Raw genomic sequence first — 55,778 nt, 5'->3', positions numbered from 1 at the left:
CCAGTCGACGGCGAAGACGTGGAACGCGTCCGCGAAGGAAGCCCCGTTGGGCAGCGTGTACGCGGCGCCGAGGCCGTTGGCGCCGGAGTAGCCGGGCCCGTGGATCGTGCCGTGCACGGTGCCGGGCTCGCTGCCGACGTTCTCCATCGCGTCGATCTCACCGCTGTTGGGCCAGCCCGCGCTGCCGAGGTTGTCGCCCAGCATCCAGAAGGCGGGCCAGACGCCCTGCCCGCGCGGCACCTTGATCCGGGACTCGAAGTGGCCGTACTTCTGCGTGAACGTCTGCGCGGTGTTCAGCCGGGCCGACGTGTACTGGCACGTCCCGTACCAGCACTGGAGGCCCGCGTCCGTGTTCTTGCGCGCGGTGATGACGAGGTCGCCGCTGCCGTCGAGGGCCGCGTTGTCCGTGCTGTTCGTGTAGTACTGCAACTCGTTGTTGCCGTTGCCCGAACCGCCGGTCTCACGCGTCCACTTGGCCGAGCTGGGCGCGCTGCCGGCCGCTCCGTCGAAGTCGTCGCTCCAGGTGGTCGTCGCGGCGGCGGTCGCGGCGTCGGCCCGACCGGTCCCCGGTCCGGTGGTGCTGAACAGCAGGGCCGCGGCGAGTGCGGTCGTCAGCAGGGCCATGAGCCCGCCGAGTTGCCATCTGCGTGCGCGATGAGCGGCCATGAACACACCTTTGCCGTGGGGGGATGAGGGGAAGGACGGCGCCGGGGCGGTCGCGACGTGGGGGTGGACGCGCAACTGGGCCCGGGTAAGGGGTGTTGACCGGTACCGTCCCTTCCGATGCTACGGAGGAGGAGTTCCGCGCCCAAGCGCCCGGACCGGACCAATCGGGTCCCCGCCCCTCCCATACTCCTGGTAACAAGGGTGACCGGAGATCCTTTAACGACCCGTTAAGCCGCTCTTAAGGGCGGGACCGAAAGCCTTTCCGCCTCAAGGCGATTCGCCCTCCGCCTCGCGCGGCGAAGTGCGCTCCTGCCAGCCGTCCAGCCCTTCCCGCACCCTCTCCCCGGCGGCCCGGCCGCCGAGCGCCGCAATCTGGCGGACGAGGTTCTCGTAGTGCGGCAGAAATGCCGCACCGGCTCCCGCCGGCAGGTGCTGACGCCGGAACTCCCGTTCCGCCAGGATGCAGTCCCGCATCTTGTCCCAGACCTGCACGATCTGCGTCGACATGGTGCCGATCACCACTTCCCGGCGGACCAGGCCGTGTGCGGTGAGCACTCCCATGTACTCGAAGTAGTAACAGACGTGGTAGGCGCTCTCCTGGACCTGGGGGCTCAGGTCGCCGAAGCATCCGGCCCCGCCCAGTTCCGATTCCGGCGTGGAGAGCAACCTCTGTACGTGCTCACGGAAAACCTGTGACCGGAACTCCCGGAACGTCTCGGCCGCCACCGGAAGCGCAAGGGCGTCCTCCGCGAGCCGCGCGCTTCTGCGCGCCTGCCAGATGGTCGCCGCCACGGCGAGTGTCGCGATGAAGACCGAAGCGAATGCGGTGACCGCGTCCATTCTGAGCCGCCCCCCGGAGCCCCTCGCACACGTGGCCTCCAGAGTGCTCCCGCCGCACGCGGCTGTCGAGACGTGCAAGTCCGTCCCGCGACGCAAGAGGGCGGAGCCCGAAAGCTCCGCCCGGTACCCCGTGTTCAGCGCGCCTACGGCCAGACCAGGCAGTACGCCTGGTGTCCCGCCTCGTGCAGCCGGTGGCTGAAATCCTGCCATTCGTGCAGGAGTTGGTACACGTTGAACGCGTCCCTCGGGCCGCCCCGGTCCGGGACCGTCGACCAGATGAACGCCGCCGCGCCGACCGCCTCCTCGCCGATGCCGCGCAGGGGGTCGACCACCGTCATCGGGAGCTTCACGACCGCGTAGTCCGGGTGCAGGACGACCAGTTCGAGCGGCGGGACGCGGTTGAGGGGGACACCCTCTATGCCGGTGAGGACCATCGCGGCCATCGTCTCCGGCTTGATCTTGGTGAACATGCCGTTCATGCCGAGCTCGTCGCCGCCGAGTTCCTCGGGGCGCATCGAGATCGGGACGCGGGCCGCCGTCGCGCCGTCGGGCGCACCGAAGTATTTGTAGGTCACCCCCACCCGACCACCATTCCCGCTCCGCGTCCCCAGTCGGTCAATACGGTTCCCGAGTCTCTCCGACTCACCCGGTAGCCCGCGTGTCTGCCGTGCCTCGGCCTCCTCCGCCTCGCGTCGGTGCTTTCCCCGCCGGGCACGCCGAGGACCCAGGTCGTCAGTCCCCTCGCCCAGTCCGCCACCGCGATGCATATCTCCACCCGACTGCTTTTCTAGGACGCGTGGCCCCGCCGCGCAACCCGATCATCGTGTCAGTGACCTCCCCCACGGCCGCCCGCCGAAACGTACGCCGATTTTTCGGTCCGCGGGATGCCACGAGGCCCTCCGGTACGTCGGCCCGCGTCGCCCCCTGTGCGACGCCCCTCCGCAACGCCCCTCACGCAACGGCTCTTTGTGCCGTCCGTCCGTACCGCGCCCAGTTTCGCAGATGGGCGCCCGCGTCACCGACCGATCGCGGAGCGCGGTCGGGACGGCGTCCGGGCGGTGGGGGACGGGCGGCGGAGGGAGGTCTTCCACCCGTCGCCGTCCGCGGGCGCTGGCCTACCCTGAGGGGGTCCCAGCCAACCGGAGTCCGAGAAGTCGGAGAAGTCGCAGGTCATGAGCGAACTGCCATATCCCTACGAAGCACCCGTGTCGCAGGCTCTTTTCGACCGTGCGACCGCCGTCACACCGGGGGGCGTGAACTCACCGGTGCGCGCCTTCCGGGCCGTGGGCGGCACGCCACGGTTCATGGTGTCCGGCGCCGGCGCCCACCTCACGGACGCGGACGGACGCGAGTACGTCGACCTCGTCTGCTCCTGGGGGCCGATGATCCTCGGCCACTCCCACCCCGAGGTGATCGCCGCCGTCCAGGACGCCGTCTCGCGCGGCACGTCTTTCGGCACGCCCGGCGAGGGCGAGGTCGCGCTCGCCGAGGAGATGGTCGCCCGCGTCGCGCCCCTGGAGCAGGTCCGCCTGGTCTCCAGCGGCACCGAGGCCACCATGTCCGCCATCCGTCTGGCCCGCGGCTTCACGCGGCGCTCGAAGGTGCTGAAGTTCGCCGGCTGCTACCACGGTCACGTCGACTCCCTTCTCGCGTCCGCCGGTTCGGGCGTCGCCACCTTCGCGCTGCCCGACACCCCGGGCGTGACCGGGGCGCAGGCCGGCGACACCATCGTCGTGCCGTACAACGACCTGGAGGCGGTGCGCACCGCGTTCGCCGCGCACCCCGGCGAGATCGCCTGCGTGATCACCGAGGCGTCCCCCGGCAACATGGGCGTCGTCCCGCCGCTGCCCGGCTTCAACCAGGGTCTGAAGGACCTCTGCGCGAGCAACGGCGCCCTCTACGTATCCGACGAGGTCATGACCGGCTTCCGCACCAGCCGCGCCGGCTGGTTCGGCGTCGACGGTGTCGTGCCCGACCTGATGACCTTCGGCAAGGTGATGGGCGGCGGCTTCCCCGCCGCGGCCTTCGGCGGCCGGGCCGACGTGATGGCGCACCTCGCGCCCGCCGGCCCCGTCTACCAGGCGGGCACGCTCTCCGGGAACCCGGTCGCGACCGCCGCCGGCCTCGCGCAGCTGCGGCTGCTCGACGCCGCCGCGTACGAGAAGGTGGACGCCGCCTCGCTCCGGATCCGGACGCTGGTGTCCGAGGCGCTGTCCAAGGAGGGCGTCGTGCACACCGTGCAGAACGCCTCCAACATGTTCTCCGTCTTCTTCACGGACCGCCCGGTCCACAACTACGAGGACGCGAAGGCCCAGGAGTCGTTCCGCTTCACGGCCTTCTTCCACGCGATGCTGGAGAACGGCGTGTACCTGCCGCCGTCCTCCTTCGAGTCGTGGTTCGTGTCCACCGCTCACGACGAGCGTGTGGTCCAGCGGATCGCCGACGCCCTCCCGGCGGCGGCCCGAGCGGCGGCGGAGGCCACGGCGGCATGAGTACTCCCGGCAACGGCAAGAGCGGCGAGAGCGACCTGACCGTCGTCCACGTCATGCGGCACGGCGAGGTCCACAACCCCGAGGGCGTGCTCTACGGGCGCCTCGACGGCTACCACCTGTCCGACCTCGGGCGGCAGATGGCCGAGCGGGTCGCCGAGCACCTCGCGCCGCGCGACATCACGTACGTCGTCGCCTCCCCGCTGGAGCGGGCGCAGGAGACGGCGACGCCCATCGCCAAGTCGCACGGGCTCGACCTCGCCTCCGACGAGCGTCTGCTGGAGGCGGAGAACGTCTTCCAGGGCAAGACCTTCGGCGTCGGCGACGGCGCGCTCCAGCGGCCCGCCAACTGGAAGCACCTCGTCAACCCGTTCCGGCCGTCGTGGGGCGAGCCGTACGTCGACCAGGTCGTGCGCATGATGGCCGCCCTGGACGCGGCGAAGGACCGGGCGCGCGGCCACGAAGCGGTCGTCGTCAGCCACCAGTTGCCGATCTGGACCCTGCGTTCGTACGTGGAGCGGCGCCGCCTGTGGCACGACCCGCGCAAGCGGCAGTGCACGCTCGCCTCGCTGACGACGTTCACCTACCGCGGCGACAAGATCGTCTCGGTCGGCTACTCCGAGCCCGCGCGCGACCTCGTCCCGGCCCATCTGCGGGCCGGCGCCAAGCCGGTGAAGGGCAAGAGCAAGGCGTTCGGGGCGTAACCGGGACCCGGCCCCTCCCCTCCCGGGCGGACCGCCTGAAATGCGGCGCTCCGCCCGGCTCTCCGCCCGGGAGGGGGGTGGGCAAGATCCCCAGAACGGGCATGCGAAACTTTTCACATGAGTGCCGCCAGCAGCGCCCCCGCGCGCTCGAACCGCACGTACCGCACGTCCCGTGTCCGCAGCCGAGCCGTCCTGCTCGGGGCGGTGACCGCCGTCGCGGCGCTCGTGCTCTCCGCGTGCGGTTCCGGAGGGACGTCCGGGGGATCGGGCAACACCAACTTCATCACCGGCGCCGACGGCATCTCGACCGTCAAGAAGAGTGACCGGGAGTCCGCGCCCGACCTGTCCGGCAGGACCATCGACGGCAAGTCGCTGGACACCGCCGACTACAAGGGCAAGGTCGTCGTCCTGAACGTCTGGGGCTCCTGGTGCTCGCCGTGCCGGGCCGAGGCGCCCAACATGGTCGCGGTCGCCAAGTCCATGGCGGGCAAGGACGTCCAGTTCGTCGGCATAAACACGCGGGACACCAGCACGTCCCCGGCCGTCGCCTTCGAGAAGAAGTACGGCGTGACCTACCCGAGCCTCTACGACCCGACGGGCAAGCTGCTCCTCCGCTTCAAGAAGGGCACGCTCAACCCGCAGGCGATCCCGAGCACGATCATCATCGACCGCGACGGCAGGATCGCGGCCCGCACGCTCCAGGCGCTCAGCGAGAGCAAACTGCGCGAGATGCTCGACCCGGTCGTCGAGGAGAAGTGACCTGACGTGCTGCTTGCCGACCCCAACCAGACGGTGCTCAACGGGGCCCTGGTGCTCGCGCTGCCCGTCGCCGTGCTCGGCGGGCTCGTCTCGTTCTTCTCGCCGTGCGTGCTGCCCCTGGTCCCCGGCTACCTGTCCTACGTGACCGGCGTCACCGGCGCGGACCTCGAAGAGGCGCGCCGGGGGCGGATGGCGGCGGGTGCCTCGCTGTTCGTGCTGGGCTTCACCGCCGTGTTCGTCAGCGGCGGGGCACTGTTCGGCTACTTCGGGCAGACGTTGCAGGAGTACAACGGCGTTCTGACCAAGGTGCTCGGCGTCCTGATGATCGCGCTGGGCATCTTCTTCATGGGGTTGATGCCCTGGCTGACCCAGCGCGAGTACCGCTTCCACCGGCGCCCTGCCACCGGCCTGATAGGGGCGCCGCTGCTGGGCGCGCTGTTCGGGATCGGCTGGACGCCGTGCATCGGGCCGACCCTCGCCTCCGTCATCGCGCTCTCGACGACCCAGGCGGGCGCGGGCCGCGGCGCGATACTGACCGTCGCCTACTGCCTGGGCCTCGGCGTGCCGTTCGTGCTCGCCGCGGTCGCGTTCCGCAAGGCGCTCGGCGCCTTCGGCTGGGTCAAGCGCCACTACGTGTGGGTGATGCGCGTCGGCGGCACGATGATGATCGTGACCGGTGTGCTCCTGTTGACAGGTGCTTGGGACAGTCTGGTGCAGTCCATGCAGACATGGTCCAACGGTTTCTCTGTGGGGATCTGATCGATGAGCAAGACCACGGCCGGCGACACCGCGGCCAGCAAGCCCACGACCGGGACCGCCGACGGCCCGCCCGCGGACGAGAACGACCTCGGGGCGGCCGGCTCGCAACTGTCCACCGCCCCGGTCGAGTCGACGGCCGTGCCGGGCTCCTTCGGCGGCATGCGCGCGCCGGGGGTCTGGGGCTGGGCCGCCTGGACCGGCCGTGAGGCGCTGGGCTGGTTCCGCTGGTTCTGGCGGCAGTTGACGTCGATGCGGGTGGCGCTGCTGCTGCTGTTCCTGCTGTCGATGGGCGCGGTCCCCGGTTCGCTGATCCCGCAGACCGGGACCGACGCGACGAAGGTCCAGGACTTCGAGGACGCCCACAAGACGCTGGCGCCGGTCTACGAGAAGCTCGGGCTGTTCCACGTCTACAGCTCGGTGTGGTTCTCGGCGATCTACATCCTGCTGTTCATCTCGCTCATCGGCTGCATCGTGCCGCGCACCTGGCAGTTCGTCGGGCAGATGCGCAGCCGTCCGCCGGGCGCCCCCAAGCGCCTGAACCGGCTGCCCGCGTACACGACGTGGCGCACGGAGGCCTCCCCGGACGAGGTCCGGAACCTCGCGATGCGGGAGCTGAAGCGGCGCCGGTTCCGGGCGCACGTCTCGGGCGACGCGGTCGCCGCGGAGAAGGGCTACCTGCGCGAGACGGGCAACCTGCTCTTCCACATCGCGCTGATCGTGCTGCTGGTGGCGTTCGGCTGGGGCCAGTTGTTCAAGTCCGAGGGCGACAAGCTGGTCGTCGAGGGCGACGGCTTCTCCAACACGCTGACCCAGTACGACGACTTCAAGTCGGGCAACCTCTTCAGCGACGACGACCTCGTGCCGTTCAGCTTCAACCTGAAGAAGTTCACCGGTACCTACGAGCGCAACGGCCCCGAGAAGGGCACGCCGCGCACGTACCAGGCGGACATCACGTACAGCGTGGGCGCCGAGGGGAAGACCAAGAAGACCACCGTCAAGGTGAACGAGCCGCTGGAGATCGGCAGCGCGAAGGTCTACCTGGTCAGCCACGGCTACGCCCCCACGGTCACCGTCCGCGACGCGAAGGGCAAGGTGGTCTACCACCAGGCCGTCGCGCTGCTCCCGATCGACTCCAACGAGACGTCGCAGGGCGCGATCAAGGTCATGGACGGCTACACGAACGCGCAGGGCAAGGCCGAACAGCTCGGCTTCGCCGCGTTCTTCGTGCCGACGTTCGCGGGAGCGGGCAGCGGCACGATGTTCTCCCAGTTCCCGGCGCTCGACAATCCCGTGCTGGCGATCACCGGTTACCACGGTGACCTGGGCGTCGACTCGGGTCTGCCGCAGAACGTCTACCAGCTCGACACGTCCCACCTGACGCAGTACAAGGACGCCAAGGGCACGGCGGTCAAGGCCCGGCTCAAGCCCGGCCAGACCATGAAGCTGCCGAACGGCCAGGGCTCGATCACCTTCGACAAGAACATCGAGGAGTGGGCCGGCTTCCAGGTCGTCCAGCAGCCCGGCGGCGAATGGGCGCTGGCCGGCGCCCTCACCGCGATCCTCGGCCTCGCGGCCTCCCTGTTCATCCAGCGCCGCCGTGTCTGGGTGCGCGCCGTCACCGGCGACGACGGCGTGACCGTCGTCGAGATGGCCGGTCTCGGGCGCAGCGAGTCCGCGCGGCTGCCCGAGGAACTCGGCGAACTGGCCGGGCGCGTGCACGACGAGGCGCCCACGAAGAACGACGATCCCACCCCAGATCCGGACGACGCCGACCCCTCCCCGGAGCCGGGCGCCGACACCCCCGTACCTGCCGAAGGGGCTGAGACGGCATGATTCTCGCCGCCACGACCAACGAACATCTGGCCAACCTCAGCAACACGCTGATCTACTCCGCGATGGCCGTCTACACGCTGGCCTTCTTCGCCTACATCCTCGAATGGATCTTCGGCAGCCGCAGCAAGGTGGCGCGCACCGCCAACGCGCTCACCGGCTCCACCGCCAAGGGCGCCGCGGGGGCCAAGGCCGCCGCGAAGGCGGCGGCCCCGGCCGTGACCGTGCAGCAGGGCGGTTCCACGACCGTCCTGGAGCGGCCGAAGGTGGTCGTGCGCTCCGCCTCCGGCTCGCGTGACGTGCCGGACGGTCCCGGCGCCCACGGCGACGACGAGCAGGGCGACCTGTTCGGGCGGATCGCGGTCTCGCTGACCGTCCTCGCCTTCCTCGTCGAGTTCGCCGGCGTGCTCGCCCGCGCCCTGTCGGTGCAGCGGGCGCCGTGGGGCAACATGTACGAGTTCAACATCACGTTCTCGACGGTCGCCGTCGCCGTGTACCTGGTGTTCCTGCTGCTGAAGAAGAACATCCGCTGGCTGGGCCTGCCGCTGGTCACGACGGTCCTGCTGGACCTCGGCCTCGCGGTCACCGTGCTCTACACGGCGAGCGACCAGCTCGTCCCGGCGCTGCACTCGTACTGGCTGTACATCCACGTCTCCACGGCGATCTTCTGCGGCGCGGTGTTCTACGTGGGCGCGGTCGCGACGATCATGTACCTCTTCAAGGACTCCTACGAGAACAAGCTGGAGTCCGGCGGCACGCCCGGCCGCTTCGCGACCTCGGTGCTCGAACGCCTTCCCTCGTCGGCGTCGCTCGACAAGTTCGCCTACCGGATCAACGCTGCGGTCTTCCCGCTGTGGACGTTCACGATCATCGCGGGCTCGATCTGGGCGGGCAAGGCGTGGGGCCGGTACTGGGGCTGGGACCCCAAGGAGACCTGGTCCTTCATCACGTGGGTCGCGTACGCGTGCTACCTGCACGCCCGCGCCACGGCCGGCTGGAAGGGCCGCAAGGCCGCCTACCTGGCGATGATCGCCTTCGGCTGCTGGCTGTTCAACTACTACGGCGTCAACATCTTCGTCTCGGGCAAGCACTCGTACGCCGGAGTCTGACCCGCGCCGCACACGCCGAAGGGCCGGTGGCCGCAGTCCCGTTGGGACTGCGGCCACCGGCCCTTCGGCGTGCCCCCGCCCAACCCCGCGCGGACACCGCCGTGTTCACTGCGGCGGGAGGCACTCCTTCGACGGGGGACGGCCCTTCGGCCAGGCGATCTGGACGAAGCGGGGCGTGCCCCGCGCGGTGAGTTCGACGATCGGGACGGCCTTGTCGTACGGGTTGCCGTGGGCGTCCAGGCAGATCCAGCCGCTCGCTCCGGCCACCCGCAGCGAGCCCTTGACCTGCGGCCACTGGAGGCCGACGTCCGTGAGCGCCGGGTAGGAGCGGCCCGAGGGGGTGGCCTGGCGGACGGCGTGGACCGCGAGCTGGACCGCGTCGTAGCCGATGATCAGCTGGCCGTCGTCGAGCGGGGCCGGGCCGATCGGGCCGACGGGCTTGGCCGCGGCGGCGGTCACCAGATCGTCCAGGACGCCCGCGTCGGCCGCCGAACCGCCGGTCGCGGGCGTCTTCCCGGTGCGCGCCGTCCAGGCGTCGGGGTGGGCAAGTGCCGTGTAGCGCACGGAGACGCCGTGGGTGAGGGCGTCGCCGTCCAGCTTCTTGTCGCCGGAGAGGTACGAGCCCTCGTCGCCCGTGAGGACGGTGAACCTGCGGTCCTGGCAGCCGCGTTGGCCGAGCGCGTTCACGAACTGCCGCAACTGCACGTGCCGTCCGGCGAACAGCAGGGTGTCCGTGGTGCGTTTCGTGTCGCAGACCAGGTAGGCGATCTGCCGGAACGTGTTCGCGGTGGTGCCCTCCTCGCCCCGGTCGGCGGGCGGGGTGAACGGCTGTGCCCCGTAGGGCGATCCCTTTATCAACGCGGCGAACGAGGCCTGGAGCGTGCGCGTGTACGGGTCGCCCGGCTTGTCGTACACGAGCAGCGCGCGCCCCGCGGTCACCTTGGCGAAGGACGCGAGGGCGTCGGCCTCGTCGGTGTTGGTGGGGGAGACCCGGGCCAGACCGGGGAAGGGGTCCTTGCCGTCCTGCCCGTTGGCGAGATCGTCGGCGGTGATGGACGAGCCGACCACGGGGATGCCGAGCCGGGTGAGTTCGCGGACCGCGAGCTTGTTGTTCTCGGTGCTCTGGCCGACCCCGGTGACCGCGCGCAGCCGGTCGGGGCCCTTCGCCATCCGTTCCAGTTCGTCCACGGTGTGCCGCCAGTACGTGCCGTCCGCCCCGGGGTTGGCGAGCACCAGGCGGATCGGCGGCGTCTCGCCGTTGGAGTCGTGGTTGGCGTGGTACTGCGCGAGGTAGGCGCCCTGGAGTTCGTGCCGCACGTCCGAGGCCAGGCCGCTGTCGGTCGTGGTGAACGGCTCCAGCACGGCGACCGTCACGTACGTGCCGGACTTCCCGGACATCGCCCCGGCGTTCTCGGCGCGGATGCGGTCGACGACGTCGGCGAGGCCCGGCTGCCCGTAGGCGTACGGGCCGGTGGCGACGCCCACGCACTCGTCGCCGTCGTCGACGCGCTCGACACCGGCCGCGCACGACGGGTCGTCGCGGGTGAGCGCGCGGACGCCGACGACCACGCCGGCCACCAGGACGAGGACGGTCGCCAGGGCGAGGTAGCGGTAGAGGGGGATCTCCCACACCGTTCCGCGCAGCCACCCCCCGGCTCGCTGGAACCCTCTCCTCACGCGTCCCCCTCGGGTGTGTCGGCGTCACCGGGACCGGCACCGGCGCGCGGTGTGCACAGCGGGCGGCCGGCCAGCGCGTTGGCGGGCCAGTCCCGCGAGGCCCGCCACAGGAGTTCGTTGCCGGCGGGCCGCAGGTCGGAGAGCCGCTCCAGTTCGAACCGCAGCCGGTCGCAGACGTCCGGGTCGGGCAGCACGAGCGGGTCGGCGGCCTGCCAGGCGGCGTGCAGCAGCCGCCGTACGCGCAGGTGCAGGGCGGGGTCCGCGCCCGGCGGCGGCCGGACCGCGCTGTCGGCGCGGCCCAGGGCGACGGCGGCCCGCCGGTCGTCGTGCCCGGCGAAGTCCTGTCCCGTCGCGTCGTGCGCGTGGAAGTAGGGCGCCGAGGTGAGGAAGCAGAGGGTGTCGAGCCAGTCGCGCGGGTCGAGCACGGTGAACGTGTCGCGCAGGTGCGCCACCGCCGACTCCGTGTCGCCCAGGGCGAGTTCGTGGTAGAGCCGGTGCCGGGTGTCGGCCGTCGTCGGCGGTGGTGTGCCGTCGCCGGTGTCCTCGGGCGTGTAGTGCCGGATCAGGGTCTCGTGGGTCTCGCGCCACTTGCCGTGGTCGGCGGGCCGGTGGTGCAGCCGCAGCAGGAGCAGCGCGCGGACGAACGGGTCGCCCACGAAGTGCCCGGGGGCGGCGGGCAGTCCCTCGTCGGCGAGCAGCGCTTCGAGGGCGCGGACGCGGGAGGGGCCGACGTCGTCCGGGAGGAGGGCGGCGGCGAGCGCGCACGCGGAGTCGTGGTCGTGGGCCGCGGCCAGCACGGTCAGTTCGTCGAGGTGGTCGGCCGGCACGAGGCGGTCGAGGAGTTCGAGGTGGGCGGGGCGGCCGTCGTCGGGCTGGTCCTCGGTGAGGACGACGCGCGCGGTGAGCAGCGAGGCCAGGGACCCGGCCCGGCCCGGGTGCTGGCGGGCGGTGCGGGCGAGCAGGTCGATGCCGAGCGGGTTGCCGCCGGTCAGCCGGTGCACGGCGTGCGGCAGCCGGGGCGGCACCTCGGCGCCCTCGCAGACGGCACCGACGATGTGCAGGGTGTCGTCGGCGGACAGCGGGGTCAGCGTCACCACCAGCGCGCGCGACGACGGGGAGGTGCCGGGCTCCCACGCGGTGCGCCGGGCGACGTCGGGCAGCGTGCGCCGCACCGCGTTGCGCAGCGGTGGGCGGCCGGTGCCGCGCACGGCGGCGACGAACACGACCTGGTCGGCCATCCCCTCGGCGCGGTCGCGCAGCACGGCGTCGAGCAGGCCGGGGCCCGGTCCGGCGCCCGCGTTGTCGAGCAGGACGAGTGGCCGGCCCAGACGGGTCAGGTGGGACATGCGGCCCGCGTAGGCGTCGGCGAGGTCGGCGAGCAGGGCCCGCACGAGGTAGCGCTCGGCGTGCTCGCGGGAGGTGCCCCCGGCCCGGAAGTGCGCGGACAGCAGGATCAGTCCGCGTTTCGCGTTGCCGCCCGCGTTGGGGTAACTCCGGTACCAGGTCGACTCCTTGAGCTGCCGCCTGCGCACGAACCCCTCGGTGAGGGACTCCAGGGTGGCCTCGATGGCGGCGGCCACGAACGGGTCCTGGTTGCTGGCGGCGGCGACCACCTTGGCGGCCACCTTGCCCGCCCAGCGGCTCGCGAAGTGGGTGAGCCGGGCGTTGCCCTCGTTGAGCAGCAGGATGCGTTCCAGCTCGCGCCTGATGCGCGCCGAGTCCGCGTGCCGCCAGTCGCCCGCGATGACCGCGACCAGGCCCGACATGAGCCGCGGGAACGCGACCCGGCCCGCCGCCTTCACCGGGTGCGTGAGCTGCTCCGCGACGACCAGCAGCGCCTGCCACAGGGGCGACCACGACTCGGCGCCCTGCCCGCCCGGCGGTTCGGCGAACCGGGGGTCCGCGCAGTCGACCAGCGCGAGCGGCGTGTGGCCGAGGGCCTCGCCCTTGCGGGTGTCCTCCTGGTACGCGTGCCACAGCTCTTCGAGCACCGCGGTCTTGCCGAGCCCGTGGCCCCCGGCCAGCACCAGCAACGGTGGCGTGCCCGCGTGTTCGAGCGGTGTGGCGCGCATCTGGTGCGGGCGCAGCCCGACCAGCCTCGGTACGAGACCGGGCGGCCCGGTGTCGAACAGCGCACCCCGCCCGTGCAGCCCTGCGTGCACCGCATCCCCCCGAGCGGTCCGATCCCGTCGTGCTGCTGACGATGTGTATCAACACCAGTGTAGGAAGGGGGGATTGATTCGGACCAGAGCGCAGGGTGTCCGTTGGGTTACGAAGCGAGACGGTTGTCGACCGGCCGCCGACCGGTGCCGGGCGGCCGGGGACCGGACCCGACCGCCGGTGCGGCCGACGGGAAACGGAGTGCCGACCGGAACCGGAGTGCCGTGGGGCACTCCGGGGGCCGGGCGTGGTCAGCCGACGGTGATCGAGTCCAGTTTCTCCCGCAGGTACACGTGCGAGTCCACCGTCTCGTACGTCACCCGGCCCACCGGCGCGGGCACCGACTCGACCGGGGTGCCGGGGGTGCACTCGCCGAAGTAGACCAGCGACATCAGTTCCTCCGCGGGCTCGTCCGCGGGCGGCGGCAGGACGCGGTGCCGGCCCGAGCGCCAGCGGTCGCCCGTCCAACGGGCCATCAGGTCACCGATGTTGATGGTGAACGCCTCGGGGTCGAAGGGCGCGTCCTCCCAGCCGCCCTCGTCGGTGAAGACCTGGAGGCCGCCCTTGCCGGCCTGCCGGTCCAGGATCGTCACCGTGCCGAAGTCGGTGTGCGGGCCGATGCGGAACTGGCCGGGCCGCGGCGCGCCGGTCACCTCGGTGCCCGGGTACCAGTTGATGTTGAAGCCGTACGTGGGGTGGTCCATGTGGCGGCTGAAGAAGTCGGGTTCGAGGCCCAGCGCCTCGCCGAGCAACTCCAGCAGGTGCTTCTCCAGTTCGCCCATCCGCGCCAGGTACTCCTCGCACAGCGCGCGCAGTTCGGGCACCTCGCCCGGGAACACGTTGGGCGCGTACCACTCGGCGTTGACCTCGGGGTCGTCGAACGGCTCGTCCGTCGCGAAGGTCAGCGACTCCTTGAGGTCGGGCGGGGTCTCGGTGCCCTCGGAGTAGCCGTTGGCCTCGGCGCCGGGGCCGAGCCAGCCGCGTCCGCCGACCTTCGCCGAGTAGCGCGCCTTCACGGCGGGCGGCAGGGCGAAGAACGTACGGGCCGCCTCCCGCACGCGGACGCGCAGGCCGGGGTCGACTCCGTGGCCGGTCACCAGCAGGAACCCGGCGGTCTTCAGCGCCTCGTCGACGGTGCGGGCGATCTCCGCGCGGGCCGCCGCGTCCCCGGAGACCCAGGGCCGCAGATCGACGGTGGGGACGCGCGGGGCGGCCGAAGTGGCCGCCGCCGCGGAGTTGTTGGGGGCGTGGGTGTCATTCACCGATGTCCTCGTTCCACAGGGCGGGGTTCCGGGCGATGAAGTCACGCATCAGGGCGGTGCATTCGGCGTCGTCGAGCAGCACGATCTCCACGCCGTGCTCCGCCAGCCAGTCGTGGCCGCCGTGGAAGGTGGCGGCCTCGCCGACCACCACCCGCGAGATGCCGAACTGCCGCACCAGACCGGAGCAGTACCAGCACGGCGACAGCGTCGTCACCATCGTCGTGCCCCGGTACGAGCGCTGCCGGCCCGCCCGCCGGAAGGCGTCCGTCTCCGCGTGCACGGAGGGGTCGCCGTCCTGGACGCGCCGGTTGTGGCCGCGCCCGAGCAGGGTGCCGTCGGCGCCGTAGAGGGCGGCCCCGATGGGGATGCCGCCCTCGGCGAGCCCGGCGCGGGCCTCCTCGACGGCGGTGGCGAGCCACGTACGTGCCCGTGCGGGCGACAGTGCTTGCGAAGGTCCCTGATCCATGTCCTCACTCTCCTCGCCCTCACTCTGCTGTGGCCGAAACACGAGGGCAACGTGCGGAAAGTACTCTCCGGGCAGCCCGCCGCAGGACGAACTGTCCGCGCCCGTGCCCCCGCCCACGCCGGTGCCGGCGTCAGTGACCAGGAGGCCCCGTGCCCGCTCTCACCCTCCGCGAGGTCCTGGCCCTGGACCCCGTCCGCGCGGCCGAACCCGAACTCCTCGCCGGACACGGCGCCTTGGACCGCCCGGTCCGCTGGGTGCACTCCAGCGAGGTCTACGAGGGCGCCAACTTCCTCGACGGCGGCGAACTCCTGCTCACCAACGGCTTCGGCCTGTCCGACACCGACGACGCCACCCGGCGCCGGTACGTGCGCGAACTCGCCGCCCGGGGCGCGGCCGGACTCGCGGTCGAGGTGGGCCGCGCACTGCCCAGCCTGCCGCCGGAGGTGGCCGACGAGGCCCGGCGCCTGGACCTGCCGCTGGTCGCCCTGCACCGGGTCGTCCCCTTCGTGCGCATCACCGAGGCCGCGAACCGCGCGATTGTCGCCCGCGGGCTCTCCGGGCGCGGTGCCGTACGGCCCTGGGGCGACCGGGACCACGACCACGCCGCCGCCCTGCTCGCCGACCTCGCCGACCGGCAGGCCCTCAACCAGCCCGAGGTGGAGGCGCGGGCCGCCCTCGCCGGTTTCCACCCCGCCCCCGGCGCCCGCCTCGTCGGCGTCTCCGCGCACGGCACGCGGGACACCGGGACGGTCGACCGGGCGGCACGGCTGCTCGGCGGCTCGGGGGTGCTGCGCGCCGCGTTCCCCGGCGACCTGCTCGCCCTGCTCGCGCTGCCGGGCCCCGCGTCCGCCCGGACGGGAACTCCGCGCGACCCGGTGCGCGCGGTGCAGGACGCGTTCCGCGCGGCGGCCGAGCCCGGTACCACCGTCGCCGTCGGGCACGTCGTCCCGGCGGGCAGCGGCTGGCTGCGCTGGAGCGACACGCTGCGCGCCGCGCGCACCACCCTGGAGCTGGCGCTGACCGTCCCGGCGGCCGAACCCTCGGTGCACGAGGGCCCGTTGGTGACGTCCTCGCGCGCCCTCGCCCTCGAACGGGAACTGACCCGGGGCGGCGTCGACGCCAACCGCGAACGCCTGGCCCGGCTCGTGCAGCACACCCTCGGCCCGCTCCTGGACTGGGAGGCCGCGCACCCCAGCGACCTCGTACGCACCCTGGAGGTCCACCTGCGCCACGGCTGCTCCCCGACCCGCACCGCCGCCCTGCTGCACATCGGCCGGCAGTCGCTCTACCAGCGGCTGGAACGCATCGAGTCGCTGCTCGGCCTGGAGATCGACGACCCCGACCTGCTCGGTGAACTGCTCGCCGCGGCCTGCGCGCAGCGGGTGGTGCGCGGCAACGGCCCGGCGGCGGCGGGCGGCCTGCGGTCGGCTGCCTGAGCCCCCGGCGGGAAGGGCTGCGCGTCCCTGATGTGAACGGCGGTCGAACACCTCTGTAACCTGGGCCGATCATCGCCGCGTCGGCGGCAGTTGGGCCCCTGTAGGTCGAAGCCCGGGAGCCCCTGGGTGGGAGGAACGGTCATGGTTGCCGCACCGGTACTGGAGGAGCTGCGGGAGGTGTGCCAGCCGCAGGCGAAGCTGGCGAGCCGCAACGGCGAGCACTGGGCGGGCCGCATCTACATGCGCCGCGTCTCCCTGCGTACGACCCGCCACCTGGTGCGCACGCCGGTCACCCCGGACCAGCTCACCTGGACCATGGTGGTCTGCGGCATCGCCTCCGGCGCGGCCCTGCTGATCCCGGGTCTGGCGGGCGCGGTCCTCGCGGTCGTCCTCATGCAGCTCTTCCTCCTCTTCGACTGCGTCGACGGCGAGGTCGCCCGCTGGAAGGGCCAGAACAGCGCGGCCGGCATCTACGTCGACCGCCTGGGCGCGTACCTCGCGGACGCGGCGCTGATGATCGGCATCGGCTTCCGGGCCGCCCAGAACGGCGTGGGCGGCTGGCTCTCGCTCGGCATCGTCACCGCGCTCGGCGTCGTCCTCCTCAAGGCGTCCACCGACCTCGTCGACGTGGCCCGCGCCCGCCGCGGCCTCACGGTCGCCGACGACGAGGCGACGCGTCCGCGCTCCGCGGGCGTCGCGAACGTCCGGCGCCTGGCCGCCGCGTTCAAGATCCACCGCGTGACGAACGGCATCGAGGCGTCCCTGGTCCTGCTGGCGGCCGCGATCGCGGACGTCTTCGTGGGCGGCGTCGACGTCACCCGCTGGGTCCTGATCGCCCTGGCCGCGATCACCTGGCTGATGGTCCCGGCCCACCTGCTGTCGATCCTGTCGTCGTCGCGCCTGCGCTGACGCCTGCGGCGGGCCCGCGGACGGACGTGCCGAAGGGGGTTTGTGCCCGTCCTTCCCGGGCGGGCACAAACCCCCTTCGCGTGAACTGTCGGCCGGACTCCTCTACTTGAGGACGACCGCGTCCCCGGTCGACACGATCCGGGCGGTGGTCGTGGTGCCCGGGAAGTAGTAGCGCCAGCTGCCGGACGACGTGGCGGTCACCTTGGTGCTGAGGCCGCCGGTGCTGTTCGTCCTCACCGTCTTCACGGTGGCGTAGTGCGCGGCACCCGCCTTGCGGTACTGGAGCTTGACCGTCTGCCCGGCGAAGCCGTGGTACTTCAGGTCCTCCCAGTTCGCCCGGGACAGCTTGCCGGTGACCGTGAGGGTCTTGCCCTTGGCGACCGGCTCGGGCGCCGCGTTCGTGGTCAGCCGCGAGGCCCGCTTGACCTTGTACTGGGCGATGTTGTCGTAGATCCAGTAATTGCCGTCGTTGGCCCGGACGTTGGCGTCGACCGCCCAGACCCCGGCGTCCTTGTTCTCGTCCCCGTCGGAGAAGCCGCCGATCCACGCCGGGTCCACGGTCATCGTCGCCGTGCACACGGACGTGGTGGACGACTTCTTCACGCACGACGTCCGCGTCCAGTCGATGAAGCCCCAGCCGTTGGCCCAGCTGTAGGTGCCGATGTGGCTGAGCCCCTTCACCCCGGAGTTGTCCCGGACGGTGACGGCGATCGGGAAGGTCACGACCTTCGTGGTCCCGATGTGGACGTTGTCGCCGCCGTTGACCACCGTCGACACCACACGGATGTCGCCCACTCCCTCGGCGTGGGCGCCCGTCGCCGTCACCAGCACCAGGCCGGCCGCTCCAACTCCCGCCGCCCACACGGTTCTTCGCCCTCTCCGGACCCTGCTTCCCATCTTCCCGCCCCTTGGTCGCACCGCGAAGTCGATCACGGTTTGCCGAGAGGCTACACACGTCCGGCGGACACCGCGCGGGCCGCCCGCCCTCCCCGTACCGTCCACGCCCTCCCCGTGCTTCCCGCGCCCTGACGCCGCTCCCGTGGCGCCGGGCAGGCTGTTGAGGGCCGCGCTCGACCGCGCGGCGCACGACAGGGGGAAAGACCATGTCCGTTCAATCCGCTACCGGAGTCAGGGCGCGACTGCGGGCCGTGCCGCTCGTACTGGCCGTACTGCTCGGCCTCGGCGTCGCGGGCACGGTGGCCGCGCCCGCGCAGGCCGCCGTCATCCCGGGCCGCTGCGCCTACACACCGTACGAACCGCTCACGACCTACTCGCCGCACACCTACCGGACCGCGACCAAGCAGGTGCAGTGCGAGCTGAACTGGTCGATGCGCCACACCCGGGTCGTCGTGGACGGCTACTTCGGCACGCAGACGTACCAGGCGGTGCGCCGCTTCCAGAGCTGCGCCGGCATCCAGGTCGACGGCCGGGTCGGGCCGCAGACGTGGCGCTACCTCAACGCCTGGGCGCGCTCCTCGTCCTGGCTGAATTGTTGATCCACCGCCCCCGGTAGGGGAGTTGAGGCCCGCGCGGAGCTGGGACGCCGCGCGGGCCTCGACCTGTGCGCGCGTCGACCGGCGGTGTTCCTGCCCGTCCCGCATACGGGCAGCTCACGGGCGTGCCCGCCTGGCGGGCCTCCTCGTGCGAGAGCGCTCCGGTGGCCGGGTCCCGTCCGCGAGGAACGGCGCATCCCGTCGGTACAACCATTCCCCGGGGCGACACGTCTGAGGGTGCGTGTCACAGCCCGGCCCCGGCCGGGCTTCCCAACTTGTCCGCCGGGTCGGCTCGTACCGTCAGCCGTCCCGGCGCGTCTCCCTCGGAGAAAGCATGCGTATTCGCGTTCCCGCGGCCGTCGCCGTCGCCTGCGGCGCCTTCGCACTGACCGGCGCCGTCGTGCCTGCCGCCCAGGCGGCCGACTCGGCCGGCGCCGCGCGTCCCTGGCAGCTCGCCGCTCCCGCCGCGTCGTCGGCGGGGATGTCCGCCTTCGCCGCGTCCGCGGCCTCCGCGGAGCCGTCCGCGCTGGCGGTGACCTTCTCGAACGTGAAGGTCGACAGCAGCAAGGCCGCCGTTTCCGTGGGCACGACCGCCATCGTGCACGTGCCCTACAGCTTCACGCTCACGGCGACCAACGTGAACGGGCTCTCCGACGACGACTTCTACGTCGGCCTGGACCTGTACAGGGGGTCGGCCACGTCCCCGACGGCCGACCTGTACGACGACACCACGGCGTCGTGCAGCGTGACGTCCTCCTACTCCTCGTACGAGGAGGTCATCACGACGGAGACGTGCAAGGGAAGCGTCGACATCTACCCCACGTACGACCTCGACAACGCGGACGCGGGCGGCAGTTGGCACTCGGTGGCCTGGGCCGTGAACTACAACGGCCAGAACCCCGCCGACCCGAAGGACGTCAGCAAGATCGCCGTCGCCGAGAAGACCGGGTTCCACTCTCCGGTGGTGCAGCGCCTGTCGAGGCTCACCACCAACGCCGCGCCCGAGCCCGTCAAGAAGGGCAAGACGCTCACCGCCACCGGGTCCCTCACCCGCGCGAACTGGGAGACCCACAAGTACGCCGGCTACACCGGTCAGAAGGTGCGCCTGCAGTTCCGCAAGAAGGGCTCCACCACCTACACGACCCTCAAGACCGTCACGTCCGACAGCCACGGCAACCTGAAGACGACCTACAAGGCGGCTGCCGACGGCTACTGGCGCTACTCCTTCGTCGGGACGACCACCACTCCCGCGATATCGGCCGCCGGCGACTACGTCGACGTCAAGTAGCCCCGCAACGGTGCCGTGTCCTGCGCCGTGCCGGTCCGGCCGGCGCAGGACACGGAGTCCGGGCACGACCGCCGCGGGGTCACTCGCGACGGTCGGACGATCCCGGGGTCGTCAGGGGCCGCACCGCCGGTCCGCCGGACTCCGCGGCCCCGTCGAGCAGGTCGCGCATGTGGTGCAACCGGCGCTGCCAGAGGTTGCCGCCGATGATCAGCCAGCCCACGAAGACCACCGTGACCGCCGCGAACCCGATCGTCTGCCGGAGTCCGCCCGTCGTGGCGGTGAGGGCCGTGATGCCGGCGAAGAGAAGGAAGAGGAACGCCACGGCCCACCAGCGGTGCCGTGACCGGCGCAGTCGCAGATCCACCAACTCCCGCATGGCCTCACGGCGTTCGGGTTCGGCGGGCAGCTCGCCCTCGCGCAGCTGCTTGTTCAGGGCGACGAGGCCGTCCGTCGAGCTGTTGGCCGCCCGCTTCTCGCGGGAGCGTTGCCGCAGAACGATCACGATGCCGCCCACGGACGTGGCGACGACCCGCGCCAGCACGCCCGGCAGCGAACGCCCCGGGTAGATGAGCAGCAACAGGGCCGTGGTCAGCAGCCACGACAGGGCCATCTGGAGCCAGAAGTGCCGGGCCAGTGTGTCGGAGAACCTCGCGATCACAAATATCCCCCTCCCCTCGCGCACGGTGCGCGGAGCCTTCCGGCTACCCGGGGCGCGATCTCCCAAGCGGTCGGTCCCGGCCAACGGACTTTGCTGGCAGGGCAGTTGCCTGCGGCCGCTCAGTCGGCGTCCCCGTGCCGCAGCCGTCGTCGCTCCGCGAAAAACCTGACGAGCAGGCTGAACAACGCGACGAGGAACAGGGTGGAGACCACGATGCGCGTGACGTCCCACGCGGCCGAGCCCCGGTGCCACACGGCCTGGACCAGGTTGGCGAGCCCGCACAGGCCGAGAGTCGCTCTCGCCGCGACCACCCAGCGACCTGTGTGCGACCCTCGCGTGGACTTGGCCGATGTCTGTTCCGCCTGCCGTAGAGGATCGCGACGATGATCCCGAGGACGACGAAGCCGCCGATCGCCGCGTAGGGACTCCACGAAGGGCCGTCCGGCCCGTCGCCCGCGAGAAACAGGGCGCTCGCCGTCGTCGCGTCGGTGGTCATGGCGGTTCGTATGCCCCGCGAGCACTCAACTCACCTTTTAACGAGGCAGGTTCAGGTCTGCCTCTCCAGTACCGCGTAGTCCGCGAAGGTCCTGCGGTAGCGCGTGTGCCGGGTCTCCTGGGTGTGCAGCCGCTGCCATTCCTCGACCTCCGCCGGGTCGTGCCGCGCCCCCGACGCCGCCCCGCAGTCCGCCTCGTCGCCGGACACGCACACCGCCTCGTACTCCGGTTCCGCGCACGGGTCCTGGACGATCGCGTACGGCACGTACCGGAACACGCGCCGCGTCCGGGGCGCCGGCGGCCCCGGCACCTGGTGCGGATGGCGTCGCAGCAGGACGTCCGCGTCGGTCTCCGCGCTGCGGTCGCCCCGGGCGCGGGCGTCCTCGCGACGTTGAGCGAGAGCCGCGCAGTCCGCGCACCCCGGCACGGGCCGCGGGCTCAACGGGGCCACCCCGAACGGTCGTTGGCCGCACGCAGCCGTGCCGCGAGGCGCTCCTCCTGCGTCGCCTCCCGGATCAGCGCCGGGTCCGCCTCCCACTCCCGCCCGCCGCCCAGCGGGCGCAGCATCGCGTACGGGCCGGTGCGGTCGCGGTACTCGCCGACCCTGTGAGCGCGGGTGTCGTAAACGACGGCACCCGGTTGCCACTCCGCCTGCTTCGCCTGATCGGACATGTTCACTCCGTGCGTGAATGGTGACTCTGGGTGTACCCAGCGTTGCCTGTGGGAACGGTCGGTAGCAACGCGCGACGCGTGTCATTGGGGACTTGTCACGGAGGGGGCGGCGGACATGACCCGACGCAGGGCGGACGAGGGAGAGGGCGCCACCACGGCGGCACTGTTCGGGGAGGTGCTGCGGCACTTCCGTGAGGCGGCGTTCCTGACGCAGGAGGCGCTGGCGCGCCAGATCCCGTGCGACCGCTCGTTGGTGGCCCACGTCGAGTCGGGGGCACGCGTCCCGCAGGAGACGTTCGCGAAGAAGTGCGACGAACTGTTGGGCACGGGAGGGGTGTTGATGCGGCTGTGGGTGCGCATCGACTGGTACCCCCAGGTGGAGCACCCGGACTGGTTCCGCAGGCGAGCCGAGATGGATGCGGTAGCAGTGTCACTGCGTGAGTTCGAGGTTCAGTTGGTGCCTGGCCTGCTTCAGACGGTGGACTACGCGCGGGCCCTCTTGGCGCAGAAGGCGAGCGGGGCCCTGCTCGAAGAGAGAGTGAATGCCCGCCTGAGTCGTCAGCTCGGCTTCCATGCCGAGGGGCGCGCCCTCTACGTGGTTGTCATGGAAGAGGGGTGCCTGAAGCGCACGGTAGGCAGCCCGGCCGTCATGCGGGACCAGTGCCAACGACTACTGTCTGCCGCCGCTCAGCCGAACATCCTGCTGCATGTGACTCCTGCACACGACCCCAGAGTGGTCCGTTTCAACACGGCCATGTCGCTGATCGAGCTGCCGGACGGGCAGCGCTGGGTGTATTCGGAATCCATTGACCGCGGCTATCTGGCCGACGATCCCATCGGCTATGCGCGCTACAGCCGAATCTATGATGTGCTCAGAGCTGACGCCAGGTCAGTCACCGAGTCGGTCGACTGGATCCGCCAAGTCATGGAGGAGTACGAGCAGCATGGTCAACTTCGAGCTCGACGCGGCGACTTGGATCAAGAGCAGCTACAGCGGCGACAACGCAGGCAACTGCGTAGAAGTGGCCCCCGCATTCACCCCGGCCGTCGTCCCCGTGCGTGACAGCAAGTCCCAGGACGGGCCCGCCCTGTTGATCGGGCGTGCCGCCTGGGACCGCTTCCTCGGTGGTGTCGTCCGCGGCGCCTGAGGCGCCCCGTTCAGCCCCGCCCCGCCGCCACCTTCCGCAGCCCCACGTACACCAGCGCGCTCACGGCGAAGCCGACCAGGCACGTGATGTCGCCGAACGAGGGCCAGTTGGACGGGACCCAGCCCACGTACTTCTCCTGGTTGGAGAAGAGGGGCACGGAGACCGCCACCCCGACCAACAGGGCCGTCAGGCCAGGCCAGTTGGTGAACCTGCGGTTGGTCAGCGCGACGTGGGCCGCCTCGTCCTCCGCCGCCGCGGACGCGGACCGTGTGCGCAGCCACAGGTCGATCAGGACCACGCCGAGCCATGGGCCCACCCAGTACGCGATGACCAGCAGGAACGCCTCGTACGCCGAGCCCGCGTCGTCCAGCGAGGCCCAGGCGGCGGCCGTGCCGACGACGCCGGAGACCACGACCAGCGCGCTGCGGCTCAGCCACGGCGGCAGCCTCAGGCCGAGCGACGCGAACGAGATCGCCGACGAGTACACGTTCAGCGCGTTGGCGGAGATGCCGCCCAGCATGATGGCCAGCAGCGTCAAGTCGGCCAGCCAGGTGGGAAGATGGCCGGTGAAGGCGGCGGTCGGCGACGCGTCCGCCGGGGCCACGATCGTTGCCGAGGCCGCCCCGATCAGTGCCACCACGGCGACCGAGACGAACAGACCCACCGCCGGGTACAGCACCGTCCGCAGCCTGCTCGCGCCGCGCGGCAGGTAGCGGGAGTAGTCGCTTGCGTACGGGTTCCAGCCCGCCGCGTAGCCCCACGCCGAGCTGAACGCCAGCAGGAAGCCGCCGATGCCGCCCCCGTGGCCGCCGCCGCCCAGGTCCGCCGCCTTGAACGTCCACACGCCGGCCAGCAGGAACACCACCGCCAGCGCCGGGAACGCGTACTTCTCGAAGGCGTGCACGAAGTTGTGGCCGAGGAAGCCGATCGCGATCTCGGCCACCACCACGAGCAGCAGCGACGGCAACGGCCGCAGATCCGTGAGGGTGTTGAGGGCGAAGGCCGCGCTCACGCTGTTGACCGCGAACCAACCCACGCCCGCGACAAGGGCGTTGACGCCCGACGGTATGCCGTTGCCCTTGTAGCCGAAGGACAGGCGGCCCAGGACCATCTGCGGCACCCCGAACCGGGGGCCGTCCAGGGACAGTACGCCCTGCGTGATCGCGCCGACGGCCGTGCCGAGCAGGATCGCGGCGGCGGCCTGCCAGAAGTCGAGGCCGAAGAACAGGACGGAGATGACACCGATGTAGGCGGTGGCGAACTCGACGTTCGGCGAGGCCCACGTCCAGAGCAACTGGAGCGGCGTGCCGTGCCGTTCGGCCTCCGGAATGGGTTCCGAGCCCGCCGTCTCCACGGCGATGACCCGGTCGCCGTACTCGGGCGCGATCTCGGGGGGTGAACTGGCGGGAGCAGTCGTCATGGGAGGAAGTGTCCGGTTCTCCCGGCCCGCGGCCCAGGGGCGCACTGTCCGCTTCGGCGCCCCCGCCTGCGTACAACCTGTCAGCCCCGGCGTGCGGAGGCCGGCGTGCTCAGCCCTCCCCGGCGCCGTCCCCGCGGCCCTCGCGGCGGCGCAGTTCCTCCTCGCGGCGCTTCAGGTCGGCCTCCCAGTCGGCCAGCCGTGTCGCGTCGCCGGAGGCGGTGGCACCGCCCGCGGGGGCCTCGTTCGCTGGTGCCGCGTCCGCGTGCAGCGACTTCAGGAACTCCGGGTTGTCGTCGGGGGCCACCCAGCGCGCGGGAGCCTCACGGGCGGCGAAGAGTCCGCCGCCCGTCCCGCCGGCCCCGGCACCCGCCCCCTGCCGCTTCCTGCCCGCGATCAGCCAGGCGACCGGGCCGACCAGTACCTCGCCGAACAGCAGGATGATCAGGACCCACACGACCTTGGGCAGCCCGCGGACCTCTTCCTCCGGTGTGTTCAGGCAGTCCACGAAGGCGTAGATCCACAGAGCGAGGACCAGCAGGAACGGCAGATACCTCAGCATGGTCGAAAGATCCCCCCGGTGTCGGCGACGGGCGCGGTACGGCCCCGGTGACCGGGCCAGGGTAGCGGGTGGCCGATACTGGGACACATGGCTTACGACGATCTTCGCTCCCTGCTCCGGGCCCTGGAGCGAGAGGGAGACCTCAAGCGCATCAAGGCCGAGGTCGACCCGTACCTGGAGGTGGGGGAGATCGTCGACCGCGTGCAGAAGGCGGGCGGCCCGGCGCTCCTCTTCGAGAACGTGCGCGGCACCGACGTACCGCTCGCGATGAACGTCTTCGGCACCGACCGCCGCCTTCTCAAGGCCCTCGGGCTGAAGTCGTACGCGGAGATCTCCGACCGCATCGGCGGCCTGCTGCGGCCGGAGCTGCCCCAGGGTTTCGTCGGGGTGCGCGAGGCGTTCGGCAAGCTCGGCGCGATGGCGCACGTGCCGCCGAAGAAGGTGAAGGACGCGCCCGTGCAGGAGGTCGTGCTGCGCGGCGACGACGTCGACCTCGACCGGCTGCCCGCGCTGTTCACCTGGCCGCAGGACGGCGGCTCCTTCTTCAACCTGGGCCTGACCCACACCAAGGACCCCGAGTCCGGTGTGCGCAACCTCGGGCTCTACCGGCTCCAGCGGCACGACCGGCGCACCATCGGCATGCACTGGCAGATCCACAAGGACAGCCGCAACCACTACCAGGTCGCGGCCAGGCGCGGCGAGCGGCTGCCGGTCGCGATCGCCTTCGGGTGCCCGCCCGCGGTGACGTACGCGTCGACCGCGCCGCTGCCCGGTGACATCGACGAGTACATGTTCGCGGGCTTCCTCGCGGGCAGGCGCATCGAGATGGTCGACTGCAAGACCGTCCCGCTCCAGGTCCCCGCGCAGGCGGAGGTCGTCCTGGAGGGCTGGCTGGAGCCCGGCGAGACGCTGCCCGAGGGCCCGTTCGGCGACCACACCGGTTTCTACACGCCGCAGGAACCCTTCCCCGCGCTGACCATCGACTGCGTGACCATGCGCAAGCGGCCGCTGCTCCAGTCGATCGTCGTCGGCCGGCCCCCGACGGAGGACGGCCCGCTGGGCCGCGCCACCGAACGGTTCTTCCTGCCGCTGCTGAAGATCATCGTGCCGGACATCGTGGACTACCACCTGCCCGAGGCCGGCGGCTTCCACAACTGCGCGATCGTCTCGATCGACAAGAAGTACCCGAAGCACGCGCAGAAGGTCATGCACGCGGTGTGGGGCGCGCACATGATGTCGCTCACCAAACTGATCGTCGTCGTCGACTCCGACTGCGACGTGCACGACCTGCACGAGGTCGCCTGGCGCGCCCTCGGCAACACCGACTACGCCCGCGACCTCAGCATCGTGGAAGGCCCCGTCGACCATCTCGACCACGCCTCCTACCAGCAGTTCTGGGGCGGCAAGGCCGGCATCGACGCGACGCGCAAGTGGCCCGAGGAGGGCTACACGCGCGACGGCGGCTGGCCCGAGATGGTCCTGTCGGACCCGGAGACGGCGGCGACGGTCGACCGCCGCTGGAAGGAGTACGGCCTGTGAGTTCCGCATCCGCCGCGATCCCGCAGACGCCGGGGCGCACCAAGGCCTTCCTGCGGCTCGTGATGATCGAGCACTCGGTCTTCGCGCTGCCCTTCGCGTACATCGCCGCGCTGACCGCGATGTACGAGTGGGACGGCAACATCCACTGGGGCCGGCTGCTCCTGGTCACCGTCGCGATGGTGGGCCTGCGCACGTTCGCCATGGCCGTCAACCGGATCATCGACCGCGAGATCGACGCCCGCAACCCCCGTACCGCGGGGCGTGAGCTGGTCACCGGCGCGATGTCGGTGCGGCACGCGTGGACGGGCGCGCTGGTCGCGGTCGTGGTCTTCCTGGGCGCCGCCGCGCTGCTCAACCCGCTGTGCCTCGCGCTCGCGCCGGTCGCCGTGATCCCGATGGTCGTCTATCCGTACGGCAAGCGGTTCACGAACTTCCCGCAGGCCATCCTCGGCCTCGCGCAGGCGTGCGGCCCGATCGGCGGCTGGCTCGCCATCAGCGGCTCGTGGTCGTGGGACGCGGTGCTGCTCGGTCTCGCCGTCGGCATCTGGATCGGCGGCTTCGACCTGATCTACGCCTGCCAGGACGTGGAGACCGACCGCGCCATCGGCGTCCGCTCGGTCCCGGCCCGTTTCGGCATCCCGGCCGCGATCTGGGGCGCCCGCGCGTGCCACACGGTGACGACGGGCCTGCTCGTCTGGTACGCGCTGTCGACCGGCGCGGGCGCGTTCTTCTGGGTGGGCCTGGTGGTCGTCGCGGGCGCGTTCCTGTACGAGCACCGGATCGTCCGCCCGAACGACCTCTCCCGTCTGAACCGTGCGTTCTTCTCGGTCAACGGCTTCATCGGCATCGCGCTGTTCGTGTGCGCGCTGCTGGACCTGCTGGTGCGGGGTCTGACGGTGTAGCCCGCAGCCCGTACAGGCAGACGACAGGTGGGCCGGACCCTTCGGGGGCCGGCCCACCTTCTGCTGCGGGGTGCGGGGTGTCAGGAGCCCGCGACCACCGTCACCCTGCCGCGCACCGTGTTCGCCGAGCAGCCGGGACCGGTGAGCGTGGCGCGGTCGGTGGTGGCGAGGAGGGTGACCGGGCCGGTGACCGTCGAGCCGCAGATCTCGACCGTGCGGGCCTTCAGCGAGGTGACCGGACCGGTGATGTCGGCGCCCTTCGCGACGAGGCTCGCGCCAGGGGCCACGGCGACGCCGCCCAGGACGGTCGCCCTGTCGAGGCACGTCGTACCGGACGTCACGATCAGCGGGAGCAGACGCGTGCCGGTGACCGTGCGGGTGCAGGCCGGGTCGGCGGGGACCGTCGCGCGGTAGTCGAGGGCGTAGGCGATCTTGCCGGGCTTGTCCTCGGTCAGCGCCTTCGACAGGTCGCCGAACTCGCCCTTCGTCTCCTTCTTGCCGTCGTTCCACAGGGCGAGCTGCCCCAGTTCGGCGGCGGTCGCGCCGCCGGCGATGACGGTGTCGGACGGCACGGACGTCATCGCCACCGACGCGTCCTTCACGGCCCGGAGGTACGACGCCGGGTCGTTCAGGTCGTAGTCCGCGAGGTCGATCCGCCCGCGCAGCCAGGTGCCCCAGAGGAACTCCAGGTACTCGGTCGACCCGGCCTCCTGCGTGTAGCCGATGTCCCGCGTGAGGTAGACGAGGCTGCGGTACGGGTCGTCGTGGAACTGCGAGAGGCCGAGCCTGGCCGGCAGGTCGGCGACGGTGATCGGACTGCCATTCTCGTCCTTCAGCCAGACCCAGTTGTTCGCCTCCATCCGCTTCCAGAACGCGGACGTCGACAGGTTGCTCAGGTTCGCCTGCACGATCAGCCGGACCGGGGTCTTCGGGCCGCCGTCCGCCGCCTCCCAGAACGCGGTCAGCGAGTGGTGCCCGTCCGTCAGGTACAGCTTGCCGTCGGGGCCGACCACGACCGTCTTCATGTCGGCGAGGCTGTCGGCGGTCTCCTGCCCCTCGGGGATCTCGCAGGTGAACGTGGACGGGTCCGCCAGCACCGCGCCCGCCGGGACGTCCGCCGCCTCGCCCTGGCCGTTGGTCTCGCACCAGTCGTCGAACCGCTTGTTGACGTCGCCGTTCGCCTCGTCCTTGGGGCTCGCGTACCGGTCGAGCTTGTAATAGATCTGGTCGTACCCCAACGACGGCTGTGTGGGGTGCAGTTGGTCCAGCGTGACCTCAAGGAGGTCTCCGGCGGCGGCGGTTGCCGCCCGCGTCACGGTGGGGTGCGCGGTGCCGGAGGAGGCCGCGGTGTCCGCGGCGGCCGGGGACGCGGCGCCGACCGCCCCGGTCAGCAGCAGCGAACCGCCCAGCAGGCAGGCGGCGGTGGCACGTCGGCGCCCGGCGCGGGCGGCCGGGTTCGTGCGGGATCTGTCGGTCGCGGAGGCCGCGGCTGCGGCGGGGACCTGGCCGGTCATGGGGCGCTCCCAGGGTCTGGACGGCGGATGCGGACGGCGGGGGGTGTACCGGACTCGTATCCAGCCACCCGTACGAATCCGGCACGGTGTCTCCTCGGCGACCACCGGGCGACAGGTGGGTGAACGTGCGGTCGCGGGGGCCGGACGGCCGTCCCCGGGGCCGGACGGGGCCGCCGCCGGACGCCCGTCGCGGCGCCCGGCGCGGGCACCTCGTCCCCGTACGTCCCGTCCGCGCGCGGTCGGTCCCGCCGGTCGCGCCGCACGCCGGTAGGCTCGGGGTGTGAACGCAGGAGAAACGCAGCGCGCGCCTTGGATCGTGGGGGTGTCCGGAGCGTCCGGCACGCCGTACGCAGCCGCGGTGCTGCGTGCCCTGCTGGACGCGGGGCACGACGTGGACCTGGTCGTCAGCCGGGCCTCGCGGCTGACCCTGCTGGACGAGACCGGCCTGCCCTTCCGCGACGCGCACTGGCGCGAGGACCTCGCGGCCTGGCTGTCCCTGGGCGCGGACGGCAAGCCCGCGCCCTTCGACGCCGGCGGCCTGGACCTGGTCCGGCACTGGAGCGCGGGCGACCTGGCCGCCGGGCCGTCCTCCGGCTCGTACCCGGCACGGGGCATGATCGTCGTCCCGGCGTCGACGGCGGCCGTCGCGGGCATCGCGCTCGGCCTCTCCAAGGACCTGCTGCAACGGGCCGCGAGCGTCACCCTGAAGGAACGGCGCCCCCTCGTCGTCTCCGTCCGGGAGGCACCGCTGAACGGCCAGACCCTGCGCCACCTCGTCACCCTCGACGACCTGGGCGCCTCGGTGGTCCCGGCGTCGCCGGGCTTCTACGCGGGCGCCACCCACATCCAGGACCTGGTCGACTTCGTCGCCGGGCGGGTACTGGAATCGGCCGGCGTCGGCCACCGGCTCTACCGCCGCTGGGAGGGCGAGCTGGGCGGGGGCGCGCGGGCCGCGGGAACGGCGGGGTCGAGCGGTCCGGCCGACGGCTGACCCCCGCCCGGCGCCGCGGCTCCCGGCACTTCCTTCTCACACCACTCCACTCCTCTTCTTCACCGGAAGGCTTCGATCGCATGGACGCGGTGGACAGGCAGCTCATCCAGGCCCTCAGGGAGAACGGGCGGGCCTCCTACGCGGAACTGGGCCGTCTCGTGGGCCTGTCGGGACCCAGCGTCACCGACCGCATCAACCGGCTGGAGGCGGCCGGCGTCATCACCGGCTACCGGGCCACCGTGGACGCCGCCTCGCTCGGCCTCGGTGTCATCGCGCTGATCGGCATCTCGCTGTCCGACGCCGCCGACCACGAGGACGTCGCGCAGCGGCTCAAGGACCTCGGCGAGATCGAGGACTGCTGGTTCATCGCGGGCGACGACTCGTTCATGCTCAAGGTGCGCGCCAGCGACGTGGACGGCCTGGAGAAGACGATCCGGCGGCTGTCCGGCACGAAGGGCGTCTCCCGCACCCGTACGACCGTGGTGCTCTCCACGAAGTGGGAGAACCGGGTCGGCGAGCTGCCGGAGGAAGAGGCGTAGCGGCCGGCGGAGGGCGTCCGGCCGCGCCGCGCGCGGGCGCGGCGGACGGCCCTTCGCCGGGCGCGTTACGGTTGACACGATTTCCGGGCCCGTGTCCGCAGGACACGGCCGGACCCACGCGGCGCGAAACCGCAGCACTCAGGGAGAGGCACACGCATGGATGTCGGGCTCAAGCGCGAGCTGGAGGAGAAGGTCCGCGCCGGCGAGCGGCTGACCCGCGAGGACGGCGTCGCGCTGTACGAGTCGGACGACCTGGCCTGGCTGGGCGGTCTCGCGCACGAGGTGCGCACCCGCAAGAACGGTGACGTGGTCCACTTCAACGTCAACCGCCACCTCAACATGACGAACGTGTGCACCGCGTCGTGCGCCTACTGCTCGTTCCAGCGCAAGCCGGGCGAGAAGGACGCGTACACGATGCGCATCGAGGAGGCCGTGCGTCTCGCCGAGGAGATGAAGGGCGAGAACCTCACCGAGCTGCACATCGTCAACGGCCTGCACCCCAACCTGCCGTGGCGCTACTACCCGCGCTCGCTGCGGGAGTTGAAGAAGGCGCTGCCCGAGGTGTCGCTGAAGGCGTTCACCGCGACGGAGATCCACCACTTCGAGACGATCTCCGGGATGTCGGCCTCCGAGATCCTGGACGAACTCATCGACGCGGGCCTGGAGTCGCTGACCGGCGGCGGCGCCGAGATCTTCGACTGGGAGGTCCGGCAGCACATCGTCGACCACCGCACGCACTGGGAGGACTGGTCGCGCATCCACCGGCTGGCGCACGAGAAGGGTCTCAAGACCCCGTGCACCATGCTGTACGGGCACATCGAGGAGCCCCGCCACCGGGTCGACCACGTGCTGCGGCTGCGTGAACTCCAGGACGAGACCGGCGGGTTCCAGGTCTTCATCCCGCTGCGCTACCAGCACGACTTCGTGGACCTCAAGGACGGCAAGGTCCGCAACAGGCTCCAGGCGCGCACGACGATGGCGACGGGTGCCGAGGCGCTGAAGACCTTCGCGGTCTCCCGGCTGCTGTTCGACAACGTCCCGCACGTGAAGGTCTTCTGGGTCATGCACGGTGTGCAGACCGCCCAACTCGCCCTCCAGCACGGCGCGGACGACATGGACGGCTCGGTCGTCGAGTACAAGATCACGCACGACGCGGACAACTACGGCACCCCGAACAAGCTGACCCGCGACGACCTCCTCGACCTGATCCGCGACGCCGGCTTCCGGCCCGTGGAGCGCAACACGCGGTACGAGATCATCCGCGAGTTCGACGGCCCGGACCCGCTGCGGCGGGAGTCGCCGCAGCCGATGCGGGTCTGAGGACCGGCGGCCCGTGCAGTGAACGCCCTCCCCATGCGCCCGGGGAGGGCGTTCGTGTGTGCCCGGCCGGTGGGCCTCCGCCGTTGACGCCCACCCCGCTGTAATGGTTACTATTGGCCTATGCCTCTTACCTTCACCCTCGACCCCTCGGTGACCCCCGAACTGCGGGACGGCGTGCTCGACCTGTGGGTGGACGTGTCCAACGCGGGCGGTTCGGTGGGCTTCGTGCCGACCGTGGACCGGGAGACGGTCCGGCCCGAGCTGCTCAAGCACCTCGCGGCGATGGCCGAGGGCCGCACCCGCCTGCTCGTCGGGCGCGACGAGGACGGACGGGTGGCGGCGACCGCGTTCCTCACCCTCAACACCCACCGCCTCATGACCCACTGGCTGTGGCTCTACACGGTGATGGTGCACCCGCGCCACCAGGGCCGCGGCTACGGCCGCGACCTGATGGCCGCCGCGGCCGACGCGGCGCGCGGCCTCGACGGCATCGAGGCCGTCCGGCTCACCTGCCGCGGTGGCGGCGGCCTCGAACGGTTCTACGCGTCCTGCGGGTACAAGGAGGTCGGCCGCGTGCCCGACGCGATCCGCGTGGCGCCCGGCGACGACCGCGACGACGTCACGATGCTGCTTCCGCTGGGCTGACCTGCGCGGCCGGGGTTCCGGGACTCCGGCGCCGCACCCGGCTGCAAGATCGGGTGCCCGCCGTGCTTCACTGGACGATGGCTTTGTAGATGGTTTGTCGGAACAGGAAGAGTGGATTGAGATGCTCCGGTACACGGTGATGCGCGCCGGGATCTTCGTGGGCTGCCTCCTGGTCGTCTGGGGCCTCGTCTACACCCACGTCGTTCCGCGCGGCCTCGGCAACTCCAACGGCATGTGGATCGTGCTGCTGTCGCTGGTGCTCTCGGCGCCGATCAGCTTCGTCGCGCTGCGCAAGGAGCGCGACCGTGCCTCGGTCCAGGTCGTGCAGCGCGTCGACCGGATGAAGGCCAACCTCGACGCCAACCGCAGCCAGGAGGACGAGGAGCAGGACGCCGCCGCGGCCGCGCAGGCGCCCGCTCCCGAGCGCGCCAGGGCCTCGACCCCGGCCCAGGACCACGCCTCCTCCTGACCCCGGCCGCCCTCCCGCGGCCCGTAGGCTGTGCCCATGGGTGCCGTGAAGACCAAGCGGATGCCGCGCGCGGTCCGTGAGCAGCAGATGCTCGACGCAGCCGTACGCACCTTCGGGCAGCGCGGCTACGCGGCCGTCTCCATGGACGAGATCGCCGAACTCGCGGGCGTCTCCAAGCCGTTGGTGTACCTGTACCTCAACTCGAAGGAAGACCTGTTCCTCGCGTGCATCCGCCGCGAGGCGCAGACCCTCACCGACGCCGTGCGCACCGGCGCCCACCCCGAACTCGCGGCGGACCGCCAACTCTGGGAAGGGCTGCGGGCGTTCTTCACCTACACCGCGCGACACCCGGACGGCTGGGCGGTGTTGCACCTCCAGGCCCGCACGCACGGGGAGCCGTTCGTGAGCGAGGTGAACGCGATACGGCAGGAGATCGTCGCGTTCGTGACCCAGCTCGTCACGGTCGCCGCCCGCGACCGCCGCACCCCCGCCCCGAACGCCGCGGCTCCGCGCGACCTGCCGGAACGGGAGGCCACCGGCCTGGCCGAGGCCCTGGTCGGCGCCGCCGAGTCCCTGGCGGCCTGGGCCAACACCGCCCCCGGCGTCACGGCCCGCCAGGCCGCGGCCACCCTGATGAACTTCGCGTGGGCGGGCCTGGGCGACCTGATGGAGGGACGCCCGTGGGTGCCCCCGGAGGGCGAGGGCGCCCCGGTGCCCGCCAACGAGCCCTAGCCGCACGCCGGTTCCGGCCGGCCGCCGTCATCCGCCCGGCGGTGCCACGCTTCCCGTCACGTGCACCCGCTCCTCGCCCGGTTCCCCGCCCCGGAGTTCGAAGGCACCCTCCGCCGCCGCGTACGTCACCGTGCCCGGGAGCAGCACCGGGGCGCGGAACTCCGCGTGGACCGAGGTCTCCGGCGGGGTGCCGTGTTCGGCGAGGCAGCGGGCGGCCGTCCACATGCCGTGGGCGATGGCGCGCGGGAAGCCGAAGAGGCGGGCGGTGAGCGGGTGCAGGTGGATCGGGTTGCGGTCGCCGGAGGCGGCGCCGTAGCGGCGTCCCAGGTCGCCGCCGAGCCGCCAGTCGGCGACGGCGGGCAGGGGGACGCGGGCGGCGGCGGGGCGCGGTTCGTGCGTGCCGGGCTCCGTGCGGTGCCGGGCCAGGTAGCTGCTCTCCGACGTCCACACCAGGTCGGCGCCGTCCCGCAGTTCCGTGACGACGGCGGCTTCCGTGCCGCGCCGGTGCGGGGCCAACCCCGCGACGCGCACGGCCAGTTCGTACGTTCCGGCGGCCGGGACCGGTGCGTACCGGGTGATCGTGACCGACGTGTGGACCAGGCCCAGCAGCGGCAGCGGGAAGGCGCGGGCGCCCATCAGCCGCATGGCCAGGGGGAAGCCCAGGACGTGCGGGTAGGTGATCGGCAGGGTGCCGCGCCCGTCGTCCGGGAACCCGCAGACCCGCTCGTAGGCGGCCAGGCGGTCCGCGTCGGCGCGCACCCCCGGCAGGACCAGCCGGGTGGGCGGGACGGCCGCCCCCGGGTGCGGCTTCTTGGCGGGGGAGCGCAGGGCGCCCAGCAGGAGCCGGGGGGTGAGGGCGGGGGCCGAGCGCAGCCGGACCGTCGATGTGTCCCGCTCGCCGGGGCGGGCGTCCTGGGTCGTCACGGCGTCACGCTCCCAGCAGGCTCTGGCCGCAGACGCGGACCACCTGGCCGTTGACCGCGCCCGAGCCGGGGTGGGCGAGCCACGCCGTCGTCTCCGCCACGTCGACCGGAAGTCCGCCCTGGGCAAGGGAGTTCATGCGCCGCCCGGCCTCCCGGATGAACAGCGGTACGGCCGCCGTCATCCGGGTCTCGATGAAGCCGGGGGCCACCGCGTTCACGGTGACGCCGTGCCCGGCCAGGGCGCGCGGCGCCAGCGACCGTACGAGACCGGCGATCCCGGCCTTGCTGGCGCCGTAGTTGGTCTGGCCCGCGTTGCCCGCGAGGCCCGCGATGGACGCCGTCGCGACGATCCGGCCGCCGGGGCGCAGGGTGCCGTCCGCGAGCAGCGCGTCGGTGGTGCGCAGGACGCTCGCGAGGTTGACGTCGAGCACCGAACTCCAGCGCTCGGCGGGCATGTTGACCAGGCGCCGGTCGCGGGTGACGCCCGCGTTGTGGATCAGGACGTCCAGGCCCCCGGGCAGCGCCCCGGCGATCGCGGCGCCCGCGTCGGCGGACGTGATGTCGAGGGGCAGCGCGGTGCCGCCCAGCCGTTCGGCCACCCGGCGGGCGTCGGCCTCGGCCGACGGCACGTCCAGGACGACGACGTGCGCCCCGTCGCGCGCGAGGACCTCCGCGACCGCCTCGCCGATGCCGCGCGCGCCGCCGGTGACCAGGGCGGTGCGTCCCGCGAGGGGGCGGGCGGGGTCGTGCTCCTCGCCGGCCGGGTCCGGGCCCGCCGCGCCGGTGGTGATCACCTGGCCGCTGACGTAGGCCGACTTCGGCGAGACGAGGAAGCGCAGGGTGGACGCGGCCCCCGCCGTGTCCGCCGCGCGCACCAGGTTCACCGTCCGCCCGCGTCCGATCTCCTTGCCCAGCGAGCGGGTGAAGCCCTCGAGAGCCTGCTGCGCGGCGGCCTGGTGGTGGTCGTCGGGGTCCGGGAGCGAGCCGAGGACGACGATCCGGCCGCTCGCGGTGACCGACCGGACGACGGGGTGCAGGGCCGCGTGCACCTCGGCCAGGGCCGCGACGTCCCGCACCCCGGTCGCGTCCAGCACGACCGCGCCGGGCCGTCCGTCCTCGTCCGCCGGGGCGAGGCCCGCCAGCAGCGCGCCGAGTCCGTCCAGGCCGGACTTGCCGGCGGTCAGGTGCAGCAACCCGCCGTCCAGTGCGGGCCGTTCGGCGCTCCAGCGGCGCAGCCCGGCCGGCTGGGGCAGCCCGAGGCGCCGCGTCACGAAGCGGCCGGGCGCGGTGGCGGTGAAGCTCAGATAGCGGTCGGCCATGGTCCAACTCCCGGGGCGTTCGGAGGCGTTGTGTCGGCGATCGTCGTGGGCGCGCGCGAACGCGGTGGCGCATGTATACCGCCCGTGCTGACCCGGGAGTAAGGTTACCGTAGGTAAGTCCCATGGTCCGGGGCGGTCCGCGGAAGTGGGACGGATCGCCCGAGAGCAGACGAGGAGCACGCCGAGATGAGTCCGGTCGAGGGCACCGGGGCCGACAGGGCCACCGCGGCAGCAGGGAGCGCGCGCGTGCGGCGCGTCGCCGTGATCGGCGGCACCCGCATCCCGTTCGCCCGTTCCGACGGCCCGTACGCCACCGCCTCCAACCAGGAGATGCTGACCGCGGCCCTGGACGGCCTGGCCGGGCTGTACGGGCTCCAGGAGCCCGGCGCCGTGGGCGAGTTCGTGGCCGGCGCCGTGCTCAAGCACAGCCGCGACTTCAACCTCGCGCGCGAGACCGTCCTCGGCTCGCGACTGGACCCCCGCACCCCGGCCTACGACGTCCAGCAGGCCTGCGGCACCGGCCTCCAGGCCGTGATCGCCGCCGCCAACAAGATCGCCCTCGGGCAGACGGAGTCGGCGGTCGCGGGCGGCGCCGACACCGCGAGCGACGCGCCCCTCGGCGTCAACGACGCCCTGCGGCGCATCCTGCTGGCCGCGCGGCGCGCCAAGTCCCCGGCGGCCCGGCTGCGCGCCCTCGCCCGGGTGCGGCCCGCGCACCTTGTGCCCGACATCCCGCGCAACGCCGAGCCCCGCACCGGCCTTTCCATGGGCGAGCACGCCGCCGTCACCGCCCGCGCCTGGGGAGTGGCCCGCGCCGACCAGGACCGGCTGGCCGCCACCAGCCACCAGAGGCTGGCCGCCGCCTACGAACGCGGCTTCTTCCAGGACCTGGTGGTCCCCTTCCGCGGTCTCGACCGCGACCAGAACATGCGGCCCGGGTCGACCGTCGGCAAACTCGCCGAACTGCGACCGGTGTTCGGCCTCGACGGGCCCGAACCGACCATGACGGCGGGCAATTCGACGCCGCTCACCGACGGTGCCGCGACCGTGCTGCTGGCGAGCGAGGAGTGGGCGGCGGCACGCGGTCTCACCCCGCTCGCGTACCTCACCGCGTACGAGACCGCGGCCGTCGACTTCGTCGGCGGGGACGTGGCGGGCGGCGAGGACGGCCTGCTGATGGCCCCCGCGTACGCGGTCCCGCGCATGCTGGAACGGGCCGGCCTCGGCATCGAGGACTTCGAACTCGTCGAGATCCACGAGGCGTTCGCCTCCCAGGTGCTCGCGACCCTGGCCGCCTGGGAGAAGCGCGGCCTGGCCCCCGTGGACCGCGAGCGGCTGAACGTCGCCGGGTCCTCGCTCGCCACCGGGCACCCCTTCGCGGCCACCGGCGCGCGCATCGTGGCGACCCTGGCCGCCCTGCTCGCCGAGCGCGAGGGCCCGGCCCGCGGCCTGATCTCGGTCTGCGCGGCGGGCGGCCAGGGGGTGACGGCGGTGCTCGAACGCGCCTGACGCGGCACCCCCGGCCGTGCCGAGGCTGCACATCCCGTCCCCCGCTCCCGCCCCGAACCCGCACGAACCCCCCATGCAGGACCCGTACGCTCACCTTCCTGACCGGCGGTAACCCCCCTCCCGCGTCCTTCCGACCCAACCCCCGCCACCCAGCCCCCCGCCACCCGGCCCGACCCGGTCCCACCCCACCCGAACCCACCTCCGGTGAACGGCTCGGTGCGCACGGCGCGTACCTCCGCGGCAGAGCCGAACCGAGCCGCACTCCCGGGAGTCGCCCATGCCCATCTCGTACTCGTCGTCCGTGCCGTCACCGTCGTCCCGCTCGGCGACCGGCTCCGGGGACGCCGTCGTGCCCGCTCTCGTCGCGCCCACGACGCAGAAGCTGGGCGGCGAGGTCAGGGAGGCGGCCGTACCGCCGCTGGTCGCGGACGTCACGCACGGCTCGCTCGCCGACCTGCCCTTCGAGAACGCGCAGGCCGAGCCCGACAAGCCGGTGCTGAGCCGCCGTTCGGCGGACGGCGGCTGGCACGACGTGACGGCGGCCCGGTTCGCCGAGGAGGTGCGGGCCGTCGCGAAGGGACTGATCGCGGAGGGGCTGCGGCCCGGCGACCGGATCGCCGTCATGTCCCGCACCTCGTACGACTGGACGCTCCTCGACTTCGCCGCCTGGGCCGCCGGTCTGGTGACCGTGCCGGTCTACCCCACGTCGTCCGTCTTCCAGACGCGGTGGATCCTCCAGGACTCCGGGGCCGTCGCCCTCGTGACCGAGACCGTCGCACAGGCCGCCGCCCTCGGCCCGGAGCGCGAACGCCTCCCCGACCTGCGGCACATGTGGGTCCTGGAGAAGGACCACGCGGCCCGGCTCGCGGAACGCGGCAGCGCCGTGGCCGACCAGGAGACCGACTTCCGGCGCGGCGTGCTCGGCCCGGACAGCCTGGCCACCGTCGTCTACACCTCGGGCACCACCGGCCGCCCCAAGGGCTGCGCGCTCACCCACGGCAACTTCCTCGCCGAGGTGGACAACGCGATCGAACTCCTGCACCCGGTCTTCCGGGCGCAGACCGACGACGCGGAGGCCTCCACCCTGCTCTTCCTCCCGCTGTCCCACGTCTTCGGGCGGATGGTGGCCGTCGCGTGCGTACGCGCCCGGGTGCGCCTCGGGCACGCCCCGAGCCTGGCCGCCGACGACCTGCTCGCCGACCTGGCGAGCTTCCGGCCGACGTTCCTGCTGGCCATCCCGTACATGCTGGAGAAGGTCTTCAACAACGCGCGGGCCACCGCCGAACGCGGCGGCAAGGCGTCCTCGTTCGACCGCGCGGCCGGTGTCGCCTGCCGCTACGGCGAGGCCCTGGAGGAACGCCAGCACGGCACCGGCCCCGGACCCGGCCGCGGACTGCGGACCGCCCGCGCCCTCTACGACCCGCTGGTCTACCGCCGCATCCGCAACGCCCTCGGCGGCCGGCTGCGGCACGTCATCTGCGGCGGCTCACCGCTGGGCCGCCCGCTGGCCGCGTTCTACGCGGGGGCCGGCATCGAGGTCTACGAGGGCTACGGGCTCACCGAGTGCACCGGCGCCGCGACCGTCACCCCGCCGCTCCGACCCCGCCTGGGGACGGTCGGCTGGCCGCTGCCCGGCACGAAGGTCCGCATCGCCCAGGACGGCGAGGTGCTGCTCGCCGGCGGCCACGTCTTCCGCGGCTACTGGGACCCGCACGCCGGCGGCGTGATACCCGCGAGCCGCGAGGGATGGTTCGCCACGGGGGACATCGGCCGCCTCGACGACGACGGTTACCTGACCATCACGGGCCGCAAGAAGGAGATCCTGATCACCGCGGGCGGCAAGAACGTGGCCCCGGCCCCGCTGGAGAACCGGCTGCGGTCGCACCCCCTGATCTCCCAGTGCATCGTGCTGGGCGACCGCCGCCCGTACATCACCGCGCTGCTCACCCTGGACATGGAGGGCGTCAGCCACTGGCGCCGGATGAACGGACGCCATCCTGTCCCGGCCGAACTCCTGCTGGACGACGAGGAGTTGCGCACGGTCCTGCAACGCGCGGTGGACGACGCCAACACGATGGTCTCCCGCCCGGAGTCCGTCCGCCGCTTCACGGTCCTCCCCGTCGACTTCACCGAGCGCGCGGGCCACCTCACGCCGTCGATGAAACTCCGCCGTGCCGAGATCGTGCGGGACTTCGCCAAGGAGGTGGAGGCGCTGTACGAGCGGTAGCCGGGCGGCGGGCCCCGCCGCCCGGCTGCCCCGCCCGGCCGGACGCGGGGTCGGACGGGGGGTCGGCCTCAGTCCGCCGGCCCCGCCGGCCTGCGCACGAGCAGGGCCGCCTGGGAGGTCGGCTCCTGGAGCGCCCGCGCCCGTTCGACCCGCCACACCGGTTCGAACCCGGCCTCCTCCAGGAGCGCGGCGACCGCGTCCGGCCGGCGGCGGCGGAAGTCCAGGGAGACCTGGTGGCCGTAGGGGTTCTCGCGCCGCTTCGGGACGTCGCCCACCTGGAAGCCCAGGAGCAGATGACCGCCCGGCCGCAGCACGCGGCGAAAGCCCGCGAACAGCTCCGGCAGCCTCTCGTCCGGGGTGTGGATCGTGGAGTACCAGGCCATCACCCCCGCCAACGAGGCGTCCGGCAGCGTGAGTTCGAGCATCGATCCGCTCTCGAAGCGCAGCCCGGGATTCTCCCGCCGGGCCACCGCGAGCATGCTCCGCGAGAGGTCGAGGCCGAAGACGGAGACGCCCAGCGACGCGAGGTACCCGGCGACCCGGCCCGGTCCGCAGCCGAGGTCGGCCACCTCGCCGCCGCCGTCGGCCAGCACCAGTTCCGCGAACCCCCTCAGCACCGCCCGGTCCAGCGGCTTCTGCTCCAACTCGTGCCGGAACACCGTCGCGTAGTCCTCCGCGACGGCGTCGTAGAAGACGCGGGTCTCGGTGACGAAGCCGGGGTCGGTGCCGGGGGCGGTGCCTGTGATGACCGTGCCTGTGCCGCTGCTCGGGGCCGCGGTGCCGTCGGTGGGGGTGGATTCCTGGGAGGTCATGGCCGGGGACCCTAACGGCGGCCACCGACAGCACGGCGCGCCCCGCGTGCGGTTCCGGCCACCTCCCGCGGGCGCCCGCCGTCAGCCCGCCCCGGCCGCCCGCAGCCCGGCCGTCACCGCCACCGCCGCGAGGACGACCACCGCGAACGGGGCCCGCCGCAACGCCAGTACGGCGCCCACCAGTACCCCCGCCGGGCGGGCCCAGCCAGCGAAACCGTGGCCCTCGGTCAGCGCGCCCGTGGCCAGCAGCGCCACCAGCAGCACGACCGCGCCCGTGGACAGCAGACTCCGTACACGCGGCGGGATTTCGACCCTGCCGTCGAGCACCGGGCCCGCGAGCCGGAACGCGTACGTGCCGACCGCGAGGGCCAGCACCGCCACCACCGTCGCGTTCACGCGGCGGCCCCCTTCGGACCGCCGGTGCGGCCCACCACGAGCAGCCCGGTCAGCGCCAGCAGCACCGGCAGCCCGACCGGCAGCACCGGGGTCAGCGCGAGGGCCACGACCGCGCCGAGCGCCGCCGCCCGGCGCACACCCCCGTCCTCCCGCAGGGCGGGCAGCACCAGGGCCACGAGCACCGCGGGGAACGCCGCGTCCAACCCGTACGTGTCCGTGTCGCCGAGGGCGCCGCCGACGAGGGCGCCCACCGCCACGCTGAGGTTCCAGGCCGCGAACAGGCCGAGCCCCGAGAGCCAGAACGCGGCCCGCCGCCGGTCGGGGTCCGGCTGGGCCAGCGCGAAGGCCACCGTCTCGTCCGTCACCAGGTGGGCACCGGCGTACCGCGCGAGGCGTCCGGGGCCGAGGATGTCGGTGACCGCGAGGCTGAACGCGGCCGTGCGGGTGTTGAGCAGCAGCCCGGTCGCCGCCGCCGCGAGCGGGCCGCCCCCGGCGGTCAGCACGCCGACCGCGCTGAACTGGGCGGAGCCGGCGTAGACGATCAGTGACATGAGGACGGGCACCCACAGCGGCAGTCCGCCGGCCACGGCGATCGCCCCGAACGACACGCCGACCACGGTGTCGGCGGCGCAGACGAGGGCCACGTCCCGGACCAGCTCCGGATCGAGCGCGTCGAGTGTTCGCTTCGCTGAACGCATGTTCATTACAATGAACAGCAGTCCCGACGTTCGTCAAGACGAACGAACGTACCCCTGGAGCGAACGAACATGTCCGACGCAGCCGGTGCCCCCGCACCTGCCCCCCGGCCCGCCCGCGGGTCCGCCCCCGGCGACTCCCCGCGCACGCCCCCACGCCGCCTCCCGCTCGACTGGATGGCCGCAAGCCTTCGCCGCGAACGCGCCCGCGCCGGCCTCTCGCTGTCCGAACTGGCCAAGCGGGCGGGCATCGCGAAGTCCACGCTGTCGCAGCTGGAGTCGGCCGTCGGCAACCCCAGCATGGAGACGATCTGGGCTCTCGCCGTGGTGCTCGGCGTGCCGTTCGGCGCGCTGGTCGAGCCGCCGGACCACGCGGTGCAGGTGATCCGCGCCGGAGAGGGCGCGGTCCTGCACTCGGAACAGTCCAGCTACGCGGCCACCCTGCTGTCGGTGGGCCCGGCCGGGGCGCGCCGCGACCTCTATCGCGTCGCCATGGAGCCGGGCACCGTGCGCGCGTCCGAGCCGCACATCCCGGGCACGGTGGAGCACGTCGTCGTCGCGGCCGGCCGGGTGCAGGCGGGACCGCGGGGCGCGGAGGTGGAGCTGGGGCCGGGGGACTACCTGTCGTTCCGCGGTGATCTCGCCCACACGTACGAGGCGGTGGTGCCGGGCACGCGGTTCACGCTGGTCATGCAGCACGTCTGAGCCCGCCCCCGGTGCGGAGGGCGGGCCCGGGAAAGGCAGGAGCCCCATCGCCTCGCGGCGATGGGGCTCCTTGGGTACTGCTTCCGATCCGGATCAAAGATCGCGGAGTGGACTCAGATGGCGCTGACGTTCTCCGCCTGCGGGCCCTTCGGGCCCTGGGTCACGTCGAAAGACACCTGCTGGTTCTCCTCGAGCGAGCGGAAACCGTTCGCGTTGATCGCGGAGTAGTGGACGAAGACGTCGGGGCCGCCGCCCTCCTGGGCGATGAAGCCAAAGCCCTTTTCGGCGTTGAACCACTTCACGGTTCCGGTAGCCATAAGCCCTCCTTGGGCCCAAAGGGTTGCCCTGCTCCAGAACCTGCAAGTGCCAGAAACAAATGCATATGTCTGAAAACGACGAGAGCCCGCGGTCACATGCTCCGCAGGCTCTGTACTGCAAGGGAAACCAAACTGCAACTTGCGGCGAGCCTAGCACGCGGGCGCGCGAAAGCGATAGAGGTCAAGATCACGTCACTCGGACGTCTGAATGGTCCCGGCCCGATTGACCGAGGACGCCGGTGCCACCGCGGCCGGTACGGCAGGGGCCGGTGCATTGCCCGGCGGGGTCACCCTGAAGTCTGCACCGTACCCCATAGGGGCTAGTCTCGCGATGTGGACAATTCTCGCATCCGGCCGCGCGTCGGCCACATCCAGTTCCTGAACTGCCTGCCTCTCTACTGGGGGCTCGCGAGAACGGGCACGCTCCTCGACTTCGACCTGACGAAGGACACGCCGGAGAAGCTCAGCGAGCAGCTCGTGAAGGGCGACCTCGACATCGGTCCCATCACGCTCGTCGAGTTCCTCAAGCACGCCGACCAGCTCGTCGCCCTCCCCGACATCGCGGTGGGCTGCGACGGCCCCGTCATGTCGTGCGTGATCGTCTCGCAGGTCCCCCTCGACCAGCTCGACGGCGCACGGGTCGCGCTCGGGTCGACGTCGCGCACCTCCGTGCGCCTGGCCCAGCTCCTGCTGGCCGAGCACGTCGGGGTCAGCCCCGAGTACTACACGTGCCCGCCCGACCTGAGCCTGATGATGCAGGAGGCCGACGCGGCCGTCCTCATCGGCGACGCCGCGCTGCGCGCCAACATGATCGACGGCCCGCGCTTCGGTCTCGACGTGCACGACCTCGGCGCGATGTGGAAGGAGTGGACGGGCCTGCCGTTCGTCTTCGCCGTCTGGGCCGCCCGCCGCGACTACCTGGAGCGCGAGCCCGTCATCACCCGCAAGGTGCACGAGGCGTTCCTCGCGTCGCGCAACCTCTCCCTCGAAGAGGTCGGCAAGGTCGCCGAACAGGCGTCCCGCTGGGAGGAGTTCGACCGCGAGGTCCTGGAGCGGTACTTCACCACCCTCGACTTCAGCTTCGGCGCGCCGCAGTTGGAGGCCGTCGCCGAGTTCGCGCGCCGCGTGGGCCCGACGACCGGCTTCGACGCCGACGTGAAGGTCGACCTGCTGAAGCCCTGAAAGGGCCGACGCGGCAAGGCAGTTGAGTGCGTCCCGCCGGAACTGTTGTTCCCGCGGCACCCGTTCGGTACTGACCCGTCACGCGACGGCACTACCCTGCTGCGCAGGGGAGGGCCGCGCGCCTTCGGGGGATCCTTCGGGACAGGGGTGGACGCCATGCAGCCGCTCGATGCCGGCGAGCCCGCCGTCGTGGGGCCGTACCGGCTCCTCGGCCGGCTCGGCTCCGGCGGAATGGGCCGGGTGTACCTGGGCCGCAGCTCGGGCGGCCGGACCGTCGCCGTGAAGATCGTGCATCCGCACTTCGCGCTCGACGAGGAGTTCCGCGCCCGTTTCCGGCGCGAGGTCGAGGCCGCCCGGCGGGTCGGCGGCGCCTGGACGGCGCCCGTCCTGGACGCGGACCCGGGGGCCGCCGTGCCGTGGGTCGCCACCGGCTACGCGGCGGGCCCGTCGGTCACCGCGGCGGTCGGTGCCGCCGGACCGCTGCCGGTGCGCACGGTACGGGCGCTGGGCGCCGGCCTCGCCGAGGCGCTGACCGCGGTGCACGAACTGGGCCTGGTGCACCGGGACGTGAAACCGTCGAACGTCCTGCTCACCCTCGACGGCCCCCTCCTCATCGACTTCGGCATCGCCCGCGCCACCGACGGCACCGCCTCGCTGACCTCGACGGGCGTCTCCGTCGGCTCGCCCGGCTACATGTCGCCCGAGCAGATCCTCGGCAAGGGCGTCACCGGCGCCGCCGACGTCTTCTCGCTGGGCGCGGTGCTCACGTACGCGGCGACGGGCAGGCCGCCGTTCACCGGGGACTCCTCGGCCGCGCTCCTCTACAAGGTGGTGCACGAGCGGCCCGGCCTCGACGACGTGCCCGCCGAGCTGCTCGGCCTGGTCACCGCCTGCCTCGACAAGGACCCCGGAGCCCGTCCCGCCCCCGCCGAACTCGCCCGCGGTCTCGCGCCCGACGGCGCGGCCCGGCTGGTGGCGGCGGGCTGGCTGCCGGGCTCCCTGGTCGAACAGGTCAGCAGGGACGCCGTACGGCTGCTGAACCTCGACGCAGCGGAGGGCGGCGACGCGGCGGCGGCCGCCGCGTCCGCCGCGGGGCCGGCCGGGTTCGGGCCGCCCCCGGTCATGCCGTCGGGCGGCAGCGGCGCACCGCCGTGGCGGCCCGAGATGCCGTCCGCTCCGCCGGGCCCCCGCACGCCCGCGTCCGGCACCCCCGCCGACGCCGCGGCCGACCCCGGCCGGCGGCCCGGCAAGGTCTCCGTGTCGGTCGCGGCGGTCGCGGTGCCGGAGACCGGCGGGCGCGGGCGCCGGCTCAGTTGCACCGTCGCGCTCGCCGTCGCCGGGGCGCTCGCGGCCGTCACGGTCGGGTCGGCGTTCCTGTTCGACCTGGTGCCGGGCGGCTCCGGCGGCGGTTCCGACGCGGCGGCCGGTTCCGCCGCGCCGAGCGTGTCGGCCGGCGCCTCGGCGGGCGGTTCCGCCCCCTCGGCCACCGCGTCGCCCGGTTCGCCGCCCGCGCAGACGGCCACCGCGTCGCCCACCGCGTCGCCGTCCGGGTCCGCGACCGCCCCCGGCGGCACCGGCGACAGCGTGCCCGCGTCCTACGTCGGCACCTGGCAGGGCGTGGCGAACGCGCTCGGCGGCACCGTGCCCGTCGGGACGTTCCGGCTGACGGTGCACCGGGCGAAGGAGGGCGAGAAGCTGGGCACCATGCGGTCCACGGACGCGATCGGCGGGACCTGCGACGACATCCTCACGCTGCGAACGGTGACGGCGACCCAGCTCGTCGCGGAGTCCGTGGGCGCGGTCGGCAACCACAGCGGCTGCAACCCCGTCGCGCACACCGTCCGCATCACTGCCGAGGGCGACGACCTGCGCTACGCGTCGGAGAGCGACGACGAGGGCCGGCCGGTGGCCCGGCTGAGCAGGGTCGAGTAGGTGTTCCGCGTGCCCGCGCCCGGGAGTTCGGCCGGTCCCCGCGCCCGCGCCGCGCGTGCGGCGGACCGCGCGGCCCGCCCCCGCCCCGCGCCCGTGCGGCGAGGGGGCTGACGTAGGCTGGTCCGGTCCGTCCACATGCCCGCCGAAACCCGGCGAACGCCCATGAAGCCCGACGAACCCCGATGAAAGGGACGCACGGTGACCGAGCAGGCCGACCTCACGTCAATCGATGTCACAGCCGTCCTCGACCGGGCCGCCGCGGGCGGACGCATCACCCCCGAAGAGGCCGTCGTGCTCTACCGCGACGCCCCGCTGCACGCGCTGGGGGCCGCCGCCGACGCCGTGCGCCGCCGCCGGTACGCCGGGACCGAGCACATCGCGACGTACATCATCGAGCGCAACATCAACTACACGAACGTGTGCGTCACGGCGTGCAAGTTCTGCGCCTTCTACGCCGCCCCCAAGGACACCGCCAAGGGCTGGTCGCGCGACCTCGACGACATCCTGCGCCGCTGCGCGGAGACGATCGAACTCGGCGGCACGCAGATCATGTTCCAGGGCGGCCACCACCCCGACTACGGCGTCGAGTACTACGAGAAGCACTTCTCGGCGATCAAGAAGGAGTACCCGGAGCTGGTCATCCACAGCCTGGGCGCCTCCGAGGTCGAGCACATGGCGCGGATCTCCAAGGTGTCGGTCGAGGAGGCCATCACCCGCATCCACGCCGCCGGGCTCGACTCCTTCGCCGGTGCCGGTGCCGAACTGCTGCCCGCGCGCCCGCGCAAGGCCATCGCGCCGCTCAAGGAGTCCGGCGAACGCTGGCTGGAGATCATGGAGACCGCCCACAACCTGGGCGTCGAGTCCACCTCCACGATGCTGATGGGCACCGGCGAGACGAACGCGGAGCGCATCGAGCACCTGCGCATGATCCGTGACGTGCAGGACCGCACCGGCGGCTTCCGCGCGTTCATCCCGTACACCTACCAGCCCGAGAACAACCACCTGAAGGGCCGCACGCAGGCGACGCTCTTCGAGTACCTGCGCATGATCGCGATCGCCCGGCTCTTCCTCGACAACGTCGCGCACATCCAGGGCAGTTGGCTCACCACCGGCAAGGAGGTCGGCCAGCTCTCGCTGCACTACGGCGCGGACGACCTCGGCTCGATCATGCTGGAGGAGAACGTGGTCTCCTCCGCCGGTGCCAAGCACCGCTCCAACCGGCTGGAGATCATCGACCTGATCCGCAAGGCGGGCCGGGTGCCGGCGCAGCGCGCCACCACGTACGAGCACCTGGTGATCCACGACGACCCGGCGAACGACCCGGTCGACGAGCGGGTCGTCTCGCACATCTCGTCCACGGCGATCGAGGGCGGTACCGCCCACCCCGAGCTGAAGCTGCTCGCGTCCAACTGAGCGGACGGGTGCGGGAGATGAGGGCGGTCGCGGGGCAACACGGGCCGGTGGGCTGACGTGTTGACCCTGCACGCCGCCGACCGGCTGCTGCGCGCCCCGGGCGCCGAACCGCTCGCGGACGGCGCCGTCGCCGTCGAGGGCGACCGGATCGCCGCCGTGGGGACGCTCGGTGAGCTGACCGCGCGGTTCCCGGCGGCCCGGGTGCGCCGCTGGCCCGGTGACCTGGGGCCCGCGCTCGTGCACACGGGGCCGCTGCCCGACGCGCCCTCGCCGCGCGAACGCGTCCACGCCGTGCTCAAGCTGGGCGCGACGGCGGTCCTCGCCGAGCACGCGGACACCGCCGAACTGCGCGCCGCCGCGGGCCGGGGCGGCGTCCTCGTGCTCGGCTCCCCGCGCCCGCCCGTCCTCACCGAGGCGGCCCGCGCCGACCTCGCCGCCTTCGACGCGACCGGCGCCTGCGTCGCGACCGTGTGCGGGGGCCGGCTGGTGCACCGCAGGCGCTGACCGCGCCACGGGCAGGCACGGTCGGCGCGGTCGCTCACGCTCCGGAGAGAGCCTTCGCGAACGCGCCCGAACTCTGCTTCACGCCACTGCAGTCGGTCGCCGCGTCGTCCTGCCCGGCCTTGCCCGCGGCGCACTGCCGGTCGCGGAAGGTCGACCACACCGACACCCAGGCGATGCCCTTCCGCACGGCGAACTCCCGTACCTGGGCGGCGTCGTCCAGGGAGAACGTCTCGTTGTCGACGTCCTGGACGCCGAGCATCGACGTGAGCGCCATGCCCTGCCAGGTCTGCGCGTCCGTCATCCCGAAGACCTTCTTGAGCTGCGCGTGCGCGGCCCCGGCCGAGGTGAGCGCGTAGTCGCCCATGTCGCCGCCGTACGAACTCCCGTAGTTCATCGTCATGATGTTCACGGTGGTGACGTCGACGTCGTGGTCGTTCGCCGACTCCAGCAGCGCGAGGCTGTCGTCGTCCAGGCCGGAGGGCATCACGGGCAGGGTGTACGAGACGGTCAGGTCGCCGCGGTCCTGCTCCAGCTCGGCGATCGCCTCGGAGCGCCGCGCGACCGAGGCGGCGTCGGCCAGTTGGGCGCCCTCGACGTCGAAGTCGGCCTGGGTGGAGCCCACCGCGTCCAGGGCCTCGCCGTACGCCTTCGCCAGGTCGTCGGCGCTGTCGCACACGGAGGCCAGCTCCTTGCCGGAGGCGCCGCCGAACGACACCCGCACGGAGCCGCCGGACTTCTTCAGCGCCGTGATCCGCGCCTTCACCTCCGGGTCGTCGACCCCGTACTGGCCGTCCCACTTCGGCACGCAGGTCTTTCCGTCGGAGATGACGAACGCCAGGTTGTACGTGGCCGGCGAGCCGGTCGCGTCCGTGGGCGAGGCCGTGGTCGCGCTGACGTACGGCGCGTACTCGGTGGTGTCACCGCCGCCCTTCGCGGCGGAGCCCTGGCTCGTCGGCCCGCCGCCCGGGTCCGACGCGCCGTCCGACCCGGAGGAGCACCCCGTGACGGCCAGGGCGAGCAGGCAGGCGACGCCCACCGGCCTGAGGAAACTCCTCATTGTGCATGCACCATGCTCTCGTGAATCCAGACGGGGAACGGTGGGAAAAGGAAGTCTCGCGCGGAGTGCTGTTCCGGAGCGGGAATGTTTCACAGGAAAGCGGGTCCCAGGTCGGTGGCCTTCACATGCTTCGCACGTGAACGTTGGCGAACGGGCCCGGACTTCGGATGGACAAAGCGGAACTGTCGGGCGCCAAACCGGGACAATCAACTCTTGCGCGGGTGGTGCGAGTTGACCTTCCGTCCTGTTCAACTCTCAGTGAGTGGATAGATTCAAGCATTTCTCAGGGGCCCCTCACAACAAGAACGGGGAGGGGCGCACATAATCCCTGCCTAATGTCCGGTGAATGCATTCCGAGTCCGCTGCTCCTGTCATGTCCGCAATCGAAAATCCCGACTCCCGTCCGTCCCGCCGCGCCCCTCGGGGCGGTCGCCGCGAAAGTGCGGAAAGGGCGGCCGGGGGACCCGTGTTCGTGGACACCTCCGGACGCCGGGCGAAGCTGCTGCGACGCCTCGGACTGCTGCTCGGCGCCGTCTGCCTCGGGTACGCGGGCGTGCTGGGCCTCGCCTTCATGGGGTGGGGCACCTCGCTGACGCCCTCGTCCCTGCTGCCCTTCGCCGACGGCGCGGGCGGGGGAGCGGCGGGACCGGACGCCGGGCGGGGACCCGGCGGGGCGCTCCCGTCCACCGGATCCCGTGCCTCGGCCGCCCCGGGCACGTCCGCCGCGGCCCGATGAGCCGGGCGACGTCGGGGCGCGGCCGCCGCCGGGCACCCACCCGCATCGAACGGGCGGCCGGCCGGGCGGCGGCCCTCCAGCGGCCCCGGGTGCTCCTGGCCCTGGTGCTCCTGCTCGCGCTGACCAGCGTGCTGCTGCTCGACGGCTATCTGCGCGCCGAGGTCGGCGGCGACGAGCGGGTCCGCGACGGCGCCGCCGCCGGAAAGGTGCCGGACAAGGTGCTGGACGGCGGCCCGATCCTGACCTTCCGGGGCGGTACCGAGACCAGCGTCCAGGTTCCGGACAAGACCATCGTCCTCACCTTCGACGACGGCCCGGACCCGACCTACACCCCGCAGGTCCTGAAGATCCTCGCGGACAACGACGTCCCGGCCACGTTCTTCCTGGTCGGCTCGATGGTCTCCCGCCACCCGGGCATCGTGCGGACGATGGTCCGCGACGGCAACGAGGTCGGCGTCCACACCTTCACGCACGTCGACCTCTCCTACCAGAGCGCGGCCCGCGTCAACCGCGAGATGGCGCAGACCCAGTTGGCGCTGGCCGGCGCGGCCGGCATCACGACCACGCTGTTCCGCGCGCCGTACTCCTCGGAGGCGAACGCCATCGACGACTACAGCTGGCCCGTCTACCGGAAGCTCGGCGCGGACGGGTACACCAGCGTCTTCGTCGACACCGACAGCGACGACTGGAAGAAGCCCGGCGTCTCGAAGATCGTGCGGTGGGCGACGCCGAAGAAGAACAAGGGCGCGGTCGTCCTCTTCCACGACGCGGGCGGCGACCGTACCCAGACGATGAAGGCCCTGCCGCGGTACATCGAGAAGATGAAGGCCAGGGGCTACACCTTCACCACCGTCAGCGGGGCCCTGGAGAAGCAGCGGGAGAGCGGCCGGGGCCAGGACGCCGCGGGTACCGGCACGTCCGCGCTCCAGGCCGCGCACCGCGAGGCCACCGGCGCCACCCTCTGGGAGGGCAGGGCACTGCTCGGCGCCGTAGCGGTCGCGGAGTGGACGGTGCCCGCCCTGTCGGCCGGACTCGTCGTCGTGGGCGTCGCCGTGATGGGCCGCTTCGGCCTGATGCTGGTCCTCGCGCGGCGCCACCACCGGCGGCGCAACAGACGCCGGTTCACCTGGGGGCCGGAGGTCACGAGGCCGGTGACGGTCGTCGTGCCCGCCTACAACGAGAGCAAGTGCATCGCCAACACCCTCGACTCCCTCGCGCGCAGCACCCATCCGATCGAGATCATCGTCGTCGACGACGGATCCACCGACGGCACCGCCGAGTTGGCCGAGTCGCTGGGCATGCCGAACGTGCGGGTCCTGCGCCAGGCCAACGCCGGAAAGCCCGCGGCCCTCAACCACGGTGTGCGCGAGGCCCGTTACGACATCGTCGTGATGATGGACGGCGACACCGTCTTCGAGCCGGACACCGTACGGCAGTTGGTGCAGCCGTTCGCCGATCCCGGCGTCGGCGCCGTCGCGGGCAACGCGAAGGTCGGCAACCGCGGCACCCTCGTCGGGGCCTGGCAGCACATCGAGTACGTGATGGGCTTCAACCTCGACCGCCGCATGTACGACCTGCTGCGCTGCATGCCCACCATCCCCGGCGCGATCGGGGCGTTCCGCCGCGAGGCGGTGCTCCGGGTGGGCGGCATGAGCGAGGACACGCTCGCCGAGGACACCGACATCACGATCGCCCTGCACCGCGCCGGCCACCGGGTCGTCTACCAGGAGCACGCGCGGGCGTGGACGGAGGCGCCCGGCTCGTTCCGCCAGCTCTGGTCGCAGCGCTACCGCTGGTCGTACGGGACGATGCAGGCGCTGTGGAAGCACCGCGGGTCGCTGACGGACAGGGGGCCGTCGGGGCGCTTCGGCCGGGTCGGCCTGCCGCTGGTGGTGCTCTTCCAGATCGTCACGCCGGTGTTCGCGCCGCTCATCGACGTGTTCACCGTGTACTCGATGCTCTTCGTCGACCTCCGGGCCGCGCTGCTCGCGTGGCTCGCGGTCCTCGCCGTCCAACTGGTGTGCGCCGCCTACGCGTTCCGCCTCGACGGGGAGAAGTACCGCTGCCTGCTGATGATGCCGCTCCAGCAGTTCGCCTACCGGCAGATGATGTACCTCGTCCTCATCCACTCCTGCGTCACCGCCCTGACCGGCGGCCGGCTGCGCTGGCAGAAGCTCGGGCGCACCGGCGAGGTCGGCACCCCGGCGGGGGCGGAGCGGTGAGCCCGGACACCGCGCCGCCGCCCGCCGCCGCGGCGGCGGCCCCGGCCGGCCGCGCCGCCCGCCGCCGCGCCGCGCGAACCCCGTCCCGGGACCGGTACTTCGACGTCCTGCGGGCCCTCGCGCTGGTCCGCGTCGTCACCTACCACACGTTCGGCTGGGCCTGGGCGGGGCTGGTGTTCCCGTCCATGGGGATCATGTTCGCGCTGGCCGGGTCGCTCATGGCGCGGTCCCTGGAACGGCCCGCGCTCTCCGTGCTGCGGGGGCGGCTGCGCAGACTGCTGCCGCCGTTCTGGTTCTGGGGCTTCTTCGTCGTCCTCGCCATGCTCGTGCACGGGTGGATGCCGGACTGGCGGATCGTCCTCTGGATCGTGCCGCTCGGCGACCCGCCCGGCGACCACTGGGCGGTCCAGGCCTGGGAGGTCCTCTGGTACCTGCGCACCTACCTGTGGTTCGTGCTGCTCTCGCCGCTGCTGCTGAAGGGGTTCCGGCTCGCGCCCCGGGCCGCCCTGGTGCTGTCCCTCGTGCCGGTCGTGGTGTTCCAGTTCTCGTGGCGGCCGCCGGACGACCGGTTCGGCAGCGGGCTGTGGGACCTCGCGACCTACCTCTTCTGCTGGCTGCTCGGCTTCGCCCACCGCAACGGGGTGCTGCGGCGGCTCGCCCCGGCCGTCGTCGTGACCCTCTCGTTCGCCGCGCTCGGCTACGGCGGCTGGTACGCGTTCGCGCACCAGGACGTCTTCGGCACGTACGACCTCGACGAGAACCCTCTCGCGCAGGCGTTCTGGTCGGCGGGGGCGGTGACGCTGCTCCTGTACGCGAGGGCGCGCCGCGGGGACGGCCGTCCCGGTCCGCCGCGCCCGCGGCCCCTCGACCGGCTCGTGCGCGTCTTCAACGCCCGCGCCGTGACCGTCTACCTCTGGCACGAGATCGCCCTGGTCCTGGCCGTCCCGCTGACCGACCTGTTCTGGAAGGTGCCGGCCTTCGAGAGGTATCTGCCGCTGGCCAGCCAGTGGTTCATGTTCGGTGTCGCCTGGGTGCTGATCGCGGCGTTCGTGGTGCTGTGCGGGTGGGTCGAGGACGTCGCCGCGCGCACACCGCCCCGGCTGCTGCCGTGAGCGCGGCGGCGCCCGGACCGGCGGCGAACCCGCCGGGCACCGGGCGCGTGCCGCGCCCGGCGGGCGTACTGCCACAATGGGGAACGTGACCCGCGCAACCCTGGACAAGCAGCCGCACGAAGTCGCCTCGATGTTCGACGACGTCGCGAAACGGTACGACCTGACCAACGACGTGCTGTCCCTCGGCCAGGCACGGGCGTGGCGCAAGGAGGTCGCCAAGGCGGTCGCCGCCCGCCCCGCGCAGAAGGTCCTCGACCTCGCGGCCGGGACGGCCACCTCCTCCATGCCCTTCGCCCGCACCGGCGCGTACGTCGTGCCCTGCGACTTCTCCCTCGGCATGCTCCGGGTGGGCAAGCAGCGGCACGGCTGGATGCCGTTCACCGCGGGCGACGCGACGAGACTGCCGTTCAAGGACGACACCTTCGACGCCGTGACGATCTCCTTCGGCCTGCGCAACGTGCAGGACACGGACGCCGCGCTGCGCGAGATGCACCGGGTGACCCGGCCCGGCGGACGCGTCGTGATCTGCGAGTTCTCGCACCCCACGTGGGCGCCGTTCCGCACGGCCTACACCGAGTACCTGATGCGCGCCCTGCCCCCGGTCGCCCGCAGCGTCTCCTCCAACCCCGACGCGTACGTGTACCTGGCGGAGTCCATCCGCGCCTGGCCCGACCAGGCGGGCCTCGCCGCACGCCTGGGCGACGCCGGCTGGACGAACGTGGCCTGGCGCAACCTCACCGGCGGCATCGTGGCCCTGCACCGGGGCTACAAGAAGGGCTGAGCGCGCGACCGCCGGGCGGCGGCACCCGCGCGGTCAGCCCGGCACCTCCACCGCGTCCCCCGGCTCGTCCAGCCGCCGCACCCCGCCCGGGGGCGGCTGTGCGGGACGGCGCGGTTCGCGCACCCCGGCACCGCCCTCGGCCTCGCCGCCGAACCACACGGTGACGACGGCGCCGCGCGGCACCTCCACGTCCGGCGGCGGGTACTGCCGTACGACGTACTCGACGACGAGCGCGGGCAGGTCCGGGCGGTCGGGCGAGGCGAGCAGGACGCCGCGGGCGTCGGCCGACCGGCGCGCGTCCACGGCCATCAGACCGACCAGGCGCGGCACACGCACCTCGGGCGTCCCGGACCTCCCGGGCCGTTCGGGCGGAATGGGCACGGACGTCACCCCCAGCGGTACCGGCAGACTAGCCCGCGCCGTCCGGCCGCCGGAAGGGCCGGCTGGCTTTCTGTGACAGTCGGTCACTCCCCGTCGCCGAGTCGCCCGTCGGTCACAGGTCGAGCCGGTAGCAGTGGCCCTGCCGCTCCGGCGGCGGTGTGGTGAAGGTCTGCGCGAGGCGCATGCCCAGGCGCCGGGTCACCGCGATGGACCGCTCGTTGCGCGCGTCGACCATCGCGACCACACCGGGCACGCCCGCCTTCCGCAGCCGCTCCAGGGTCTGTCCGGCCGCCGCCGTGACGTAGCCGCGCCCCCAGCTCTCGCGGGCGAGCCGCCAGCCGATCTCGATCTCGCCGCTCGGCCCCCACGGCTTCGCCCACGGCTGCGCCCCCGTGAAGCCGAGCACCCGGCCCTCGCCGTCCAGCACGGTCCACAGGCAGAAACCGTGCTCGGCGTCGTGCCGCCGCTGGCGCGCGGTGAGTTCCTCGTAGACGGACAGTTCGGCCGACGCGCCGCCGTGGAACTCCATGACGTCGGGATGGGCGAAGGCCGCGTGCCAGGCGAAGGCGTCCTCGTGGGTCGGGACGCGGAGTACCACTGCGGGCAGAGCTCGGTTCACGGGGGCAGCCCTTCAGCCGGGTGACGGCGGTCGCTGAATAGACTGCCCATGTCCAGTGCCACTCGGCACGCACAATTTCGAACCCTGGGGAGATCCAGCCGTGACCGAGCCCCTCTCCGAGAACACCGCCGACGTGATCGTCGTGGGCGCGGGGCCAGCCGGCTCCACGACCGCGTACCACCTGGCCAGGGCCGGACTCGACGTACTCCTGCTGGAGAAGACCGAGTTCCCGCGCGAGAAGGTCTGCGGCGACGGCCTCACCCCGCGCGCCGTCAAGCAGCTCGTCTCCATGGGGATCGACATCTCCGAGGAGGCCGGCTGGCTGCGCAACAAGGGTCTGCGCATCGTCGGCGGCGGCAGCCGGCTCCAGCTCGACTGGCCCGACCTCGCCACCTACCCCGACTACGGACTCGTCCGCAAGCGCGACGACTTCGACGAGCAGCTCGCCCGGCAGGCGCAGAAGGCCGGCGCCCGCCTCTTCGAGCGGTGCAACGTCGGCGCCCCGATCGTCGACGACCGCACCGGCCGCATCACCGGCGTGCACGCCAAGCTCGGCGAGGAGAAGCGCGAAGTCACCTTCCACGCGCCGCTCGTCGTCGCCGCCGACGGCAACTCCACCCGGCTGTCGCTGGCGATGGGCCTGCACCGCCGTGAGGACCGCCCGATGGGCGTCGCGGTGCGCACGTACTTCACCTCGCCCCGCCACGACGACGACTACCTGGAGTCCTGGCTGGAACTGTGGGACCGGCGCGGTTCCCAGGACCGGCTGCTGCCCGGCTACGGCTGGATCTTCGGCATGGGCGACGGCACCTCCAACGTCGGCCTCGGCGTGCTCAACACCTCCGAGTCCTTCAAGGACCTGGACTGGCGCGAGGTCCTCAAGGCGTGGTGCGCCTCCATGCCGGCCGACTGGGGCTACACCCCGGAGAACATGACCGGCCCGATCCGCGGCGCCGCCCTGCCGATGGCCTTCAACCGCCAGCCGCACTACACCAAGGGCCTGCTGCTCGTCGGCGACGCCGGCGGCCTGGTGAACCCCTTCAACGGCGAGGGCATCGCGTATGCCATGGAGTCCGGCCAGACCGCCGCCGACGTCATCGTCCAGGCGCACGCGCGGGCGACCCCGGCCCAGCGCGAACTGGTGCTCCAGCGTTACCCGCGCATCCTCAAGGACACCTACGGCGGCTACTACACGCTCGGCCGTGCCTTCGTGAAGCTCATCGGCAACCCGAAGATCATGCAGATCGCCTCGCAGCGCGGTCTGACCCACCCCGTACTGATGAAGTTCGTCCTGAAGCTCCTGGCGAACCTCACCGACCCGACGGGCGGCGACGCGATGGACCGGATCATCAACGGCCTCAGCAAGGTCGCGCCGAAGGCGTGAACCCGGCGGCCCCGGACGACGCCCCCTGGGAGGAGGCCGCCGTCCTCCTGGCCCGCCTGCACCGCGCCCCCGTGCCGGACGGTCTGCCGCCCATGCGCGGCC

At 72.4% G+C, this 55,778-nt stretch carries 56 protein-coding genes (1 of these 56 running past the window's edge); 32 read left to right on the top strand and 24 right to left on the bottom strand.

Annotated elements, in window-relative coordinates:
- The 3 genes from ACFZA0_RS34290 to ACFZA0_RS34280 form a co-directional block, all read right to left on the bottom strand.
- Positions 1–666 carry the 5' portion of a ricin-type beta-trefoil lectin domain protein gene (locus tag ACFZA0_RS34290; protein ID WP_391024272.1) on the bottom strand. Its footprint begins 618 nt before the window's first position, so 666 of the gene's 1,284 nt are visible here — the first part of the coding sequence; it begins with the start codon at positions 664–666; its stop codon lies off the left edge, out of view.
- A gap of 267 nt (positions 667–933) precedes the next feature.
- A complete protein-coding gene (locus ACFZA0_RS34285) occupies positions 934–1,506 on the bottom strand; it encodes a hypothetical protein (RefSeq protein WP_391024270.1) in 573 nt (190 codons plus the stop codon).
- 143 nt (positions 1,507–1,649) lie between these two features.
- On the bottom strand, positions 1,650–2,087 hold the full coding sequence (locus tag ACFZA0_RS34280; RefSeq protein ID WP_391024269.1) for a hypothetical protein: 438 nt from the start codon (positions 2,085–2,087) through the stop codon (positions 1,650–1,652).
- Between the two features lie 591 nt (positions 2,088–2,678).
- Here ACFZA0_RS34280 and hemL point away from each other — a divergent pair.
- The 6 genes from hemL to ccsB all read left to right on the top strand — a co-directional run bounded on the left by hemL (position 2,679) and on the right by ccsB (position 9,156).
- Positions 2,679–3,998 (top strand): glutamate-1-semialdehyde 2,1-aminomutase, encoded by a 1,320-nt coding sequence (hemL, locus tag ACFZA0_RS34275; RefSeq protein WP_391024268.1) that lies wholly within the window; start codon positions 2,679–2,681, stop codon positions 3,996–3,998.
- The gene (locus ACFZA0_RS34270) at positions 3,995–4,699 is read left to right on the top strand and encodes a histidine phosphatase family protein (RefSeq protein WP_391024266.1); all 705 of its coding nucleotides are present in this window, start codon (positions 3,995–3,997) and stop codon (positions 4,697–4,699) included. Before hemL ends, ACFZA0_RS34270 begins: the two co-directional genes overlap by 4 nt.
- Before the next feature lie 117 nt (positions 4,700–4,816).
- Entirely contained in the window at positions 4,817–5,458 is a 642-nt protein-coding gene (locus tag ACFZA0_RS34265; protein WP_391024264.1) for a redoxin family protein, read from the top strand.
- Between the two features lie 6 nt (positions 5,459–5,464).
- Positions 5,465–6,217: a cytochrome c biogenesis protein CcdA gene (locus ACFZA0_RS34260; RefSeq protein ID WP_391024262.1), complete on the top strand. Its 753-nt coding sequence runs from the start codon at positions 5,465–5,467 to the stop codon at positions 6,215–6,217.
- Positions 6,218–6,220: 3 nt separating this feature from the next.
- Positions 6,221–8,050, top strand: a complete 1,830-nt coding sequence (locus ACFZA0_RS34255; RefSeq protein WP_391024260.1) for a cytochrome c biogenesis protein ResB — start codon at positions 6,221–6,223, stop codon at positions 8,048–8,050.
- Complete coding sequence (gene ccsB, locus ACFZA0_RS34250; RefSeq protein WP_391024258.1) at positions 8,047–9,156, top strand: c-type cytochrome biogenesis protein CcsB; 1,110 nt, start codon at positions 8,047–8,049, stop codon at positions 9,154–9,156. The genes ACFZA0_RS34255 and ccsB overlap by 4 nt, the downstream gene beginning before the upstream one ends.
- Before the next feature lie 105 nt (positions 9,157–9,261).
- Here the strand turns inward: ccsB and ACFZA0_RS34245 are convergent, their stop codons facing one another.
- The 4 genes from ACFZA0_RS34245 to ACFZA0_RS34230 form a co-directional block, all read right to left on the bottom strand.
- Positions 9,262–10,833, bottom strand: a complete 1,572-nt coding sequence (locus ACFZA0_RS34245; protein WP_391024256.1) for a hypothetical protein — start codon at positions 10,831–10,833, stop codon at positions 9,262–9,264.
- Positions 10,830–12,995 carry a hypothetical protein gene (locus tag ACFZA0_RS34240; protein WP_391024254.1) on the bottom strand — a complete coding sequence of 722 codons (2,166 nt, stop codon included), beginning with the start codon at positions 12,993–12,995 and terminating at the stop codon, positions 10,830–10,832. The genes ACFZA0_RS34245 and ACFZA0_RS34240 overlap by 4 nt, the downstream gene beginning before the upstream one ends.
- A gap of 249 nt (positions 12,996–13,244) precedes the next feature.
- Positions 13,245–14,255, bottom strand: a complete 1,011-nt coding sequence (locus tag ACFZA0_RS34235) for a 2-oxoglutarate and iron-dependent oxygenase domain-containing protein (protein WP_391024252.1) — start codon at positions 14,253–14,255, stop codon at positions 13,245–13,247.
- Positions 14,248–14,721, bottom strand: a complete 474-nt coding sequence (locus ACFZA0_RS34230; protein ID WP_391024250.1) for a deaminase — start codon at positions 14,719–14,721, stop codon at positions 14,248–14,250. The genes ACFZA0_RS34235 and ACFZA0_RS34230 overlap by 8 nt, the downstream gene beginning before the upstream one ends.
- Before the next feature lie 149 nt (positions 14,722–14,870).
- On the opposite strand from ACFZA0_RS34230, the gene ACFZA0_RS34225 reads away from it, so the two are divergent.
- On the top strand, positions 14,871–16,157 hold the full coding sequence (locus ACFZA0_RS34225) for a PucR family transcriptional regulator ligand-binding domain-containing protein (protein ID WP_391024249.1): 1,287 nt from the start codon (positions 14,871–14,873) through the stop codon (positions 16,155–16,157).
- A 141-nt stretch (positions 16,158–16,298) separates the two neighbouring features.
- On the top strand, positions 16,299–17,066 hold the full coding sequence (locus ACFZA0_RS34220; protein WP_391024248.1) for a CDP-alcohol phosphatidyltransferase family protein: 768 nt from the start codon (positions 16,299–16,301) through the stop codon (positions 17,064–17,066).
- A gap of 102 nt (positions 17,067–17,168) precedes the next feature.
- On the opposite strand, the gene ACFZA0_RS34215 is transcribed toward ACFZA0_RS34220, so the two are convergent.
- Positions 17,169–17,963 carry a hypothetical protein gene (locus ACFZA0_RS34215; RefSeq protein ID WP_391024246.1) on the bottom strand — a complete coding sequence of 265 codons (795 nt, stop codon included), beginning with the start codon at positions 17,961–17,963 and terminating at the stop codon, positions 17,169–17,171.
- A gap of 206 nt (positions 17,964–18,169) precedes the next feature.
- Between ACFZA0_RS34215 and ACFZA0_RS34210 the strand changes: the two genes are divergently transcribed.
- Both ACFZA0_RS34210 and ACFZA0_RS34205 read left to right on the top strand, forming a co-directional pair.
- Positions 18,170–18,562 (top strand): peptidoglycan-binding protein, encoded by a 393-nt coding sequence (locus ACFZA0_RS34210; RefSeq protein ID WP_391024245.1) that lies wholly within the window; start codon positions 18,170–18,172, stop codon positions 18,560–18,562.
- Positions 18,563–18,893: 331 nt separating this feature from the next.
- Positions 18,894–19,847, top strand: coding sequence for a hypothetical protein (locus ACFZA0_RS34205; protein ID WP_391024244.1), 954 nt, complete (start codon positions 18,894–18,896; stop codon positions 19,845–19,847).
- A 79-nt stretch (positions 19,848–19,926) separates the two neighbouring features.
- Here the strand turns inward: ACFZA0_RS34205 and ACFZA0_RS34200 are convergent, their stop codons facing one another.
- The 4 genes from ACFZA0_RS34200 to ACFZA0_RS34185 form a co-directional block, all read right to left on the bottom strand.
- The gene (locus ACFZA0_RS34200) at positions 19,927–20,505 is read right to left on the bottom strand and encodes a hypothetical protein (protein ID WP_391024242.1); all 579 of its coding nucleotides are present in this window, start codon (positions 20,503–20,505) and stop codon (positions 19,927–19,929) included.
- Between the two features lie 119 nt (positions 20,506–20,624).
- Positions 20,625–20,816, bottom strand: a complete 192-nt coding sequence (locus ACFZA0_RS34195) for a hypothetical protein (protein WP_391024240.1) — start codon at positions 20,814–20,816, stop codon at positions 20,625–20,627.
- 236 nt (positions 20,817–21,052) lie between these two features.
- Positions 21,053–21,442 carry a hypothetical protein gene (locus ACFZA0_RS34190; protein WP_391024239.1) on the bottom strand — a complete coding sequence of 130 codons (390 nt, stop codon included), beginning with the start codon at positions 21,440–21,442 and terminating at the stop codon, positions 21,053–21,055.
- A complete protein-coding gene (locus ACFZA0_RS34185; protein ID WP_391024237.1) occupies positions 21,439–21,672 on the bottom strand; it encodes a hypothetical protein in 234 nt (77 codons plus the stop codon). Before ACFZA0_RS34185 ends, ACFZA0_RS34190 begins: the two co-directional genes overlap by 4 nt.
- Before the next feature lie 115 nt (positions 21,673–21,787).
- Between ACFZA0_RS34185 and ACFZA0_RS34180 the strand changes: the two genes are divergently transcribed.
- Positions 21,788–22,735, top strand: a complete 948-nt coding sequence (locus ACFZA0_RS34180) for a Scr1 family TA system antitoxin-like transcriptional regulator (protein WP_391024236.1) — start codon at positions 21,788–21,790, stop codon at positions 22,733–22,735.
- Positions 22,695–22,820, top strand: coding sequence for a DUF397 domain-containing protein (locus ACFZA0_RS34175; RefSeq protein ID WP_391024235.1), 126 nt, complete (start codon positions 22,695–22,697; stop codon positions 22,818–22,820). Before ACFZA0_RS34180 ends, ACFZA0_RS34175 begins: the two co-directional genes overlap by 41 nt.
- A gap of 10 nt (positions 22,821–22,830) precedes the next feature.
- On the opposite strand, the gene ACFZA0_RS34170 is transcribed toward ACFZA0_RS34175, so the two are convergent.
- Both ACFZA0_RS34170 and ACFZA0_RS34165 read right to left on the bottom strand, forming a co-directional pair.
- Entirely contained in the window at positions 22,831–24,240 is a 1,410-nt protein-coding gene (locus ACFZA0_RS34170; protein ID WP_391024233.1) for a cytosine permease, read from the bottom strand.
- A 109-nt stretch (positions 24,241–24,349) separates the two neighbouring features.
- Entirely contained in the window at positions 24,350–24,799 is a 450-nt protein-coding gene (locus tag ACFZA0_RS34165) for a PLDc N-terminal domain-containing protein (RefSeq protein ID WP_391024231.1), read from the bottom strand.
- Between the two features lie 87 nt (positions 24,800–24,886).
- Here ACFZA0_RS34165 and ACFZA0_RS34160 point away from each other — a divergent pair, with 87 nt between their 5' ends.
- Positions 24,887–26,338, top strand: coding sequence for a menaquinone biosynthesis decarboxylase (locus ACFZA0_RS34160; protein WP_391024229.1), 1,452 nt, complete (start codon positions 24,887–24,889; stop codon positions 26,336–26,338).
- On the top strand, positions 26,335–27,240 hold the full coding sequence (gene mqnP, locus ACFZA0_RS34155; RefSeq protein WP_391024227.1) for a menaquinone biosynthesis prenyltransferase MqnP: 906 nt from the start codon (positions 26,335–26,337) through the stop codon (positions 27,238–27,240). Before ACFZA0_RS34160 ends, mqnP begins: the two co-directional genes overlap by 4 nt.
- Before the next feature lie 80 nt (positions 27,241–27,320).
- Here the strand turns inward: mqnP and ACFZA0_RS34150 are convergent, their stop codons facing one another.
- Positions 27,321–28,754 carry a ParB-like protein gene (locus ACFZA0_RS34150; protein ID WP_391024225.1) on the bottom strand — a complete coding sequence of 478 codons (1,434 nt, stop codon included), beginning with the start codon at positions 28,752–28,754 and terminating at the stop codon, positions 27,321–27,323.
- A gap of 280 nt (positions 28,755–29,034) precedes the next feature.
- Here ACFZA0_RS34150 and ACFZA0_RS34145 point away from each other — a divergent pair, with 280 nt between their 5' ends.
- From ACFZA0_RS34145 to ACFZA0_RS34120, 6 genes are all read left to right on the top strand, one after another.
- Complete coding sequence (locus tag ACFZA0_RS34145; RefSeq protein ID WP_391024223.1) at positions 29,035–29,745, top strand: UbiX family flavin prenyltransferase; 711 nt, start codon at positions 29,035–29,037, stop codon at positions 29,743–29,745.
- Positions 29,746–29,825: 80 nt separating this feature from the next.
- Positions 29,826–30,284 carry an Lrp/AsnC ligand binding domain-containing protein gene (locus ACFZA0_RS34140; RefSeq protein ID WP_391024222.1) on the top strand — a complete coding sequence of 153 codons (459 nt, stop codon included), beginning with the start codon at positions 29,826–29,828 and terminating at the stop codon, positions 30,282–30,284.
- 156 nt (positions 30,285–30,440) lie between these two features.
- Positions 30,441–31,604, top strand: a complete 1,164-nt coding sequence (mqnE, locus tag ACFZA0_RS34135) for an aminofutalosine synthase MqnE (protein WP_391024221.1) — start codon at positions 30,441–30,443, stop codon at positions 31,602–31,604.
- A gap of 120 nt (positions 31,605–31,724) precedes the next feature.
- Positions 31,725–32,249: a GNAT family N-acetyltransferase gene (locus ACFZA0_RS34130; RefSeq protein ID WP_391024219.1), complete on the top strand. Its 525-nt coding sequence runs from the start codon at positions 31,725–31,727 to the stop codon at positions 32,247–32,249.
- 121 nt (positions 32,250–32,370) lie between these two features.
- A complete protein-coding gene (locus ACFZA0_RS34125) occupies positions 32,371–32,718 on the top strand; it encodes a DUF4229 domain-containing protein (RefSeq protein WP_391024217.1) in 348 nt (115 codons plus the stop codon).
- A gap of 36 nt (positions 32,719–32,754) precedes the next feature.
- On the top strand, positions 32,755–33,450 hold the full coding sequence (locus ACFZA0_RS34120) for a TetR family transcriptional regulator (protein WP_391024215.1): 696 nt from the start codon (positions 32,755–32,757) through the stop codon (positions 33,448–33,450).
- A gap of 27 nt (positions 33,451–33,477) precedes the next feature.
- Here the strand turns inward: ACFZA0_RS34120 and ACFZA0_RS34115 are convergent, their stop codons facing one another.
- A complete protein-coding gene (locus ACFZA0_RS34115; protein WP_391024213.1) occupies positions 33,478–34,374 on the bottom strand; it encodes a MaoC/PaaZ C-terminal domain-containing protein in 897 nt (298 codons plus the stop codon).
- A gap of 4 nt (positions 34,375–34,378) precedes the next feature.
- On the bottom strand, positions 34,379–35,692 hold the full coding sequence (locus tag ACFZA0_RS34110) for a 3-oxoacyl-ACP reductase (protein WP_391024211.1): 1,314 nt from the start codon (positions 35,690–35,692) through the stop codon (positions 34,379–34,381).
- A 186-nt stretch (positions 35,693–35,878) separates the two neighbouring features.
- On the opposite strand from ACFZA0_RS34110, the gene ACFZA0_RS34105 reads away from it, so the two are divergent.
- Positions 35,879–37,201 carry an acetyl-CoA C-acetyltransferase gene (locus ACFZA0_RS34105; RefSeq protein WP_391024210.1) on the top strand — a complete coding sequence of 441 codons (1,323 nt, stop codon included), beginning with the start codon at positions 35,879–35,881 and terminating at the stop codon, positions 37,199–37,201.
- 277 nt (positions 37,202–37,478) lie between these two features.
- Entirely contained in the window at positions 37,479–39,428 is a 1,950-nt protein-coding gene (locus tag ACFZA0_RS34100; protein ID WP_391024208.1) for an AMP-binding protein, read from the top strand.
- 68 nt (positions 39,429–39,496) lie between these two features.
- Here ACFZA0_RS34100 and ACFZA0_RS34095 read toward each other — a convergent pair whose 3' ends face one another.
- The 3 genes from ACFZA0_RS34095 to ACFZA0_RS34085 all read right to left on the bottom strand — a co-directional run bounded on the left by ACFZA0_RS34095 (position 39,497) and on the right by ACFZA0_RS34085 (position 41,334).
- Positions 39,497–40,240: a methyltransferase domain-containing protein gene (locus ACFZA0_RS34095; protein ID WP_391024206.1), complete on the bottom strand. Its 744-nt coding sequence runs from the start codon at positions 40,238–40,240 to the stop codon at positions 39,497–39,499.
- Between the two features lie 81 nt (positions 40,241–40,321).
- The gene (locus tag ACFZA0_RS34090) at positions 40,322–40,636 is read right to left on the bottom strand and encodes an AzlD domain-containing protein (RefSeq protein ID WP_391024204.1); all 315 of its coding nucleotides are present in this window, start codon (positions 40,634–40,636) and stop codon (positions 40,322–40,324) included.
- Complete coding sequence (locus tag ACFZA0_RS34085) at positions 40,633–41,334, bottom strand: AzlC family ABC transporter permease (RefSeq protein ID WP_391024202.1); 702 nt, start codon at positions 41,332–41,334, stop codon at positions 40,633–40,635. Before ACFZA0_RS34085 ends, ACFZA0_RS34090 begins: the two co-directional genes overlap by 4 nt.
- A 174-nt stretch (positions 41,335–41,508) precedes the next feature.
- Here ACFZA0_RS34085 and ACFZA0_RS34080 point away from each other — a divergent pair, with 174 nt between their 5' ends.
- Positions 41,509–42,036 (top strand): helix-turn-helix domain-containing protein, encoded by a 528-nt coding sequence (locus ACFZA0_RS34080; RefSeq protein WP_391024201.1) that lies wholly within the window; start codon positions 41,509–41,511, stop codon positions 42,034–42,036.
- Positions 42,037–42,149: 113 nt separating this feature from the next.
- Here ACFZA0_RS34080 and ACFZA0_RS34075 read toward each other — a convergent pair whose 3' ends face one another.
- Entirely contained in the window at positions 42,150–42,353 is a 204-nt protein-coding gene (locus ACFZA0_RS34075) for a cold shock domain-containing protein (RefSeq protein WP_391024199.1), read from the bottom strand.
- Positions 42,354–42,686: 333 nt separating this feature from the next.
- Between ACFZA0_RS34075 and ACFZA0_RS34070 the strand changes: the two genes are divergently transcribed.
- From ACFZA0_RS34070 to ACFZA0_RS34055, 4 genes are all read left to right on the top strand, one after another.
- The gene (locus ACFZA0_RS34070) at positions 42,687–43,535 is read left to right on the top strand and encodes an MqnA/MqnD/SBP family protein (protein ID WP_391024198.1); all 849 of its coding nucleotides are present in this window, start codon (positions 42,687–42,689) and stop codon (positions 43,533–43,535) included.
- A 156-nt stretch (positions 43,536–43,691) separates the two neighbouring features.
- The gene (locus ACFZA0_RS34065; protein ID WP_391024196.1) at positions 43,692–45,467 is read left to right on the top strand and encodes a protein kinase; all 1,776 of its coding nucleotides are present in this window, start codon (positions 43,692–43,694) and stop codon (positions 45,465–45,467) included.
- Positions 45,468–45,665: 198 nt separating this feature from the next.
- The gene (gene mqnC, locus ACFZA0_RS34060) at positions 45,666–46,880 is read left to right on the top strand and encodes a cyclic dehypoxanthinyl futalosine synthase (protein ID WP_391024194.1); all 1,215 of its coding nucleotides are present in this window, start codon (positions 45,666–45,668) and stop codon (positions 46,878–46,880) included.
- Between the two features lie 57 nt (positions 46,881–46,937).
- On the top strand, positions 46,938–47,384 hold the full coding sequence (locus tag ACFZA0_RS34055; RefSeq protein ID WP_391024192.1) for a hypothetical protein: 447 nt from the start codon (positions 46,938–46,940) through the stop codon (positions 47,382–47,384).
- 34 nt (positions 47,385–47,418) lie between these two features.
- On the opposite strand, the gene ACFZA0_RS34050 is transcribed toward ACFZA0_RS34055, so the two are convergent.
- Positions 47,419–48,441 carry a chitinase gene (locus ACFZA0_RS34050; RefSeq protein WP_391024190.1) on the bottom strand — a complete coding sequence of 341 codons (1,023 nt, stop codon included), beginning with the start codon at positions 48,439–48,441 and terminating at the stop codon, positions 47,419–47,421.
- Between the two features lie 472 nt (positions 48,442–48,913).
- Between ACFZA0_RS34050 and ACFZA0_RS34045 the strand changes: the two genes are divergently transcribed.
- The 4 genes from ACFZA0_RS34045 to ACFZA0_RS34030 all read left to right on the top strand — a co-directional run bounded on the left by ACFZA0_RS34045 (position 48,914) and on the right by ACFZA0_RS34030 (position 53,292).
- Positions 48,914–49,177 (top strand): hypothetical protein, encoded by a 264-nt coding sequence (locus ACFZA0_RS34045; protein ID WP_391024188.1) that lies wholly within the window; start codon positions 48,914–48,916, stop codon positions 49,175–49,177.
- Positions 49,174–51,399, top strand: coding sequence for a glycosyltransferase (locus tag ACFZA0_RS34040; RefSeq protein ID WP_391024186.1), 2,226 nt, complete (start codon positions 49,174–49,176; stop codon positions 51,397–51,399). Before ACFZA0_RS34045 ends, ACFZA0_RS34040 begins: the two co-directional genes overlap by 4 nt.
- Positions 51,396–52,511: an acyltransferase family protein gene (locus tag ACFZA0_RS34035; protein WP_391024184.1), complete on the top strand. Its 1,116-nt coding sequence runs from the start codon at positions 51,396–51,398 to the stop codon at positions 52,509–52,511. The genes ACFZA0_RS34040 and ACFZA0_RS34035 overlap by 4 nt, the downstream gene beginning before the upstream one ends.
- Positions 52,512–52,596: 85 nt before the next feature.
- Positions 52,597–53,292 carry a demethylmenaquinone methyltransferase gene (locus ACFZA0_RS34030; RefSeq protein ID WP_391024182.1) on the top strand — a complete coding sequence of 232 codons (696 nt, stop codon included), beginning with the start codon at positions 52,597–52,599 and terminating at the stop codon, positions 53,290–53,292.
- A gap of 33 nt (positions 53,293–53,325) precedes the next feature.
- Here the strand turns inward: ACFZA0_RS34030 and ACFZA0_RS34025 are convergent, their stop codons facing one another.
- The gene (locus ACFZA0_RS34025) at positions 53,326–53,682 is read right to left on the bottom strand and encodes a PASTA domain-containing protein (protein WP_391024180.1); all 357 of its coding nucleotides are present in this window, start codon (positions 53,680–53,682) and stop codon (positions 53,326–53,328) included.
- A gap of 103 nt (positions 53,683–53,785) precedes the next feature.
- Positions 53,786–54,292: a GNAT family N-acetyltransferase gene (locus tag ACFZA0_RS34020; RefSeq protein WP_391024178.1), complete on the bottom strand. Its 507-nt coding sequence runs from the start codon at positions 54,290–54,292 to the stop codon at positions 53,786–53,788.
- 100 nt (positions 54,293–54,392) lie between these two features.
- On the opposite strand from ACFZA0_RS34020, the gene ACFZA0_RS34015 reads away from it, so the two are divergent.
- Positions 54,393–55,676 (top strand): geranylgeranyl reductase family protein, encoded by a 1,284-nt coding sequence (locus ACFZA0_RS34015; RefSeq protein ID WP_391024176.1) that lies wholly within the window; start codon positions 54,393–54,395, stop codon positions 55,674–55,676.
- The last annotated feature ends 102 nt before the right edge of the window (positions 55,677–55,778 follow it).

This window comes from Streptomyces sp. NPDC008150, from assembly GCF_042956945.1.
Classification (GTDB): Bacteria; Actinomycetota; Actinomycetes; order Streptomycetales; family Streptomycetaceae; genus Streptomyces.
The sequence above is the reverse complement of the archived record's forward strand: the minus strand, read 5'-3'. Positions and strand labels throughout refer to the sequence as shown.

Bases quoted from the DNA above. Each gene is read 5' to 3' on its own strand.
- ACFZA0_RS34100 (WP_391024208.1), top strand. From the start codon at position 37,479: ATGCCCATCTCGTACTCGTCGTCCGTGCCGTCACCGTCGTCCCGCTCG.
- ACFZA0_RS34165 (WP_391024231.1), bottom strand. From the start codon at position 24,799: ATGCTGAGGTATCTGCCGTTCCTGCTGGTCCTCGCTCTGTGGATCTAC.
- ACFZA0_RS34110 (WP_391024211.1), bottom strand. From the start codon at position 35,692: ATGGCCGACCGCTATCTGAGCTTCACCGCCACCGCGCCCGGCCGCTTC.
- ACFZA0_RS34270 (WP_391024266.1), top strand. From the start codon at position 3,995: ATGAGTACTCCCGGCAACGGCAAGAGCGGCGAGAGCGACCTGACCGTC.
- ACFZA0_RS34170 (WP_391024233.1), bottom strand. From the start codon at position 24,240: ATGACGACTGCTCCCGCCAGTTCACCCCCCGAGATCGCGCCCGAGTAC.
- ACFZA0_RS34255 (WP_391024260.1), top strand. From the start codon at position 6,221: ATGAGCAAGACCACGGCCGGCGACACCGCGGCCAGCAAGCCCACGACC.
- ACFZA0_RS34210 (WP_391024245.1), top strand. From the start codon at position 18,170: ATGTCCGTTCAATCCGCTACCGGAGTCAGGGCGCGACTGCGGGCCGTG.
- hemL (WP_391024268.1), top strand. From the start codon at position 2,679: ATGAGCGAACTGCCATATCCCTACGAAGCACCCGTGTCGCAGGCTCTT.
- ACFZA0_RS34185 (WP_391024237.1), bottom strand. From the start codon at position 21,672: ATGTCCGATCAGGCGAAGCAGGCGGAGTGGCAACCGGGTGCCGTCGTT.
- ACFZA0_RS34075 (WP_391024199.1), bottom strand. From the start codon at position 42,353: ATGGCTACCGGAACCGTGAAGTGGTTCAACGCCGAAAAGGGCTTTGGC.
- ACFZA0_RS34160 (WP_391024229.1), top strand. From the start codon at position 24,887: ATGGCTTACGACGATCTTCGCTCCCTGCTCCGGGCCCTGGAGCGAGAG.
- ACFZA0_RS34205 (WP_391024244.1), top strand. From the start codon at position 18,894: ATGCGTATTCGCGTTCCCGCGGCCGTCGCCGTCGCCTGCGGCGCCTTC.
- ACFZA0_RS34140 (WP_391024222.1), top strand. From the start codon at position 29,826: ATGGACGCGGTGGACAGGCAGCTCATCCAGGCCCTCAGGGAGAACGGG.
- ccsB (WP_391024258.1), top strand. From the start codon at position 8,047: ATGATTCTCGCCGCCACGACCAACGAACATCTGGCCAACCTCAGCAAC.
- ACFZA0_RS34265 (WP_391024264.1), top strand. From the start codon at position 4,817: ATGAGTGCCGCCAGCAGCGCCCCCGCGCGCTCGAACCGCACGTACCGC.
- ACFZA0_RS34040 (WP_391024186.1), top strand. From the start codon at position 49,174: ATGAGCCGGGCGACGTCGGGGCGCGGCCGCCGCCGGGCACCCACCCGC.
- ACFZA0_RS34150 (WP_391024225.1), bottom strand. From the start codon at position 28,754: ATGACCGGCCAGGTCCCCGCCGCAGCCGCGGCCTCCGCGACCGACAGA.
- ACFZA0_RS34065 (WP_391024196.1), top strand. From the start codon at position 43,692: ATGCAGCCGCTCGATGCCGGCGAGCCCGCCGTCGTGGGGCCGTACCGG.
- ACFZA0_RS34230 (WP_391024250.1), bottom strand. From the start codon at position 14,721: ATGGATCAGGGACCTTCGCAAGCACTGTCGCCCGCACGGGCACGTACG.
- ACFZA0_RS34120 (WP_391024215.1), top strand. From the start codon at position 32,755: ATGGGTGCCGTGAAGACCAAGCGGATGCCGCGCGCGGTCCGTGAGCAG.
- ACFZA0_RS34130 (WP_391024219.1), top strand. From the start codon at position 31,725: ATGCCTCTTACCTTCACCCTCGACCCCTCGGTGACCCCCGAACTGCGG.
- ACFZA0_RS34125 (WP_391024217.1), top strand. From the start codon at position 32,371: ATGCTCCGGTACACGGTGATGCGCGCCGGGATCTTCGTGGGCTGCCTC.
- ACFZA0_RS34050 (WP_391024190.1), bottom strand. From the start codon at position 48,441: ATGAGGAGTTTCCTCAGGCCGGTGGGCGTCGCCTGCCTGCTCGCCCTG.
- ACFZA0_RS34085 (WP_391024202.1), bottom strand. From the start codon at position 41,334: ATGCGTTCAGCGAAGCGAACACTCGACGCGCTCGATCCGGAGCTGGTC.
- ACFZA0_RS34095 (WP_391024206.1), bottom strand. From the start codon at position 40,240: ATGACCTCCCAGGAATCCACCCCCACCGACGGCACCGCGGCCCCGAGC.
- ACFZA0_RS34285 (WP_391024270.1), bottom strand. From the start codon at position 1,506: ATGGACGCGGTCACCGCATTCGCTTCGGTCTTCATCGCGACACTCGCC.
- ACFZA0_RS34080 (WP_391024201.1), top strand. From the start codon at position 41,509: ATGGCCGCAAGCCTTCGCCGCGAACGCGCCCGCGCCGGCCTCTCGCTG.
- ACFZA0_RS34180 (WP_391024236.1), top strand. From the start codon at position 21,788: ATGACCCGACGCAGGGCGGACGAGGGAGAGGGCGCCACCACGGCGGCA.
- ACFZA0_RS34215 (WP_391024246.1), bottom strand. From the start codon at position 17,963: ATGGGAAGCAGGGTCCGGAGAGGGCGAAGAACCGTGTGGGCGGCGGGA.
- ACFZA0_RS34105 (WP_391024210.1), top strand. From the start codon at position 35,879: ATGAGTCCGGTCGAGGGCACCGGGGCCGACAGGGCCACCGCGGCAGCA.
- mqnE (WP_391024221.1), top strand. From the start codon at position 30,441: ATGGATGTCGGGCTCAAGCGCGAGCTGGAGGAGAAGGTCCGCGCCGGC.
- ACFZA0_RS34220 (WP_391024248.1), top strand. From the start codon at position 16,299: ATGGTTGCCGCACCGGTACTGGAGGAGCTGCGGGAGGTGTGCCAGCCG.